The sequence below is a fragment of the Pseudomonas sp. CK-NBRI-02 genome (genome assembly GCF_008124495.1).
GTDB lineage: Bacteria > Pseudomonadota > Gammaproteobacteria > Pseudomonadales > Pseudomonadaceae > Aquipseudomonas > Aquipseudomonas guariconensis.
In genome coordinates this window covers 58,655-116,325 of the sequence record NZ_VSJH01000007.1, presented here as the reverse complement: position 1 = coordinate 116,325, position 57,671 = coordinate 58,655, and the positions used below count along the sequence as shown (strand labels likewise).

General features: G+C 60.7%; 50 protein-coding genes and 5 tRNA genes (2 of these 55 running past the window's edge). 40 read left to right on the top strand and 15 right to left on the bottom strand.

What is annotated here, in order from left to right; translation table 11 throughout:
- Positions 1-361: the end of a succinylglutamate desuccinylase gene (gene astE, locus DQ397_RS07300; protein WP_043209412.1), read on the top strand. The gene continues 647 nt to the left of window position 1, outside the view; only the last 361 of its 1,008 coding nucleotides appear in the window; its start codon lies beyond the left edge, outside the window; it ends in the stop codon at positions 359-361.
- 158 nt (positions 362-519) lie between these two features.
- Here astE and DQ397_RS07295 read toward each other — a convergent pair whose 3' ends face one another.
- Positions 520-1,356, bottom strand: a complete 837-nt coding sequence (locus DQ397_RS07295; protein ID WP_052352428.1) for a hypothetical protein — start codon at positions 1,354-1,356, stop codon at positions 520-522.
- A 388-nt stretch (positions 1,357-1,744) separates the two neighbouring features.
- On the opposite strand from DQ397_RS07295, the gene alaS reads away from it, so the two are divergent.
- The 8 genes from alaS (at position 1,745) to mgtE (ending at position 8,537) form a co-directional block, all read left to right on the top strand.
- A complete protein-coding gene (alaS, locus tag DQ397_RS07290) occupies positions 1,745-4,369 on the top strand; it encodes an alanine--tRNA ligase (protein ID WP_043209414.1) in 2,625 nt (874 codons plus the stop codon).
- An 86-nt stretch (positions 4,370-4,455) separates the two neighbouring features.
- Positions 4,456-5,691, top strand: a complete 1,236-nt coding sequence (locus tag DQ397_RS07285; RefSeq protein WP_043209416.1) for an aspartate kinase — start codon at positions 4,456-4,458, stop codon at positions 5,689-5,691.
- Positions 5,692-5,858: 167 nt separating this feature from the next.
- On the top strand, positions 5,859-6,047 hold the full coding sequence (gene csrA / locus DQ397_RS07280) for a carbon storage regulator CsrA (RefSeq protein ID WP_043209419.1): 189 nt from the start codon (positions 5,859-5,861) through the stop codon (positions 6,045-6,047).
- Positions 6,048-6,119: 72 nt separating this feature from the next.
- Positions 6,120-6,210, top strand: a tRNA-Ser gene (locus tag DQ397_RS07275).
- A gap of 106 nt (positions 6,211-6,316) precedes the next feature.
- Positions 6,317-6,393, top strand: a tRNA-Arg gene (locus DQ397_RS07270).
- A gap of 73 nt (positions 6,394-6,466) precedes the next feature.
- Positions 6,467-6,543: transfer RNA gene (locus DQ397_RS07265), tRNA-Arg, on the top strand.
- 73 nt (positions 6,544-6,616) lie between these two features.
- A tRNA-Arg gene (locus tag DQ397_RS07260) sits at positions 6,617-6,693 on the top strand.
- A gap of 401 nt (positions 6,694-7,094) precedes the next feature.
- A complete protein-coding gene (gene mgtE, locus DQ397_RS07255; RefSeq protein WP_043210979.1) occupies positions 7,095-8,537 on the top strand; it encodes a magnesium transporter in 1,443 nt (480 codons plus the stop codon).
- 68 nt (positions 8,538-8,605) lie between these two features.
- Here mgtE and DQ397_RS07250 read toward each other — a convergent pair whose 3' ends face one another.
- On the bottom strand, positions 8,606-8,932 hold the full coding sequence (locus tag DQ397_RS07250) for an Arc family DNA-binding protein (protein WP_003254499.1): 327 nt from the start codon (positions 8,930-8,932) through the stop codon (positions 8,606-8,608).
- Between the two features lie 346 nt (positions 8,933-9,278).
- Here DQ397_RS07250 and phnN point away from each other — a divergent pair, with 346 nt between their 5' ends.
- The 10 genes from phnN (at position 9,279) to DQ397_RS07195 (ending at position 19,484) form a co-directional block, all read left to right on the top strand.
- Complete coding sequence (gene phnN, locus DQ397_RS07240; RefSeq protein WP_043210976.1) at positions 9,279-9,878, top strand: phosphonate metabolism protein/1,5-bisphosphokinase (PRPP-forming) PhnN; 600 nt, start codon at positions 9,279-9,281, stop codon at positions 9,876-9,878.
- 194 nt (positions 9,879-10,072) lie between these two features.
- Positions 10,073-10,147, top strand: a tRNA-Arg gene (locus tag DQ397_RS07235).
- Between the two features lie 172 nt (positions 10,148-10,319).
- The gene (locus DQ397_RS07230) at positions 10,320-11,333 is read left to right on the top strand and encodes a LacI family DNA-binding transcriptional regulator (RefSeq protein WP_043210991.1); all 1,014 of its coding nucleotides are present in this window, start codon (positions 10,320-10,322) and stop codon (positions 11,331-11,333) included.
- Between the two features lie 82 nt (positions 11,334-11,415).
- Positions 11,416-12,186 carry an AP endonuclease gene (locus tag DQ397_RS07225; protein WP_043210974.1) on the top strand — a complete coding sequence of 257 codons (771 nt, stop codon included), beginning with the start codon at positions 11,416-11,418 and terminating at the stop codon, positions 12,184-12,186.
- A complete protein-coding gene (locus DQ397_RS07220; RefSeq protein ID WP_043210972.1) occupies positions 12,179-13,132 on the top strand; it encodes a sugar kinase in 954 nt (317 codons plus the stop codon). The genes DQ397_RS07225 and DQ397_RS07220 overlap by 8 nt, the downstream gene beginning before the upstream one ends.
- A 65-nt stretch (positions 13,133-13,197) precedes the next feature.
- Positions 13,198-14,475: an MFS transporter gene (locus DQ397_RS07215; RefSeq protein WP_043210970.1), complete on the top strand. Its 1,278-nt coding sequence runs from the start codon at positions 13,198-13,200 to the stop codon at positions 14,473-14,475.
- A gap of 9 nt (positions 14,476-14,484) precedes the next feature.
- Entirely contained in the window at positions 14,485-15,471 is a 987-nt protein-coding gene (locus tag DQ397_RS07210) for a D-glycerate dehydrogenase (RefSeq protein WP_043210968.1), read from the top strand.
- Positions 15,472-15,615: 144 nt separating this feature from the next.
- Positions 15,616-16,371 (top strand): gluconate 2-dehydrogenase subunit 3 family protein, encoded by a 756-nt coding sequence (locus tag DQ397_RS07205; RefSeq protein WP_043210965.1) that lies wholly within the window; start codon positions 15,616-15,618, stop codon positions 16,369-16,371.
- A gap of 1 nt (position 16,372) precedes the next feature.
- Complete coding sequence (locus tag DQ397_RS07200; protein WP_043210963.1) at positions 16,373-18,160, top strand: GMC family oxidoreductase; 1,788 nt, start codon at positions 16,373-16,375, stop codon at positions 18,158-18,160.
- Positions 18,161-18,170: 10 nt separating this feature from the next.
- Positions 18,171-19,484: a cytochrome c gene (locus tag DQ397_RS07195; protein WP_043210960.1), complete on the top strand. Its 1,314-nt coding sequence runs from the start codon at positions 18,171-18,173 to the stop codon at positions 19,482-19,484.
- An 87-nt stretch (positions 19,485-19,571) separates the two neighbouring features.
- On the opposite strand, the gene DQ397_RS07190 is transcribed toward DQ397_RS07195, so the two are convergent.
- Positions 19,572-20,057 (bottom strand): hypothetical protein, encoded by a 486-nt coding sequence (locus tag DQ397_RS07190; RefSeq protein WP_232092049.1) that lies wholly within the window; start codon positions 20,055-20,057, stop codon positions 19,572-19,574.
- Between the two features lie 218 nt (positions 20,058-20,275).
- Here DQ397_RS07190 and DQ397_RS07185 point away from each other — a divergent pair, with 218 nt between their 5' ends.
- Positions 20,276-21,274 (top strand): diguanylate cyclase, encoded by a 999-nt coding sequence (locus tag DQ397_RS07185; protein ID WP_043210958.1) that lies wholly within the window; start codon positions 20,276-20,278, stop codon positions 21,272-21,274.
- A 196-nt stretch (positions 21,275-21,470) separates the two neighbouring features.
- Here the strand turns inward: DQ397_RS07185 and lpdA are convergent, their stop codons facing one another.
- The 4 genes from lpdA to DQ397_RS07165 are packed head-to-tail and all read right to left on the bottom strand — an operon-like array spanning position 21,471 to position 26,423.
- On the bottom strand, positions 21,471-22,850 hold the full coding sequence (gene lpdA, locus DQ397_RS07180; RefSeq protein WP_043210956.1) for a dihydrolipoyl dehydrogenase: 1,380 nt from the start codon (positions 22,848-22,850) through the stop codon (positions 21,471-21,473).
- 2 nt (positions 22,851-22,852) lie between these two features.
- Positions 22,853-24,130, bottom strand: coding sequence for a dihydrolipoamide acetyltransferase family protein (locus DQ397_RS07175; RefSeq protein ID WP_043210953.1), 1,278 nt, complete (start codon positions 24,128-24,130; stop codon positions 22,853-22,855).
- Complete coding sequence (locus DQ397_RS07170; RefSeq protein WP_043210951.1) at positions 24,131-25,189, bottom strand: alpha-ketoacid dehydrogenase subunit beta; 1,059 nt, start codon at positions 25,187-25,189, stop codon at positions 24,131-24,133.
- A 1-nt stretch (position 25,190) separates the two neighbouring features.
- Complete coding sequence (locus tag DQ397_RS07165; RefSeq protein ID WP_043210948.1) at positions 25,191-26,423, bottom strand: 3-methyl-2-oxobutanoate dehydrogenase (2-methylpropanoyl-transferring) subunit alpha; 1,233 nt, start codon at positions 26,421-26,423, stop codon at positions 25,191-25,193.
- A gap of 197 nt (positions 26,424-26,620) precedes the next feature.
- On the opposite strand from DQ397_RS07165, the gene bkdR reads away from it, so the two are divergent.
- The 3 genes from bkdR (at position 26,621) to DQ397_RS07150 (ending at position 30,108) form a co-directional block, all read left to right on the top strand.
- Entirely contained in the window at positions 26,621-27,106 is a 486-nt protein-coding gene (bkdR, locus tag DQ397_RS07160) for a Bkd operon transcriptional regulator BkdR (protein WP_043210945.1), read from the top strand.
- A gap of 285 nt (positions 27,107-27,391) precedes the next feature.
- Entirely contained in the window at positions 27,392-28,633 is a 1,242-nt protein-coding gene (locus DQ397_RS07155; RefSeq protein WP_178113781.1) for a glutamine synthetase family protein, read from the top strand.
- Between the two features lie 131 nt (positions 28,634-28,764).
- Complete coding sequence (locus DQ397_RS07150; RefSeq protein WP_043210941.1) at positions 28,765-30,108, top strand: MFS transporter; 1,344 nt, start codon at positions 28,765-28,767, stop codon at positions 30,106-30,108.
- Positions 30,109-30,184: 76 nt separating this feature from the next.
- On the opposite strand, the gene DQ397_RS07145 is transcribed toward DQ397_RS07150, so the two are convergent.
- The 4 genes from DQ397_RS07145 to flgA form a co-directional block, all read right to left on the bottom strand.
- Complete coding sequence (locus DQ397_RS07145; RefSeq protein ID WP_043210939.1) at positions 30,185-30,928, bottom strand: flagellar brake protein; 744 nt, start codon at positions 30,926-30,928, stop codon at positions 30,185-30,187.
- Between the two features lie 80 nt (positions 30,929-31,008).
- Positions 31,009-31,476: a flagella synthesis protein FlgN gene (locus tag DQ397_RS07140; protein WP_043210937.1), complete on the bottom strand. Its 468-nt coding sequence runs from the start codon at positions 31,474-31,476 to the stop codon at positions 31,009-31,011.
- A gap of 46 nt (positions 31,477-31,522) precedes the next feature.
- Complete coding sequence (gene flgM, locus DQ397_RS07135; protein WP_043210935.1) at positions 31,523-31,831, bottom strand: flagellar biosynthesis anti-sigma factor FlgM; 309 nt, start codon at positions 31,829-31,831, stop codon at positions 31,523-31,525.
- A 185-nt stretch (positions 31,832-32,016) separates the two neighbouring features.
- Positions 32,017-32,769 (bottom strand): flagellar basal body P-ring formation chaperone FlgA, encoded by a 753-nt coding sequence (flgA, locus tag DQ397_RS07130; RefSeq protein WP_043210934.1) that lies wholly within the window; start codon positions 32,767-32,769, stop codon positions 32,017-32,019.
- 63 nt (positions 32,770-32,832) lie between these two features.
- On the opposite strand from flgA, the gene DQ397_RS07125 reads away from it, so the two are divergent.
- The 17 genes from DQ397_RS07125 to DQ397_RS07045 all read left to right on the top strand — a co-directional run bounded on the left by DQ397_RS07125 (position 32,833) and on the right by DQ397_RS07045 (position 53,654).
- The gene (locus DQ397_RS07125) at positions 32,833-33,762 is read left to right on the top strand and encodes a chemotaxis protein CheV (RefSeq protein ID WP_043210931.1); all 930 of its coding nucleotides are present in this window, start codon (positions 32,833-32,835) and stop codon (positions 33,760-33,762) included.
- 52 nt (positions 33,763-33,814) lie between these two features.
- Positions 33,815-34,642, top strand: a complete 828-nt coding sequence (cheR, locus tag DQ397_RS07120; RefSeq protein ID WP_043210928.1) for a protein-glutamate O-methyltransferase CheR — start codon at positions 33,815-33,817, stop codon at positions 34,640-34,642.
- A gap of 212 nt (positions 34,643-34,854) precedes the next feature.
- Positions 34,855-35,262 carry a flagellar basal body rod protein FlgB gene (gene flgB, locus DQ397_RS07115; RefSeq protein WP_043210926.1) on the top strand — a complete coding sequence of 136 codons (408 nt, stop codon included), beginning with the start codon at positions 34,855-34,857 and terminating at the stop codon, positions 35,260-35,262.
- A 2-nt stretch (positions 35,263-35,264) separates the two neighbouring features.
- Positions 35,265-35,708, top strand: coding sequence for a flagellar basal body rod protein FlgC (flgC, locus tag DQ397_RS07110; protein ID WP_043210925.1), 444 nt, complete (start codon positions 35,265-35,267; stop codon positions 35,706-35,708).
- Between the two features lie 15 nt (positions 35,709-35,723).
- The gene (gene flgD, locus DQ397_RS07105; RefSeq protein WP_043210921.1) at positions 35,724-36,428 is read left to right on the top strand and encodes a flagellar hook assembly protein FlgD; all 705 of its coding nucleotides are present in this window, start codon (positions 35,724-35,726) and stop codon (positions 36,426-36,428) included.
- A 31-nt stretch (positions 36,429-36,459) separates the two neighbouring features.
- Positions 36,460-37,815: a flagellar hook protein FlgE gene (flgE, locus tag DQ397_RS07100; protein ID WP_043210920.1), complete on the top strand. Its 1,356-nt coding sequence runs from the start codon at positions 36,460-36,462 to the stop codon at positions 37,813-37,815.
- Positions 37,816-37,888: 73 nt separating this feature from the next.
- Entirely contained in the window at positions 37,889-38,074 is a 186-nt protein-coding gene (locus DQ397_RS07095) for a hypothetical protein (RefSeq protein WP_043210917.1), read from the top strand.
- 179 nt (positions 38,075-38,253) lie between these two features.
- Positions 38,254-38,994 carry a flagellar basal-body rod protein FlgF gene (flgF, locus tag DQ397_RS07090; protein WP_043210915.1) on the top strand — a complete coding sequence of 247 codons (741 nt, stop codon included), beginning with the start codon at positions 38,254-38,256 and terminating at the stop codon, positions 38,992-38,994.
- A 48-nt stretch (positions 38,995-39,042) separates the two neighbouring features.
- The gene (flgG, locus tag DQ397_RS07085; protein ID WP_043210912.1) at positions 39,043-39,828 is read left to right on the top strand and encodes a flagellar basal-body rod protein FlgG; all 786 of its coding nucleotides are present in this window, start codon (positions 39,043-39,045) and stop codon (positions 39,826-39,828) included.
- Positions 39,829-39,860: 32 nt separating this feature from the next.
- Entirely contained in the window at positions 39,861-40,556 is a 696-nt protein-coding gene (gene flgH / locus DQ397_RS07080) for a flagellar basal body L-ring protein FlgH (protein ID WP_070092462.1), read from the top strand.
- A gap of 11 nt (positions 40,557-40,567) precedes the next feature.
- The gene (locus DQ397_RS07075; RefSeq protein ID WP_043210987.1) at positions 40,568-41,677 is read left to right on the top strand and encodes a flagellar basal body P-ring protein FlgI; all 1,110 of its coding nucleotides are present in this window, start codon (positions 40,568-40,570) and stop codon (positions 41,675-41,677) included.
- 12 nt (positions 41,678-41,689) lie between these two features.
- Positions 41,690-42,850: a flagellar assembly peptidoglycan hydrolase FlgJ gene (gene flgJ / locus DQ397_RS07070; protein WP_043210910.1), complete on the top strand. Its 1,161-nt coding sequence runs from the start codon at positions 41,690-41,692 to the stop codon at positions 42,848-42,850.
- A 12-nt stretch (positions 42,851-42,862) separates the two neighbouring features.
- Positions 42,863-44,908 (top strand): flagellar hook-associated protein FlgK, encoded by a 2,046-nt coding sequence (gene flgK, locus DQ397_RS07065; RefSeq protein WP_043210905.1) that lies wholly within the window; start codon positions 42,863-42,865, stop codon positions 44,906-44,908.
- Positions 44,909-44,921: 13 nt separating this feature from the next.
- Positions 44,922-46,490 (top strand): flagellar hook-associated protein 3, encoded by a 1,569-nt coding sequence (locus tag DQ397_RS07060; RefSeq protein WP_043210902.1) that lies wholly within the window; start codon positions 44,922-44,924, stop codon positions 46,488-46,490.
- Between the two features lie 68 nt (positions 46,491-46,558).
- Entirely contained in the window at positions 46,559-50,128 is a 3,570-nt protein-coding gene (locus DQ397_RS07055) for a glycosyltransferase (protein ID WP_043210900.1), read from the top strand.
- A 246-nt stretch (positions 50,129-50,374) separates the two neighbouring features.
- On the top strand, positions 50,375-52,906 hold the full coding sequence (locus tag DQ397_RS07050) for a glycosyltransferase (RefSeq protein ID WP_238556617.1): 2,532 nt from the start codon (positions 50,375-50,377) through the stop codon (positions 52,904-52,906).
- A gap of 61 nt (positions 52,907-52,967) precedes the next feature.
- Positions 52,968-53,654 carry a glycosyltransferase gene (locus DQ397_RS07045; RefSeq protein WP_043210895.1) on the top strand — a complete coding sequence of 229 codons (687 nt, stop codon included), beginning with the start codon at positions 52,968-52,970 and terminating at the stop codon, positions 53,652-53,654.
- Between the two features lie 226 nt (positions 53,655-53,880).
- Here DQ397_RS07045 and DQ397_RS07040 read toward each other — a convergent pair whose 3' ends face one another.
- The 4 genes in view from DQ397_RS07040 to DQ397_RS07025 are tightly spaced (at most 3 nt apart) and all read right to left on the bottom strand, a layout consistent with a single transcriptional unit that may run on beyond the window.
- Positions 53,881-54,597 carry a WbqC family protein gene (locus DQ397_RS07040; RefSeq protein ID WP_256664373.1) on the bottom strand — a complete coding sequence of 239 codons (717 nt, stop codon included), beginning with the start codon at positions 54,595-54,597 and terminating at the stop codon, positions 53,881-53,883.
- A 2-nt stretch (positions 54,598-54,599) separates the two neighbouring features.
- The gene (locus DQ397_RS07035; protein WP_043210892.1) at positions 54,600-55,787 is read right to left on the bottom strand and encodes a DegT/DnrJ/EryC1/StrS aminotransferase family protein; all 1,188 of its coding nucleotides are present in this window, start codon (positions 55,785-55,787) and stop codon (positions 54,600-54,602) included.
- Complete coding sequence (locus DQ397_RS07030) at positions 55,784-56,983, bottom strand: aminotransferase class I/II-fold pyridoxal phosphate-dependent enzyme (protein WP_043210890.1); 1,200 nt, start codon at positions 56,981-56,983, stop codon at positions 55,784-55,786. Before DQ397_RS07030 ends, DQ397_RS07035 begins: the two co-directional genes overlap by 4 nt.
- A 3-nt stretch (positions 56,984-56,986) precedes the next feature.
- Positions 56,987-57,671, bottom strand: the 3' portion of a protein-coding gene (locus tag DQ397_RS07025) for a class I SAM-dependent methyltransferase (protein WP_043210888.1). The gene runs 2 nt beyond the window's last position; only the last 685 of its 687 coding nucleotides appear in the window; its start codon straddles the right edge of the window (only 1 of its three bases is visible, at position 57,671); the stop codon is at positions 56,987-56,989.

Genomic DNA, 57,671 nt, shown 5'->3' with positions numbered 1-57,671 from the left:
GGGCAAGGCGCGGCCGTTTGGTCATAACCAGCAAGTCAACCTAGACCGCTTGCAGGCTCGCCTGTTGCAGATCATCGAGGGCAACGAGCCTGAGGGCGAAGAGAGCCTCGATGGATTGCAGCTGTTCAGCGTCGCCCGCGAGATCATCAAGCACAGCGATAACTTCCACCTGCACCTGCCCGCTGACATCGAAAACTTCTCTGAGCTCAGCAAGGGCTACCTGCTGGCTGAAGACCTGGCTGAAATGCGCTGGGTCGTCGAGGAGGAGGGCGCGCGCATCATTTTCCCCAACCCCAAGGTCAGGAATGGGCTGCGCGCTGGCATCTTGATCGTGCCTGCGTTGGCCGGTGAGCTTGGCTGACGCGTTCGCAGACTCTCGTACTTCCAGGCCTGGCGCGTCCGCGCCTTTCTTTGGCCAAGCTCATACCCAGATCCTGAACCTTGCCCCAAGGCCAAAAGCGGCCTCAGGGCAGGGGTTTTCATTGTGTCCGGTGCCGGTCTCAGCCGGCCTTGAGGTGGTCAGTCGCCCTGCGTTGGGGCTGGGAACAACATGCCGGACGCCAGGGTGTCGTATGCGTGTTGCAGCATCCGCAGGAGCGTGGTGAGCCCGTCGAGGCCTTCTGCATCGTAGGGATCATAGAGCACGACCGTGTAGTTTCCGCTCAACAGATGGGCGTACTTGTCCGGCATCGCCCTGTGCAGGTCGAAGCCGGGGCCCTGTTGGGGCGGGCCTGCATGGCATTGCATCAATACGATGTCAGGCACCGTGGCGTACTGCTTGCGCGCCGTATCCAATAGCCGGCTGAGCTGCGGATAGCCTGGCAGCAAGGCCAACTGCTCAAATACCCTTTCCTGGAACTGCGGTGTGCCGTAGAGAAACAGATGGTCGATCGCCGTGACCTCGAATTGCGCCTGCGCGCCTGCGTTGCCGTCCACGCGCAGAGGAAGGGTGATGCCCTCGGTGAGATGCGCCGGGGCTTCCGTGCCCATGAACAGCAGATGAATGCGCTGCTTCGGCGAGGCTTGTTGGATGGTCAAAGGCTGGCCATCGGCTTGCAGGGTGAAGGCGCCTTCCTGGCGCAGTGTCACGTCGGTGGTGGTGAGCCAGACCAGGATTTCGTCGAGTGTGCCGGCCACAGTCCCGGCGTCGATCGCTTCGATGAGCCTGCGCTGAACATGGACATTGCTTGCCTTGTAGAGATCAAACAGCTCGTAGTTGAAATAGACCCGTGCTGCGGTGAGCTGTGACTCGGTCGGATTGTCGTAGGCGATGGCCTCGTCCATCTCGCCGATAGCGACTTCCTGAACTTTGCCGTTGCCATCGATGATCTGTGCGTTTGCTGCTTGGGTTGTCATCAGCGTGACCTCCTTTGAATGGGGAGGGCAGGCTAAGCCGGTAGAGGGCGGACGCGTCGCTATACATGTAGGGCCGAAAGGGTGGCCCCTGTGCTAATGGGGGGACAGTCCGATTCTGGCCGCCAATCTCTGATAAAAACCTTTTCATTCACCGTCTGTTCCATTTTCCATTCCCTTGGGCGGTAATGGGCTTGCCAGTGGCGAAAGGCTGCATTTAGCATCCGGCCATGTCTTTTTAATTTGCAAGCGCCTTAAAAGCCGTCGAAACGACGCTTTCTATCGCATAAACACACTGCACCTTGCTTGCAGGACCGATATAATGCGGCCCTTTGCCGTCGTTTCGTCGACGTGTTTGCCCCTTAGGGCCGCCGTTTCCGTGGAAGAACCTATGAAAAGCGCCGAAATCCGTGAAGCCTTCCTTCGCTTCTTCGAAGAGCAGGGACATACCCGAGTCGCCTCCAGTTCGCTGATCCCGAACAACGACCCGACCCTGCTGTTCACCAACGCAGGCATGAACCAGTTCAAGGACTGCTTCCTGGGTGCGGAGAAGCGCGCCTACACCCGTGCCGTGAGCAGCCAGAAGTGCGTACGCGCCGGCGGCAAGCACAACGACCTGGAAAACGTCGGTTATACCGCTCGTCACCACACGTTCTTCGAAATGCTGGGCAACTTCAGCTTCGGCGACTACTTCAAGCGCGATGCCATTACCTTCGCCTGGACCTTCCTGACCTCCGATAAGTGGCTGAACCTGCCGAAGGAAAAGCTCTGGGTCACCGTCTACGCCAGCGACGACGAAGCCTACGACATCTGGACCAAGGAAGTCGGCGTACCGGCCGAGCGCATGGTGCGCATCGGTGACAACAAGGGGGCGCCGTACGCTTCCGACAACTTCTGGACCATGGGCGACACCGGCCCATGCGGTCCATGCACCGAGATCTTCTACGATCACGGCCCGGACATCTGGGGCGGCCCACCCGGCTCGCCAGAAGAGGACGGCGACCGCTACATCGAGATCTGGAACAACGTCTTCATGCAGTTCAACCGCACCGCCGATGGCGTCCTGCACCCGCTGCCGGCCCCGTCGGTGGACACTGGGATGGGCCTGGAGCGCATCAGTGCGGTCATGCAGCACGTGCACTCGAACTACGAGATCGACCTGTTCCGCAGTCTGCTGGCCGCCGCGGCCAAGGCCATCGGTTGCAGCAACGACGATCAACCTTCGCTGAAAGTTGTCGCCGACCACATCCGTTCCTGCGGCTTCCTGATCGCCGATGGTGTACTGCCCTCCAACGAGGGCCGCGGCTATGTGTTGCGCCGCATCATCCGTCGTGCATGCCGTCACGGTAACAAGCTCGGCGCCAAGGGCAGCTTCTTCTACCAGATCGTCGCGGCCTTGGTGGCCGAAATGGGCGACGCCTTCCCTGAGCTCAAAGCCCAGCAGGCGCACATCGAGCGCGTTCTCAAGACCGAGGAAGAGCAGTTCGCCAAGACCCTGGAACAAGGCCTGCGCATCCTCGAACAGGACTTGGCCCAGCTCAAGGGTGACGTAGTGCCAGGTGACGTGGTGTTCAAACTGTACGACACCTACGGTTTCCCCATGGACCTCACTGCTGACATCGCCCGTGAGCGCGAACTGACCATCGACGAAGCCGGCTTCGAGCGCGAGATGGAGGCCCAGCGCGAGCGTGCCCGCTCCGCCAGCGCCTTCGGCATGGACTACAACAGCCTGGTGAAGGTCGATGTAGCCACTGACTTCCTCGGCTACAGCACCACCGAAGGCAAGGGCAAGGTCGTTGCCCTGTACAAGGATGGTCAGTCCGTCGAGCGACTGGGCGAAGGCGAGCAGGGCGTCGTGATCCTGGATCGCACCCCGTTCTACGCCGAATCCGGCGGCCAGGTAGGTGACACCGGTTACCTGCAGGCCGGCGACATGCGTTTCGATGTGCGTGACACCACCAAGACCGGTGGCGCCTTCCTGCACCACGGCGTTGTCGCCAGTGGCGCGCTGAGCGTGGGTGCCGAGGTCGCGGCGCAGGTCGATGCCGACGTGCAGCACGCCACCTCGCTGAACCACTCCGCCACTCACCTGCTGCACGAAGCGCTGCGCCAAGTACTGGGCGAGCATGTCCAGCAGAAGGGTTCGTTGGTCGACAGCCAGCGCCTGCGTTTCGACTTCAGCCACTTCGAGGCGGTGAAGCCTGAACAGATCAAGGCGCTGGAAGACATCGTCAACCGCGAAGTGCGCAAGAATACTGCGGTGGAAACCGAGATCACCGACATCGAAACCGCCAAGCGCAAGGGCGCCATGGCCCTGTTCGGCGAGAAGTACGGCGATACCGTGCGCGTGCTGACCATGGGTGGCGACTTCTCGGTGGAGCTGTGCGGCGGTATCCATGCCAAGCGTACCGGTGATATCAGCCTGTTCAAGATCATCAGCGAGGGCGGCGTGGCCTCTGGCGTACGCCGTATCGAAGCGATCACCGGCGCCGCCGCGCTGGCCTACCTGAACGCTGCCGAAGAGCAGGTCAAGGAAGCCGCGCAGCTGGTCAAGGGCAATCGTGACAACCTGATCGACAAGCTGTCGGCTGTGCTCGAGCGCAACCGTCAGCTGGAAAAGCAGCTCGAGCAGCTGCAGGCCAAGGCCGCCAGCGCCGCCGGGGACGATCTCTCCAATGCGGCCGTTGAGGTTAAGGGCGCCAAGGTTCTCGCCGCTCGCCTGGATGGGCAGGACGGCAAGGCTCTGTTGGCCCTGGTCGATCAGCTGAAGAACAAGCTCGGCCACGCAGTGATCCTGCTGGGCAGCGAGCATGAGGGCAAGGTCGTGCTGGTGGCCGGCGTGACCAAGGACCTCTCCAGCCAACTCAAGGCTGGTGACCTGATGAAACAGGCCGCTGCGAAAGTCGGTGGCAAGGGCGGTGGCCGTCCGGACATGGCCCAGGGTGGTGGCGTCGACGTCGCTGCGCTGGACGATGCCCTGGCCCTGGCCGTGCCGTTCGCCGAGCAGGGGCTTTGAGATGACCGAGGCCCACTGTCTAGTAGTGGGCCTTGGCGTGATGGATTGTTTATTGGGTGCCCATCGTGGGCTGAGGCAGCTTTGAAATGGCGTTGATCGTACAGAAATTTGGCGGCACCTCTGTCGGTTCCATCGAGCGGATCGAGCAGGTTGCCGACAAGGTCAAGAAATTCCGCGACCAAGGCACCGACCTGGTGGTAGTGCTTTCGGCCATGAGCGGAGAAACCAATCGCCTGATCGACCTGGCCAAGCAGATTACCGATCATCCCGTCCCGCGTGAGCTGGATGTGATCGTATCGACTGGCGAACAGGTGACTATTGCCCTGTTGACCATGGCCCTGATCAAGCGTGGCGTGCCGGCAGTGTCCTACACCGGCAACCAGGTGCGAATCCTCACCGATAGTGCGCACAACAAGGCGCGCATCCTGCAGATCGACGACCAGAAGATTCGCGCCGACCTCAAGGCCGGTCGCGTAGTCGTGGTGGCAGGTTTCCAGGGGGTCGATGAGCACGGCAACATCACTACCCTCGGTCGTGGCGGCTCCGACACCACCGGCGTGGCCCTGGCGGCAGCGCTCAAGGCTGATGAGTGCCAGATCTACACCGATGTCGATGGTGTCTACACCACCGACCCGCGCGTGGTGCCACAGGCACAGCGCCTGGAGAAGATCACCTTTGAGGAGATGCTGGAAATGGCCAGCCTCGGCTCCAAGGTGCTGCAGATCCGCTCGGTCGAGTTCGCAGGCAAGTACAACGTTCCGCTGCGCGTGCTGCACAGCTTCAAGGAGGGTCCGGGTACCCTCATTACCATTGATGAAGAGGAATCCATGGAACAGCCGATCATTTCCGGTATCGCCTTCAACCGTGATGAAGCCAAGCTGACCATTCGCGGCGTGCCGGATACCCCCGGCGTTGCCTTCAAGATCCTCGGTCCGATCAGCGCGGCGAACATCGAAGTCGACATGATCGTGCAGAACGTCTCGCACGATAACACCACCGACTTCACCTTCACCGTGCACCGCAACGAGTACGAGAAGGCGCATAGCGTGCTGGAGAACACCGCCCGTGAAATCGGCGCCCGTGAAGTGATCGGCGACACCAACATCGCCAAGGTTTCCATCGTCGGCGTCGGCATGCGCTCCCACGCGGGTGTCGCCAGCCGCATGTTCGAAGCCCTGGCCAAGGAGAGCATCAACATCCAGATGATCTCCACCTCCGAGATCAAAGTCTCGGTCGTCATCGAAGAGAAGTATCTGGAGCTGGCTGTTCGCGCGCTGCACACCGCGTTCGAACTTGACGCTCCTGCCCGACAGGGCGAGTAAGACGCTGCCTGGAGGGGCGCGGCTTGCCGCGCCCTTCGCGTTTCTGGCTGTTGCGCAGGTACCTGTCCTGCCTCGCGCGATGGCTCACCTGGGCCTGCTGCTTTCCCGGCCTAGGCCCTGCCCATTACAGACTGTTGTCCCTGATTGAATTGCGTGAGGAGAAAGTTATGTTGATTCTGACTCGTCGGTGCGCCGAGAGCCTGATCATTGGAGACGGTGAGATCACCGTGACGGTCCTGGGTGTGAAAGGCAACCAGGTGCGTATTGGTGTGAGCGCCCCTAAAGAAGTGGCCGTTCACCGCGAAGAAATCTACCTGCGGATCAAGAAAGAGAAGGACGAAGAACCAACCCTTTAATTTTTATCGATTTTTTTTCAAAAAAGGGTTTGCAAACGGGGAAGGGTCTGGTTATTATACGCCCCGTGTTGCGGTGAGGTGGCCGAGTGGCCGAAGGCGCTCCCCTGCTAAGGGAGTATACCTCATAAGGGTATCGGGGGTTCGAATCCCCCCTTCACCGCCATTTTTCGTGTAGGGCGCTGTAATTGGCAGATCACTTAAGTCGTTGAAATTAAACGAAAAAGTGCTTGGCAAAGCGATTCAGCGAACTATAATGCACGGCAAGACACGGACTCATAGCTCAGCTGGATAGAGTACTCGGCTACGAACCGAGCGGTCGGAGGTTCGAATCCTCCTGAGTCCGCCATTTAATGGGCGGTTTTGTTAAGTCAAAGCAGTTCATTCACCAGTGGTAACCTGGTCTAAAAAATACCACCTACGGACTCATAGCTCAGCTGGATAGAGTACTCGGCTACGAACCGAGCGGTCGGAGGTTCGAATCCTCCTGAGTCCGCCATTTAATGGGCGGTTTTGTTAAGTCAAAGCAGTTCATTCACCAGTGGTAACCTGGTCTAAAAAATACCACCTACGGACTCATAGCTCAGCTGGATAGAGTACTCGGCTACGAACCGAGCGGTCGGAGGTTCGAATCCTCCTGAGTCCGCCACACACCAAGAAGCCCGCTCGATTAGAGCGGGCTTTTTGTTTTTCCGTGTCGCTGAATTGTCAGCAATGTCGAACTAAGCTCATTCCAGGTGCGATGCCCTCAAGAACAGGTGTTGCACAGGTCTGACACATTCTGTCGTATGTGCTTTTTTCTTTTTTGCCGCCGTCGCACTGTTGGTTTCGAGCGTTGTCGTAGCTTTATCGCGCAAACGATTGTTCTGGCCAAAATTTTAAGCGATCTGACAGCTGATGCAGTGTATGATTGCGCCCGTCAGCCCCGCCGGGGCTAGTGGAATACCACCATGGACTTACCCAGTAGTTACTCGATAACACGATTTACCAAGCTAGATCTGACCGATTGATTCTCCCGGCGTGCTCCGCTGCTGGGAGTGGAGTTCGCCTATGACCGAAGTAGAAGTAAAGAAAGCCCAAGAGAGCCTGCAGGATCGCCTGGCCCAGGTGATCGAACTGTTGCAGCGCCAGCGGGTGGTCGAGGACCTGACGCACCGTCAGGAAGGTCACCACCACGATCTGGTGGAAAACCTTGTCCACCGTCAGAACCTGGTCGAGCTGCAGCGCAAGCTCGACGACCTGCACCCCGCCGACATCGCCTATATTCTTGAAGCTCTTCCGCTGGAAGACCGTCTGACGGTATGGCAGTTGGTGCGCTCCGAGCGTGACGGCGACATCTTGCTCGAAGTCTCCGACGCCGTACGCCAGACCTTGATCGCCGACATGGACGATCACGAGTTGCTCGCGGCCGCCAAGGAGATGGATGCGGACGAACTGGCCGACTTGGCGCCGGAATTGCCGCGAGATGTTGTCCATGAGCTAATGGAAAGCCTCGATGCGCAGCAGCGTGAGCGCGTACGCTCGGCCCTGAGCTACGACGAGGAGCAGGTCGGTGCGCTGATGGACTTCGAGATGGTGACCATCCGCGAAGACGTCAGCCTGGAAGTGGTGTTGCGTTACTTGCGCCGGCTCAAGGAGCTGCCTGGCCATACCGACAAACTGTTCGTGGTCGACTACGACGGCATCCTCAAAGGCGTGCTGCCGATCAAGCGTCTGCTGGTCAACGACCCGGAAAAGAAAGTCGCGGAGGTCATGGCCAATGACCCGGTGACCTTCCATCCCGAGGAAGATGCCTATGATGCCGCCCAGGCCTTCGAACGATACGATTTGATTTCCGCGCCAGTCGTGGACAAAAGTGACCGTTTGATCGGTCGTCTGACCATCGATGAAATGGTCGACCTCATCCGCGAGGAGAGTGAGAGCGAAGTGCTCAACATGGCGGGTCTGCGCGAAGAAGAAGACATCTTCGCTTCGGTCTGGCGTTCGCTGCGTAACCGCTGGGCATGGCTGGCCATTAACCTGATCACCGCCTTCGTGGCTTCGCGGGTCATTGGCCTGTTCGAAGGCTCCATCGAGAAGCTGGTCGCCCTGGCCGCCTTGATGCCGATCGTTGCGGGTATTGGTGGCAACTCTGGTAACCAGACGATCACCATGATCGTACGTGCCATGGCACTGGACCAAGTCTCGCCGGGTAATACCGGTCGTCTGATGCGCAAGGAGCTGGCGGTTTCGCTGCTCAATGGCCTGATCTGGGGTGGGGTGATAGGTGCAGTGGCCTTCTGGCTTTATGGCAGTTGGTCGCTGGGGCTGGTGATGACCGGCGCGATGACGCTGAACCTGTTGCTGGCTGCGTTGATGGGGGTACTCATTCCGATGACCCTGACCCGTCTGGGGCGCGACCCAGCGATGGGGTCGAGTGTCATGATCACTGCCGTGACCGACAGTGGTGGTTTCTTCATCTTTTTAGGGTTGGCCACCTTGTTCCTGCTCTGAGCATCCGGACCAGATCTGCAATAAAAAAAGCCAGCATTGAGCTGGCTTTTTTATGGGTGGTGCAAAACTCAGGAAGCGTCTGCAGCCATTTCCACATCGTGAGCGATGAGGGCGACCAGCGCGTTCTGCTGGCGGTGGGAGAGTTGGCGGAAGCGCTGCAGCAGCTCGCGCTCATGCAGACTCAGCTCGGGACTGTCCAGGCGCATGCTGAGCTCGTCGCCCAGCGCACCTTCCTGGATAAGGCTTTGTTCCAGGCGTGCGATGATCTCGGAGTTCATGCTGCGGTGGTGGTTGCGCGCTACCTCGGCAATGCGCTCACGCATTCCGTCTGGCAGGCGGACGACGAACTTGTCAGCGGTGCGGCTTGAATAGATAGCCTGTTTCATTGGGCGCATATACATTGACCGGTTTTTCTGGTTCAGGGGAAGCGGTTCTCAAATTGGCCGCACGGTGGTGGCTACGACCGTGGCGGTGACAAAATGTTCAACCGTGTTCTCAAATCTGGGTGCTCATCTTGCCCTATGGCCGCCGTTTCATTGGCGTCAATTCTGTGACAAATAGTGATCCGAATAAAGGCTTTTTGCCAGTACCAATTATCAGAAATGAGTACTGGTTTGAAAAGTTTTGCTTTTTTCGACTCGTGAGGCTGTCAGTTTATTGCCGCCAAAATCTGTCAAAAATCAGCAATGGCTATAGAAAATCCTTAAAATATGCAGGTTCCCTCATTTGAGCATAGTGGCTATGCGACATGACGCAAGCGGGACGTCCCGGCTGGGAGGTCGCCTGATATTTCTGATAGGACCGTCTGGATCGGGAAAAGATTCCCTTATTGATGCTGCGCGCGTGCATTTACTCGAAAACGGCGTCGAAGTCGCCAGACGCGTCATTACCCGATCGGCCGAGTCCAGGGGGGAGGCTGCCCTTAGCGTCAGCCCCGAGGTGTTCGAGCAGATGTGCGAGGACGGGGAATTTGCCATGCACTGGCAGGCCAACGGCCTGCAGTATGGGATTCCGGTGCAGGTGAATGAATGGCTGTCCAGTGGTCGCCATGTCTTGGTCAATGGGTCTCGTGGTTATTTGCCAGAAGCGCGCCGGCGGTATCCAAACCTGCTGGCCATTCGCCTGGAAGTGGCGCCCCAGGTGCTTCGTGAGCGGCTGTTGACCAGGGGGCGGGAGTCAGTGGAGCAGGTCGAGCAGCGCCTGGCGCGCAGTGCCCTGTTGCAGGCCGGAGATGACCCTGACGTGCATGTGCTGGACAACTCGACTTCCCTGGCCGATACCGTCAAGGCCTTGCTGCGCTTGCTGGTCGAGGAGGGCGTGATCGCGCAGCCGGCTGTCTAGGCATGACCCGCTTGGAGGTGCCGTTCCTGCGGGCCTGAGCAGTCTTGCTTTGCTGAAAAGGGCTACGGCTAAAAAGCCGATTCAGGCATGACAAACGGTTGAACGCTGGTTAAGATGCTCGCCGCCTTCGCACACCAGTCTGGCTGCTGCGAAGCATCTTGAATGGAGCTCCCCGTGTGGGAGTCCAGCTATCCGTCCTCGTAGTTTAATGGATAGAACGGGGCCCTCCTAAGGCCTTGATGCAGGTTCGATTCCTGCCGGGGACGCCATCTTTCGGTAATGCTGCATTACCTTTTCGTCCCCCATCCCCCATCACCGATCATCAAGCAATCAGTCCCCCTTGGGATTTTCGATTGACGGAATTCCGTATCCCTGATTTATTGAAACCGTTTTCATAACCCTGCCCATAAGTACAGACAAGAAGGTCATAGGGTGAACAAGATGCATGCGCCTGCCCGCGGGCGGGTCACCATCAGCGAGGTAGCCCAGGCTGCCGGCGTTTCCAAGGCTACGGTTTCGCGCTACATCGGCGGCGACCGGCAATTGCTCGCCGATGCCACTGCCCAACGTATCGAGGCGGTGATCGAACGGCTCGGTTATCGCCCCAATCGTATGGCCAGCGCTCTCAAGCGAGGCCGTACCGGCCTGATCGGCATGCTGCTGGCCGATATCCGAAACCCTTATTCCGTGGCGGTGATGCATGGCGTCGAGCTGGCTTGCCGCCAGCATGGCTACAGCTTGGTGGTGTGCAACACCGACTGCGATGACGAACAGGAGTGCCTGCACTTGCAGGCGCTGCAGTCGTACAACGTCGATGGTCTGATCGTGAACACCCTTGGCCACCATGCGGGTGAGTTGGCCAGCTTGGGCCGCGAGCTGCCGATGGTGTTGGTGGACCGACAACTGGCCGAGCTGCAGACCGACCTGGTGGGGCTAGACAACACCGACGCCGTCGAACAAGCATTGGAGCACCTGCAGCGGCAAGGTTATCGCGACATCCTGGCGGTCACCGAGCCCCTCGATGGCACCAGTTCGCGTCAGGAGCGGGTGTCTGCGTTCCAGGCGTCCATCGCACGCAGGCCCGGCATGCGCGGTCAAGTCCTGGAAGTGAGCAGTCGCCTGCCGGAGCAGTTGGCAGGATTTTTGGCGGGCGCAGGTTATGGTCCGCAGGCGCTGTTCAGCTGCAACGGTGTGGCTACCCTTGAAGTCATGCGGCATCTGCACCGACGTGCCGAGCATCCGTTCCATAATCTGGGCCTGGTCGCCCTCGATGATCTGGATTGGTACCCGTTGGTCGGGGGCGGCATCACTGCCCTGGCACAACCCACTGAGCGCATCGGCGCGGCCGCGTTCCAGTGCCTGCTGGAGCGTATGCAAGGCAGTCGATTGCCCGCCCGGCGCCTGGACCTTCGTGCTGAACTCATCGTTCGAGGTTCCAGCCGACCCATTGACTGAAAAACAGCGCGGCCTGCGTGTCGCGCTGTTTTTTACCTGGAAATGAAACCGGTTTCATTCGACAAGAACAAGGACTACAACGATGCACGCGAACCCTGTTTCCATCAGCCTGTCGAGCTTCGGCGCCGATACCGTACGCCACCATGGTCAGCTCGCTTACCTGCCTCTGCTGGCTGCGGCCGGTGCATGTCGCGTGGAGTGGCGCGAGGAGTTGTTCGAGGCATGGCCTGACGCCGCCGAACTTGCCAGTGCCAGTGCGGCGCTGGGCCTGGAAAGCCTGTTCTCCACACCGCTGGAGCTGTGGCGCGAGGATGGCAGTTTGGAGCCGCACGTGGCGGGACGGTTGCAATTGGCCAACGAGGTTGGCGCTGTAGCCTTGAAGGTCTCCCTCGGCCACTATCGCGAGAGTTGCGACCTTCAGGCCTTGCGCCCATTGCTGGGGCAGGGGACAGCCCTCTACGTGGAGAACGACCAGACCGTTCAAGGCGGGCGTCTGCAGCCGTTGCTGAGCTTCTTCCAGCGTGCTGCGAACCTAGGCCTGGCACCGGGCATGACCTTCGATATCGGTAACTGGTACTGGCAGGACGAGTGTCCCCTGCAGGCCGCGCGGGCCTTGGGACCCTGGGTGCGTTACGTGCACTGCAAGGCCGTCGAGCGCCGCACCGATGGCCGCAGGGCGGCGATCCCGCCGCAAGCGAGCGATTTGGCCGATTGGCGTGAGCTGATGGCCTGTTTTGCCCCAGGCGTGCCGCGGGCAATCGAGTACCCCCTGGTGAGTGACGATCTATTGACGTTCACGCGTGAGCAGGTTGTGCAGTTGGCCGCGCTCGAGGCGGAGGTGTGCCATGGCTGACTGGGACGTGCTCTGCTTCGGCGAAACCATGGCCATGTTCGTGGCCGAGCAGTGTGGCGATCTGGCCCAGGTCAAGGGATTCGCCAAGCGCATCGCCGGAGCCGACAGCAATGTGGCCATCGGCCTGGCCCGCCTGGGTCTGAAAGTGAACTGGCTGAGCCGGGTGGGCGCCGACTCTCTCGGCGCCTTCGTGCTCGCCAGCCTGCGCCGTGAGGGGCTGAGCTGTGACGACGTCGAAATCGACCCTGAACATCCGACAGGTTTTCAACTCAAGGCCCGCTGCGACGACGGGCGAGATCCGCAGGTCGAGTATTTTCGTCGTGGCTCTGCGGCCAGTCACCTGTCATCCGCTGTGCTACGGCCAAGCCTGCTCAAAGCGCGACACCTCCATGCCACGGGTATCCCACCAGCCTTGTCGGCATCTTGCCGTGAACTTTCCCACCGTTTGCTGGATGCCATGCGTGCCTGTGGGCGGAGTGTGTCCTTCGACCCGAACCTACGCCCGTCGCTGTGGCCGAACTTGCAGACCATGGTGCAGGAAATCAATGCCCTGGCGATCAAGGCCGACTGGGTGCTACCGGGCCTGGAGGAGGGGCGTCTGCTGACCGGCAGGCAGTCACCCGAGGCCATCGCCGGCTTCTACTTGGAGCGTGGTGTGCAGCAGGTGGCAATCAAGCTTGGGGCACAAGGCGCGTACTACCGCAATACCGCGGGCGCCGAGGGCATGGTAGCGCCGCACCCGGTGGCCCAGGTGGTGGATACGGTGGGGGCGGGCGATGCCTTTGCCGTCGGCGTGATCAGCGCCTTGCTCGAAGGCCACGACCTGCGTCGCGCCGTGACGCGCGGCAACTGGTGTGGCAGCCGGGCTGTGCAATCGCGCGGAGACATGGAAGGGCTGCCGCAACGCTTTGAGCTGGACCATTTCGAGATGCGCGCGAGCGCATGACGACCGAACCTGCCGGCCTGGCCGGCACCTGTTGCAACAAGAACAAAAAGCTCAGGAGACACACCATGCAGATCGACCGAATTGCTCCACGGCGTTGGTGGTACATCATGCCGATCGTCTTCATCACCTACAGCCTCGCTTACCTCGACCGTGCCAACTACGGTTTCGCGGCGGCCTCAGGCATGGCCGATGATTTGCACATCACCCCGGCCCTGTCCTCGCTGCTGGGGGCGCTGTTCTTTCTCGGTTATTTCTTCTTTCAAGTTCCCGGCGCCATCTATGCCGAAAAGCGCAGCGTGAAGAAACTCATTTTCGTCAGCCTGATCCTTTGGGGTGGGCTGGCGACGCTCACGGGCATGGTCCAGGACGTCTACCTGTTGATCGGCATCCGCTTTTTGTTGGGTGTGGTCGAGGCGGCGGTGATGCCGGCCATGCTGATCTACCTGTGCCACTGGTTCACCCGGGCCGAGCGCTCACGGGCCAATACCTTCCTGATCCTCGGCAACCCGGTGACCATCCTCTGGATGTCGGTGGTTTCCGGCTACCTGGTCAAGCACTTCGACTGGCGCTGGATGTTCATCATCGAAGGGTTGCCTGCCGTGCTCTGGGCCTTCATCTGGTGGCGCCTGGTGGATGACCGCCCAGAACAGGCCAAGTGGCTGGCCGCGCAAGACAAGGCAGCGCTGCGCGAGGCTCTGGCCGCAGAGCAGCAGGGCATCAAGCCGGTGAAGAACTACCGCGAAGCCTTCCGCTCGCCCAAGGTGATCATCCTGTCGTTGCAATACTTCTGCTGGAGCATTGGGGTCTACGGCTTCGTGCTCTGGCTGCCATCGATTCTCAAGCAGGCTGCCGCGCTGGACATCGTTACCGCTGGCTGGCTGTCGGCGGTCCCCTACCTGGGGGCGGTGCTGGCCATGCTGGGCGTGTCCTGGGCCTCGGACCGGATGCAAAAGCGCAAACGCTTCGTCTGGCCGCCATTGCTGATCGCCGCATTGGCGTTCTATGGCTCCTATGTTCTGGGCACCGAGCACTTCTGGTGGTCCTACACGTTGCTGGTGATTGCCGGTGCCTGCATGTACGCCCCCTATGGCCCGTTCTTCGCCATCGTCCCGGAGCTGCTGCCGAGCAATGTCGCCGGCGGTGCCATGGCCCTGATCAACAGCATGGGGGCCTTGGGCTCGTTTTCCGGCTCGTGGTTGGTGGGCTACCTCAATGGCGCCACGGGAGGCCCAGGTGCCTCCTACCTGTTCATGTGCGGCGCGCTGCTGGTGGCTGTGGCCCTGACCGCCGTTCTCAACCCTTCGCAACAGGTGCAGCGCCCGCGCCTGGCGCCCAGTCAATAGGATCCGACCATGAAGAAACGCATCGTTCTCTACAAACGCCTGTCCGATCAGCTCATGCAGCGTTTGCAGGCCCACACCGAAGTGACGCTGGTCGAGGCGCCCGCGGCCGACGGTCTGGCCCGCCTGCGCGCGGCACTGCCAGGCGCCCACGGCCTGCTGGGTGCGAGCCTGCGCCTGGGCGACGAACTGCTCGACCTGGCGCCGGAACTGGAGGTGGTCTCCAGCGTTTCGGTGGGGGTGGACAACTACGACATCGCTGAGCTGGACCGGCGCGGTGTCTTGCTGACCAACACCCCCGACGTGCTCACCGAGACCACAGCCGACACCGGGTTCGCCCTGCTGCTGGCCTGCGCAAGGCGGGTCGTGGAGCTGGACGGCTGGATCCGCGACGGCCATTGGCGCGCCGGGATAGGCCCTGCGCAGTTTGGTTGCGACGTGCATGGCAAGACCCTCGGTATCGTCGGCATGGGTCGTATCGGTGAGGCCTTGGCGCGCAGGGCCAACGCTGGTTTTGGCATGCAGGTGCTGTATCACACCCGCCAGCCGCGCCCCGAGGTGGAGGCGCGTTACGGGGCACGCCATCGAAGTCTTCAGGCCTTGTTGGCCGAGTCGGATTTCGTCTGCCTGTGCGTGCCCCTGAGCGCGCAAACCGAGAACCTCATCGGTGCCCCTGAGCTGGCCTTGATGAAGCCTTCGGCGATCTTGGTGAACATCTCCCGTGGTCGCGTGCTGGACGAGCCTGCCGTGTTGCAGGCCTTGCGTGAGCGGCGCATTCGCGGTGCCGGGCTGGATGTCTTCGTGCAGGAGCCGTTGCCGGCGAACTCGCCGCTGTTGCAACTGGACAACCTGGTGGTGACCCCGCACATCGGCTCGGCCACCGAGGAGACCCGTGAAGCCATGGCGCGCTGTGCGGTGGACAACCTGCTCGCGGCATTGGCAGGCGAGCGTCCGGCGAACCTGGTCAACCCCCAGGCCTGGGAGCGCCGGGCAGGGTAATCCCGCGTTCCCCCCCTCGCAGGCTTGCCTGCGAGGGCGTCGCTACAACCCCGATGTCTATGCTTTACCCAAAACAACAGCCCCGACCAACGGAGCGTATGCCTTGCACGACCTGATTGACCTATTGAAGAAGAGACCTGAGCCATGTCCAACGACGAACCTGCCTTCGCACAACCGGCGCGGCGCGAGTTCTTGCGAAAATCCCTGACGCTCATCCCGGTGGCGACCCTCGCCAGCACCGGCATGGGTAGCGTGGTGCTCGCTGAAACCGCCAAGCCTGCCGATCCCTCACCTGCCGCTGCTCCTGAACAGGGAAGGGCGCGTGCCTATCAGCCGACCTTTTTCACTGCCGAGGAGTGGGCCTTCATCAGCGCCGCCGTGGCCGTGCTGATTCCATCCGACGCACTCGGCCCGGGCGCCGCCGAAGCCGGCGTGCCGGAGTTCATCGACCGTCAGCTCAATACGCGCTATGGCAGCGGCGGCCTGTGGTACATGCAGGGGCCGTTCCGCCCGGATGCCCCGGCCGAACTGGGCTACCAGCTCAAGCTCAGCCCACAGGAGATCTACCGCCTGGGCATTCAGGAGACCGATGCCTGGTGCCAGGCGCAATGGGGCAAACCGTTCGCCGAGCTGGGCCCGGCCCAACAGCAGCAAGCCCTGGAAGCGTTGGACAGCGGCCAGGCAGCACTTGCCTCGGTACCGGCGGTGACCTTCTTCGCCATGCTCTGGCTCAATACCCGCGAAGGCTTTTTCAGTGACCCACTGCACGGTGGCAACCAAGGGCTGGCCGGCTGGAAGCTGATTGGCTTCCCTGGCGCGCGCGCCGATTTCATGGATTGGGTGGAGCGCGATGAGCGTTACCCCTTTCCGCCGGTATCGATCAGTGGCGAGCGAGGTTGAGATGGCCCAAGTGATGAAGAAAGTCGATGCAGTCATCGTCGGGTTCGGCTGGACCGGCGCGATCATGGCCAAGGAGCTGACCGAGGCAGGCTTGCAAGTGGTGGCGCTGGAGCGAGGCCCTGCCCGTGACACCTACCCGGACGGGGTCTATCCGCAGACCATGGACGAGCTGACCTACAACTCGCGCAAGAAGCTGTTCATGGACATCTCTCGCGAAACCGTGACCTTGCGCCACAGCGTGAACGACCTTGCCGTCCCGTACCGCCAGTTCGGCGCTTTCCTGCCTGGCACAGGCACCGGAGGGGCAGGGCTGCACTGGTCAGGCGTGCACTTTCGGGTCGACCCGATGGAACTGCGCATGCGCAGCCACTACGAGGAACGCTATGGCAAGGCTTTCATCCCTGAGGGCATGACCATCCAGGACTTTGGCGTCAGCTACGAAGAGCTCGAGCCGTACTTCGATTTCGCCGAAAAAGTCTTTGGCACCTCCGGCACCGCCTGGACGATCAAGGGCCAGGTGGTGGGCCGCGACAAAGGTGGCAACCCGTTCGCTGCGGACCGCTCCGATGACTTCCCGCTGCCGGCGCAAAAGAACACCGTTTCGGCGCAGCTGTTCGAGAAGGCTGCCCGGGAAGTGGGCTACCACCCCTACAACCTGCCTTCGGCCAATACCTCCGGGCCTTACACCAACCCTTACGGCGCGCAGATGGGGCCGTGCAATTTCTGCGGATTCTGCAGTGGCTACGCCTGCTACATGTATTCCAAGGCATCGCCCAATGTGAACATTCTTCCGGCCCTGCGCCAGGTGTCGAACTTCGAGCTGCGCAACAATGCCCATGTGCTGCGGGTGAACCTCAATGCCGAGAAGAACCTCGCCACCGGCGTGACCTACGTCGATGCCCAGGGCCGTGAAGTGGAGCAACCGGCGGACCTGGTGATCCTCGGTGCGTTCCAGTTCAACAATGTGCGCCTGATGCTGCTCTCGGGCATCGGCAAGCCGTACGATCCAATCAGCAATGAAGGCGTCGTGGGCCGCAACTTCGCCTTCCAGAACCTCTCCACCGTGACGGCGTTCTTCGACAAGAACAGCCACCACACCAACCCGTTCATCGGCGCCGGGGGCAATGGCGTGGCGGTGGACGATTTCAATGCCGACAACTTCGACCACGGCCCCGAAGGGTTCGTGGGCGGCTCGCCGTTCTGGGTCAACCAGGCCGGGACCAAACCCATCTCCGGTACCAAGGTGCCGCCGGGCACGCCCAAATGGGGCAGCGCCTGGAAAGCCGCAGTGGCCGATAGCTACAGCCACATGCTGTCGATGGATGCCCATGGTGCGCATCAGTCCTATCGCGACAACTACCTGGATCTGGACCCGGTGTACAAGGACGCCTACGGCCAGCCGCTGCTGCGCATGACCTTCGACTGGAAGGACAACGACGTGAAGATGAATCGCTTCATGGTCGAGCGCATGCGCAAGATCGCCGAGGCCATGGGGCCCAAGGCGATCACCGCGTCGATGAAGGCGTTCGGTCAGCATTTCGACGCCACGGTGTACCAGACCACTCATTTGAATGGCGGGGCGATCATGGGCACCGATCCGAAGACCAGCGCGATCAATCGGTACCTGCAAAGCTGGGATGTCCACAACGTGTTCGTGCCAGGCGCTTCGGCCTTCCCACAAGGGCTGGGCTACAACCCCACCGGTCTGGTAGCGGCGCTGACGTACTGGTCGGCGCGGGCCATTCGCGAGCAGTACCTGAAAAATCCCGGCCCGCTGGTGCAGGCATAGGAGGCCGACCATGAAACGTATTCTGATCGCCGCCCTGAGCCTGGGCGCCAGCACCCTGTTGCACGCAGCCCAGATGAGCGACCCGGCCTTGATCAAGCAGGGCGAATACCTCGCCCGGGCTGGGGATTGCGTGGCCTGCCACACCGCCAAGGGGGGCAAGCCCTTCGCCGGTGGGCTGCCCATGCAGACGCCCATCGGCACGATCTATTCGACCAACATCACCCCGGATCCGACCGGCATTGGCGACTACAGCCTCGAAGACTTCGAGCGTGCCGTGCGCCAGGGCATCGGGCTGAACGGCAGCACGTTGTATCCGGCCATGCCCTATCCGTCCTATGCGCGGGTCAGCGATGACGACATCAAGGCCTTGTATGCCTATTTCATGCACGGCGTGCAGCCGGTTGAGCAGGCAAACAAAGAGAGCGATATCCCCTGGCCGCTGAGCATGCGCTGGCCGCTGGCGTTCTGGCGTGGTTTGTTCGCACCTGAGGTCAAACCGTTCGACGCAGCAGGACGTGACCCGGTACTGGCCCGTGGCGCCTACCTGGTCGAAGGCCTTGGCCACTGCGGCGCCTGCCATACGCCCCGGGCTTTGACCATGCAGGAAAAAGCCCTGGATGCTGCCGGTGGGGATGCCTACCTCTCCGGCAGCGCGCCGCTGGAAGGCTGGATCGCCAAGAACCTGCGAGGGGATCACAAGGATGGCCTGGGCAGTTGGAGCGAGGCGCAAATCGTCGCCTTCCTCAAGACCGGGCGAAACGAGCGTACCGCGGTATTCGGTGGCATGAGCGATGTGGTCGAGCACAGCATGCAGTACATGACCGAGGCCGACCTGACTGCCATTGCCCGCTACCTGAAGTCCTTGCCGCCGGTGAATCCGGACGACAAGCCATTCCAGGAAGATCGCCAGGTCGCCGAGGCATTGTGGAAAGGGGACGATACCAAGCCCGGCGCGGCTCTCTACGTGGACAACTGCGCTGCCTGTCATCGCACCGATGGCAAGGGCTATGCGCGGGTGTTCCCGGCGTTGGCGGGCAACCCGGTGTTGCAGAGCGCTGATGCCACCTCGTTGATCCACATCGTGCTCGACGGCTATACCCTGCCGGCCACGACAACTGCGCCATCGACGTTCACCATGCCGGGTTTCGCCTGGCGCATGACGGACCAGGAGGTAGCCGATGTGGTCAACTTCATTCGCAGCAGTTGGGGTAACCAGGAAGCGTCGGTGACGGCCAGCCAGGTGGCTGATTTGCGCACCGCGCCTCGGCCTGCACTGAAGGCGCAGTCGCTGATCGGCGATACCACAGGAGTGAAGGAGCCGTGAGGTGACAGGGGGCCGCGTTGCGGCCCATCCCAGGCGTGGCCAGCTCCCACAAGCGCAGCGCTAGCCTTGTGGGAGGTGGCTGCGCGCTTACAGCTCCACGTCCTGGCGCCCGGCCATCTTCGCCTGGGTCTTGAGCTCTACGTCTTCTTGCATTCGCTGGGCGATCTGCTGGTCGATCTTTTCCTTCTGCTCAGGCGGCAAGGCGTTGTATTCCTCCTCGCTCAGGCCCAGCTCGGCGAGGTACTTCTCCTTGATCTTCTCTTCCGGTGATTTGGCCATGTAGTCGCGGAACGCCTCCAGGGCACCGCTGGTGTCCTGCTCGTTGACGCTGGCCTGCTGGCGCGCGGCGACGTCCGGGTTCTGCAGCATCACCATGAGTTTGGCGAAGGCTTCCTTGCGTGCATCCTCGGCGTTCTGCCCGGAGGTGCTGCTCTGGCCGTTCTGCTGTGGCGTGGCGGTGGCAGGGGCGACGGGCAGGCGCATCGGCAGCACTGCGGCCAACGGCTGCTCGGCGCCGGTGCGGTTGTACTGCTGAACGGCAGTCTGCCAGCCCAGGCCATTAAGGGTGATCATCAGGTTTGCTCCTTGCGAATCAATGACGCCACCGAAGGGGCAAAACCTGTGCCAGCGGCTTGAAAAGGCATGAAAGCGGCCGCATCGGCTATCTGGATCCAATCGAGTTTGGCGCTAAGCTTGCCATTCAGAGGCACAGGTTTGCCGCTCGGCGGCAATCACCATGACCATCAGCAGCCCAGAAAGGCGCAGTTGCTGGACACCAGGAGAGAGCGTCCATGAGTCAGCAGTCCAGGCCGATGCCTGCCGGCTTCAGCGAGCAGCAACTGCATACCTTGTTCGACCTTATCAGCGACGGCATCTGGGATTGGGATGCCAACTCCGGGTACGTGTACCGCAACCCTGGCTGGTACGCCATGCTCGGCTACGAGAGCCACTCGATGGCCAACACCGTGCTGACCTGGGAGAGCGTGATCCACCCCGAGGACTACCCACGGGTGATGGCCCACTTCGAGGCTTACATCAACCAGCGCAACGAGCGCTACCGCATCGAATACCGTTGCCGCTGCCAGGATGGCAGCTATCTGTGGATCGAAGACAGCGGCCACATCATCGCCCGCAACGAAGATGGCTCGGTGGCGCGCATGCTCGGCGCCCACCGCAACATCGACGCGGGCAAGCGCTTGGTGATCGAACTGCAGCAGAGGAACCAGTCGCTGGAAACCCAGGTAGCCGAGCGTACCCGCGAGCTGTCCTGGGTCAATCAGCAACTGCAGCGCCAGCTTGACGAGAATCTCGAGCTCGCCGAGCGCGACGCCTTGACCCGCACCGCCAATCGTTATCGGCTGGAAAAGACCCTACGCCAGGAGTGCGAGCGTGCCCGGCGCTTCCGCCAGCCGTTGTCGCTGATTGTCATGGATGTGGACGATTTCAAGCCGATCAACGACCGCTACGGCCATGCCCGAGGCGATGCAGCGCTGGTCGAGGCGGTGGAGCGCGTCCGGGCGTGTTTGCGCAAGCAGGACCTGCTGGCGCGCTGGGGAGGCGACGAATTTGTCGCCGTCTTGCCCCAGACCCCGGTGGAGCAGGCGGTGGAGCTGGCTACGCAGATCCGCCAGGCGCTGGACGACATGGAGCCGATCGGCGATTGTCGCCTGTCCATGAGTTTTGGCGTGGTGCGCTGGCAGGACGATGAGGACCAGCATGGTCTGTTGGCGCGGGCTGACCAAGCGCTGTACCGGGCCAAGGCTGCGGGCAAGAACACCATCTTCGAGTGAGGGCCACCCCCTGTTCTTGAGCGTCGTGCGCACCTTGTGGGAGCGGGATTACCCGCGAATGCGTCGGTGAGTGCGCTGCCGCAGCCGCGGGTAAACCCGCTTCTACAGACATCGGCGAAATCCGGGTAATGAGGACAAAAAAATGCCCGCCGCGCCTGGGGCGCAGCGGGCCAAATCGGCTGTCGCCGCTTCAGTGTCAGATATGCAGTGCGTGGCCCAGGGCCCGCAATGCCGCTTCCTGGACTGTCTCGCCCAGGGTCGGGTGGGCGTGGATGGTGCCGGCGATGTCTTCCAGGCGGGCACCCATTTCCAGGGATTGGGCAAAGGCGGTGGACAGTTCCGAGACCGCCACCCCTACGGCCTGCCAACCGAGGATCAGGTGGTTGTCACGGCGGGCGACCACCCGCACGAAGCCACTTTTCGATTCCAGGGTCATGGCCCGGCCGTTGGCGGCGAAGGGGAACTGCGCGACGATGCAATCCAGGCCTTGCTGGCTGGCTTGCTCGGGCGTCTTGCCGACCACCACCACTTCCGGGTCGGTGAAGCACACCGCCGCGATGGCGCTAGGCTCGAAGCGCCGTGACTTGCCCGCGATAATTTCCGCGACCATCTCGCCCTGGGCCATGGCCCGGTGGGCCAGCATCGGTTCGCCCGCCACATCGCCGATGGCCCAGACGTTGCGCATGCTGGTCTGGCAGCGCTCGTCGATGGCCACGGCCGCGCCGTTCATCTTCAGGTCCAGGCACTCGAGGTTGAAGCCCTGGGTGCGTGGTCGACGGCCCACAGCGACCAGCACCTGATCGGCCTCCAGGCGCAGTTGGCCGCCTTGGCCGTCGTTGGCGAGCAGGCAACCGTTCTCATAGCCTTCGACGCTGTGGCCCAGGTACAGGGCGATGCCCAGTTTCTTCACCGAGTCGGCCACCGGCTGGGTCAGTTCGCCGTCATAGGTCGGCAGGATGCGCTCGCGCGCTTCCACCACGCTGACTTGGACGCCCAGTTTGCGGTACGCAATGCCGAGCTCCAGGCCAATGTAGCCACCGCCGACCACCACCAGATGACGGGGCAGGGCTTTCGGGGCCAGGGCCTCGGTGGAGGAAATCACCGCGCCGCCCAGCGGCAGCATGGGCAATTCCACGCTGGTGGAGCCGGTTGCCAGCAGCAAGTGCTCGCATTGGATTTTCTGGCCGTCGACCTCGACGCTCTTGCCGTCTAGGATCTTCGCCCAGCCATGGATCACCTTGACCCCGTTCTTCTTGAGCAAGGCAGCAACGCCGGAGGTCAGGCGATCGACGATGCCGTCCTTCCAGGCGATGCTGCGGGTGATGTCCAGGCGCGGCGAAGATACGCTGATGCCCAGCGCCGATTGCTCATCGTGGTGACAGGCCTGGTGGAACTGCTCGGCCACATGGATCAGTGCTTTGGACGGAATGCAGCCGATGTTCAGGCAAGTGCCGCCAAGGGCCTGGCCTTCGACCAGTACCGTAGGGATGCCCAGTTGGCCGGCGCGAATGGCGGCGATGTAGCCGCCAGGGCCGCCACCGATGATCAGCAGGGTCGTGTTGAGGATCGGTTGCATGCTTACTCCACGAACAGGCAGGCAGGTTGTTCCAGCAGGCCGCGCACGGCCTGAATGAACAAGGCGGCATCCATGCCATCGACCACCCGGTGGTCGAAGGAGCTGGACAGGTTCATCATCTTGCGCACGACGATCTGGCCATCGACCACGACCGGCCGTTCGACCATGCGGTTGACGCCCACGATGGCCACTTCCGGTGTGTTGACCACCGGCGTGCTGGCGATGCCGCCCAGTGCGCCGAGGCTGGTCAGGGTGATGGTCGAGCCGGAGAGTTCCTCGCGGCTGGCCTTGTTGCTGCGCGCGGCATTGGCCAGGCGAGCGATCTCGCTGGCGTTGCTCCACAGGCTGCCGGCTTCGGCATGGCGCAACACCGGCACCATCAGGCCGTTGTCGCCTTGGGTGGCGATACCCACGTGCACCGCGCCGTGGCGGGTGATGACCTGGGCTTCGTCGTCATAGGTGGCGTTGATCTGCGGGAAGTCGCGCAGGGCCACGACCATGGCGCGCACGATGAACGGCAGCAAGGTCAATTTGCCGCGGTCTTGGCCGTGCTTGGCGTTCAGTTGCTGGCGCAGGGCCTCGAGGGCGGTGACGTCGATTTCTTCGACATAGCTGAAGTGCGCGACGCGACGCTTGGCATCCTGCATGCGCTGGGCGATCTTGCGGCGCAGGCCGATCACTGGAATCTGCTCGCTGTCGGTGCGCTTGCCATAGCCACTTGGCGCCTGGCCGGCCGTGCTGTGCGGCTTGCTGATGAAGGCGTCGAGGTCTTCGTGCAGGATGCGCCCGGCCGGGCCGCTGCCGTGCACGTAGCGCAGCTCGATACCGGCATCCAGCGCGCGCTTGCGCACCGCTGGGGAGGCCAGGGGTTTTTCGCCCGCCTGGCGTGGCACGATCGGTGCGGCGACACTGGCGCTGGACACGGGGCTGGCGGTCGGCTGCGGTTCGAGGCGCGGTGCGGCAGCAACCGGGGCGGGTGCGGCTGGCGCGACGGTTTCGACCGGCTTGGCATGGGGTTCGTCCACGTGGTTGCCGCTGCCTTCGACTTCGATACGGATCAGCTCGCTGCCGACCGCCATCACCTCACCGGGCTGGCCGCCCAGGGCCAATACCTTGCCGCTGACCGGCGAGGGGATCTCCACGGTGGCTTTGTCGGTCATGACATCGGCCACCACCTGGTCTTCGGCGATCACATCGCCGACCTTGACGAACCACTCCACCAACTCGACTTGTGCGATGCCTTCGCCGATGTCCGGCATCTTGATGACGTGCGTGCCCATTCAGACCTCCATGACCCGTTTCAATGCCGCACCTACCCGCGAAGGTCCTGGGAAGTAAGCCCATTCCTGTGCATGGGGATAGGGGGTGTCCCAACCGGTGACGCGCTCGATCGGCGCTTCGAGGTGATGGAAGCAGTGCTCCTGCACCAGCGACACCAGTTCGGCGCCGAAGCCGCAGGTACGCGTCGCCTCATGGACCACCACGCAGCGGCCGGTCTTCTTCACCGATTCGACGATGGTTTCCAGGTCCAATGGCCACAGGCTGCGCAGGTCGATGACTTCGGCATCGACGCCGGTCTCTTCGGCGGCCACTTGGGACACATACACCGTGGTGCCATAGGTCAGTACGGTGACATCGTTACCTGGGCGGACGATGGCGGCTTTGTCCAGCGGTACCTGGTAGTAACCATCGGGCACTGCACTTTGCGGATGCTTGGACCATGGCGTTACCGGGCGGTCGTGGTGGCCGTCGAACGGGCCGTTGTACAGGCGCTTGGGCTCGAGGAAGATCACTGGGTCGTCGCACTCGATCGAGGCGATCAGCAGGCCTTTGGCGTCATAGGGGTTCGAGGGCATCACGGTGCGCAGGCCGCACACCTGGGTGAACATCGCCTCGGGGCTCTGGCTGTGGGTCTGGCCGCCATAGATGCCACCGCCGCACGGCATACGCAGGGTCAGTGGAGAGATGAACTGGCCGGCCGAGCGATAGCGCAGGCGGGCCATTTCCGAGACGATCTGGTCGGAGGCGGGGTAGAAGTAGTCGGCGAACTGGATCTCCACCACCGGACGCAGACCATAGGCGCCCATGCCCACGGCAGTGCCGACGATGCCGCTTTCCGAGATCGGTGCGTCGAACACGCGGGACTTGCCGTATTTGTTCTGCAGGCCTTCGGTGCAACGGAACACGCCGCCGAAGTAACCGACGTCCTGGCCGTAGATCACCACGTTGTCGTCGCGCTCGAGCATGATGTCCATGGCCGAGCGCAGGGCCTGGATCATGGTCATGGTGGTGGTGGACATGGCGGATTCCAGATGGATGCTGTTGTTGTGATCGTTCATCTCAGACCCCCAGTTCCTGGCGCTGGCGGCGCAGGTGGTCGGGCATTTCCTTGTACACGTCCTCGAACATCGAGGCGGCGCTAGGAATGTGGCCATTGCCCAGGGTGCCGTACTGCTCGGCTTCTTTCTGCGCCTTGATGATCTCGGCCTCGAGCTCGGCGGTGACGGCCTGGTGTTCTTCTTCGGACCAGTGGCCGATAGCGATCAGGTGCTGCTTGAGGCGAGCGATCGGATCGCCCAGCGGGAAGTGGCTCCAGTCATCGGCCGGGCGGTACTTGGATGGATCGTCCGAGGTGGAGTGTGGGCCTGCGCGGTAGGTGACCCATTCGATCAAGGTCGGGCCCATGCCGCGGCGGGCACGTTCGGCGGCCCAGCGCGAGGCGGCGTAGACCGCGATGAAGTCGTTGCCGTCGACCCGCAGGGAGGCGATGCCGCAGCCCACGCCACGGCCTGCGAAGGTGGTGGACTCACCGCCGGCGATGGCCTGGAAGGTCGAGATCGCCCACTGGTTGTTGACCACGTTGAGGATTACCGGGGCGCGGTAGACGTGGGCGAAGGTCAGGGCGGTGTGGAAGTCGGACTCGGCCGTGGCGCCGTCGCCGATCCAGGCCGAGGCGATCTTGGTATCGCCCTTGATGGCCGAGGCCATGGCCCAGCCGACGGCCTGGACGAACTGAGTGGCCAGGTTGCCGCTGATAGTGAAGAAGCCTGCCTCGCGCACCGAGTACATGATCGGCAGTTGGCGCCCCTTGAGCGGATCGCGCTCGTTGGACAGCAACTGGCAGATCATCTCGACCAGGGACACGTCCCGGGCCATCAGGATGCTCTGCTGGCGGTAGGTCGGGAAGCACATGTCGGTGTATTGCAAGGCCAGCGCCTGGGCGCTGCCGATGGCTTCCTCGCCCAGGCTCTGCATGTAGAAGGACATCTTCTTCTGGCGCTGGGCAACGACCATGCGGTTGTCGAAGATCCGCGTCTTGAGCATGGCGCGCATGCCCTGGCGCAGGACCTGCGGGTCGATGTCCTCGGCCCATGGACCGACGGCATTGCCTTGTTCGTCCAGCACACGGATGAGGCTGTAGGACAGATCCGCAGTGTCTGCGGGTTCTACATCGATCGGGGGTTTACGGACTAGGCCGGCGTCGTTCAGACGCAGGTAGGAGAAATCGGTCTGGCAGCCTGGCCGGCCGGTAGGCTCGGGCACATGCAGACGCAGGGGGGCGTACTCGTTCATGCTTTTTACGCTCGCTCGAATGTTGTTTTTGTGAGCTTTGAAGCGGTCGCCGCTGAGTACCGGCTTGTGACTGGTAGGTCAGCGCTAACTACATCATAGGGGGACCGCTGAAGAATTTTTCTCTCAAGTTGATTGCCTTTGCCTGACGGCGCAGATAAACATTCCGCATAAACACAAAAAACCGGTGAATTTGTCTCATGCGCAAACTCGATCGCACCGATATCGGCATTCTCAACAGCCTTCAGGAAAATGCCCGCATCACCAACGCAGAGCTGGCCCGCTCGGTGAACCTGTCGCCTACGCCCTGTTTCAACCGGGTCAAGGCAATGGAAGAGCTGGGCGTCATCCGTCAGCAGGTGACCTTGCTCGCACCCGAGGTGCTGGGGCTGGACGTCAACGTGTTCATCCACGTCAGCCTGGAGAAACAGGTGGAGCAGGCGTTGCACCGCTTCGAGGAGGAAATCGCCGAGCGGCCTGAGGTGATGGAGTGCTATTTGATGACCGGCGATCCGGACTACCTGCTGCGCGTACTGTTGCCCAGCATCCAGGCGCTGGAGCGCTTTCTCGACTACCTGACTCGCTTGCCCGGAGTGGCTAACATCCGTTCGAGTTTTGCCCTCAAGCAGGTGCGCTACAAGACCGCGCTGCCGTTGCCGGCCAATGGCATGACCTTGCGCGAATAGCGTCGTATCGGGCTGATGGGAGCCCGAGGTTGCGCCAATCCGATGGCGAATACAGCGGCGCGACCGCGGGTGTTAATAAATTTCCACACTGCCGCCCATCCTCGCTTGATATTTTCAACAGCGGACGCCTATGTTGTGCCTAACGCCATTTCCGGCCTGGAAAACAACAAGAAGGACAGCGTCATGACGACCGAAGCCCCGCGTTCCCTCAGCGAACGTCTGACCGGCATCGACGAGATCGAATGCGTCACCCCCGACCTCAATGGTGTACCCCGCGGCAAGGTGATGACTGCCGAGGGCTTTCTGGAAGGGCGCCGCTTGCAGATGGCTCGGGGTGTATTGCTGCAATGCATCATGGGCGGTTACCCGCCAGCCCGTTTCTATGGCAGCGATGATGGCGACCTGGCCCTGGTGGCCGAACCTGCCCAGATCCATCGCCTGCCCTGGAGCGACGAGCCGCGGGCGCTGGCCGTCTGCGATGCAGTCGAGCTCGACGGTGTGGCGTCCGGACTTTCCACCCGGGGCCAGCTCAAGGCCGTGATCGCGCGCTATGCCGCGCTTGGCCTTGCGCCGGTGGTGGCCACGGAGCTGGAGTTCTTCGTCTTTGCACCGAATACCGATCCGCACCAGCCGTTCTTGCCGCCGGTGGGCAAGGATGGCCGTCGCGAGCTGGGGCACTCGGCGTTCAGCGTCAGTTCCAACAATGGCCTGCGGCCATTTTTCAGCGAGGTGTATCAGTGCATGGCCGCCCTAGGCTTGCCCCGTGACACCTTCATGCACGAGATGGGCGTCAGCCAGTTCGAGATCAATTTGCTTCACGGCGATCCGATGCTGCTGGCCGACCAGACTTTCCTGTTCAAGCACCTGCTCAAGGAAGTCGCACTCAAGCATGGCCTGACCGTGGTGTGCATGGCCAAGCCCTTGGCCAGAACACCGGGCAGCTCGATGCATATCCACCAGAGCCTGGTGCGCATCGACAGTGGCCGCAACGTCTTCAGCGATGAGGGCGGGCAGCCGACCGATACCTTCCATCACTTCATCGGCGGTCTGCAGGCCTGCATGGCTGACTTCACCGCGTTGTTCGCGCCCAACGTCAACTCCTACCAACGCCTGTGCCACCCGTACGCCTCGCCCAACAATGCCTGTTGGTCCCATGACAACCGAGCCGCCGGCTTGCGCATCCCGGCCAGTTCGCCTGTGGCTCGACGGGTCGAGAACCGGCTACCTGGGGCCGACGCCAACCCGTACCTGGCCATCGCTGCGAGCTTGGCCGCTGGTCTGCACGGCATCGAGCAGCGCCTGCAACCTACGGCCGCGATCCAGGGCGAGTTCGAAGTGCCGGAGCACCTGAACCTGCCTTGCACCCTGCATGGCGCACTGGAACGCCTCAAGCGCAGCGCATTGGCGCGTCAGATGTTCGGGAACGAATTCATCGATGGGTATGTCGCAACCAAGACCTTGGAGCTGACGGATTTCCTCGACGAAATCACCCCTTGGGAGCGGCGGGTGCTAGCCGCACAGGCCTGATCGCGACACAACCGACACTGGACACGCCCCCTGGCTGGCTATTTAGCCGATGGGGGCCTGCGCTGCGGCGAATTTGCTTTTATGCTTGCCTGCAAGCTAACGCCACCTGACCAGGGAGCCCGACGGGACGTATGCGAAACATCTGGAAGCCGTTTCAGTCGCTGTATTTCGCTGCCTTGATGATGCTGATCGGCTCGGGCCTGCTCAGTACCTACCTGGCCTTGCGCCTGGCCGCCGACCATGTGGACAGCCTTTGGGTCGGTGCCCTGATGGCCGCCAACTATTTTGGCCTGGCCGTGGGCGGCAAGGTCGGCCACCGGCTGATCGGCCGGGTCGGGCACATCCGCGCCTACGCCACGTGCGCGGGCATCGTCTGCGCGGCGGTGCTCGGCCATGGCATGACCAATTGGCTCCCGGTGTGGGTAGGGCTGCGGATGATCGTGGGCCTGGGGATGATGTGCCAGTACATGGTCATCGAAAGCTGGCTCAACGAGCAGGCCGATGTGAAGCACCGCGGGGCGGTGTTCAGTGGATACATGATCGCCTCCTACCTGGGTTTGGTACTCGGCCAATTGATCCTGGTGGTGCATCCGGAGCTCGGCCCTGAACTGCTGATGCTGGTCGCCATGTGCTTTGCCCTGTGCCTGGTGCCGGTGGCGATGACCCGGCGCATCCACCCGGCACCGTTGCGCCCGGCGCCGATGGAGCCGAAGTTCTTCCTCAAACGGGTACCGCAGTCGTTGTCGACGGTGCTGGGTTCGGGCCTGATCGTAGGTTCTTTCTATGGTCTGGCGCCGCTGTATGCGGCCAAGCAGGGGCTTACCACCGAGCAGATCGGTCTGTTCATGGGTAGCTGCATCTTCGCGGGCTTGGTGGTGCAGTGGCCGCTGGGTTGGCTGTCGGACCGCTATGATCGTGCGGTGCTGATCCGTAGCGTCTCGATCGGTCTGGCGCTGGCTGCATTGCCGCTGGCGGTGCTGCCCAGCGTGCCGCTGGAGTTGCTGTTCGCCGTCGGTTTCGTGATTTCGCTGTTGCAATTTTGCCTCTATCCGCTGGCGGTCGCGTTTTCCAACGACCATGTCGAAAGCGAGCGCCGTGTCTCGCTGACGGCCATGTTGCTGGTGACCTACGGCGTGGGGGCCTGTATCGGTCCGCTGGCGGCGGGTGTGCTGATGAAGGTCCTGGGGCCGCAAATGCTCTATGCCTTCTTCCTGTTCTTCGCCTTGGTGCTGGTATGGCGGATCCGGCCGAAGGCCGTCACCGGCCTGCATCAGGTGCAGGACGCGCCGCTGGGCCACGTGGCCATGCCAGCGGCGGGCTCACCCTTGTCGGCAGCGCTGGACCCTCGGGTCGATGAGCAGACCGTGCAGGACGTGATGCAAGCGCCGGTGGCGGCCGAAGACACCGAAGCCGAGGAGCAAAAGCCCCGGGAAGAGGCGGGTGCACCCCAGGCCGAGGTCGACAAGTCGGTGTGAGCCGGTCTTCAGGCAGGCTGCAAAGCAATGAAAAACGCCACCCGATGGGTGGCGTTTTTCATTGGACATTCGACACTCAATAGTCGTCTTTGTCGAAGCGTCGTGCCTCGCGCTGCAACTGGTAGACGAAACTCTCGACTTTGCGCTGCATCTGGCCATTGAGGTTGTGAAAGCGCACGCCAGCGAAGGTGGTGTTCAGGCGCTCTTCGAAGTGCAGGTGACGCAGTTCTACCATCGCCTGCGACATGCCCAGCGGATTGCTGGCGGCGAAGCGCTCATACACCTCACCCAGTTGCAGGCGCTCTTCGATGTTGCCTTCAAAGCGCAGCTTGCAGCCTGTGGCGGAGATGTCCAGCAACTTGCCACGCAGGGCGCCCTTGCCCTTGAGTCGTTCACCGTCGAGTACGACATCGACCAGTTGCGACAGCTTGAGCGCGGCGCGGAAGGCGTTGCGGCGCTGGTGGTAGGTCATCTCGGTCGGCAGGGGGGCACGGTAGCAGCGATGGCCATCGATCTCGGTGATGGTGGTCGCGGTGTTGCATTCCCAGGCGATGCGCACGCCATCATGGAAACCTTCGATGCGGAAGGGTTCGCCATTCTCGATGTACTTTTCACCGTCGCGAGGGATCATTTCGTCCAGCGCCAGGGTATTGGCGTCACGGTCCACATGCACGACGTAACTTTGGAACCGCTGGCTGCGCTCAGGGAAGGTGATGATCAGCGGATCGTGGCTATCCAGCAATTGACGCAGGTTGGCTGCGATTTCCAAGGGTGTGGTGAGCACCTTGGGCGGCTGGGGAGCATCGGATGCATTGAACACGGGTAATCAATCTCCAGGCAAAAACGACACACGCAAGTAACGGCATTTTGCCAGTATGTTCCGTGCCTTGATAGAAATAATCACACTTGGCTGATGGCGCGGGCCTTAGCCATGGGCGAGGTGGCGCCGCGGCTGTCATAGAGCGACGGAGAATCGCCACCCATGAGGATTCTGATCTGATTGGCCGTGGCGTGTTGCTGCAGCTGGATGATCCGGCCGTTGGTCTCGTTGACCTTTTGGCAGGCATCCATCAATTGGGTAAGTACGTCGAGTTGTTGCAGCATGACCTCGCCCAGGGAGGATTGCGCGGCCAGGGCCTGCACACCGGCCCGGTCGGCGGATAAGCCCAGGCCGACCAGCAGTTGGTTGCGCCGCATGCCTTGCTGCTCGAGCAGGACGATCAGGGACTGCTTGCGTGCCAGGATGTTCTCCAGCACCTGCATGTCCCGGCCATGCAGGGCGACGGCTTCTTTCTGAAGCAGTTCGAGCAGTTCCTGCGTTGGCGCGATGTCGTCTTCGATCAGTTGCAGCAAAGTGGTGTCGTGCATGGCTGGCTCTTGGCTTTTGCGTCCTTGAAGTCAGCGCCCCGGAGGGTTAGCGCTGGGCTTCGAAATCAAGCAGTTTGCTGGCGACCCGGCCGGCATCGACCTGATAGCTGCCGTCGGCGATCGCCTGTTTCAACTGGGCCACGCGGGCGCTGTTGACTTCTGGCTGGTCGCGCAGCTTGTCGCTGATCTTCTGCAACTGCTGGGCCTCTTGGCTGAGGTGTACCGCTTCTCCGCTGGCAGTCTGTGGCGCTTCGCTGGTTTCGCCGGCTTTCGGGGCGCTACCGGTCGCGGTATTGCTGCGAACCCCGCCCGTGACGGCCGGAGAATTATTCAAACGACTGAAGTCGATGACCATGATCAGAAACCTCTGGGAATTTGGACGCTTGCCCTGTTTTCGGCCAACCCGAAAAAAACTTTAGGCACGAATGTATCGCCACCTGTCGGCAAGCGCGCATGACCCGTTTTCTGACACAGTTTAGGAAAACCCGTTCCCCGTCGCTAGTTTTTATCCTGTCCCGCCTCGCGGGCGCCGCAAATGCCTTACATGGCCACTTCTACCTGTCCAGGCCCAATCACCCGTGCCTTGACCACGCGCTTGGAGTTCAGGTTGCGCACGCGAATCTGCTCAGACAGCCCGCCTTTGCTCAAGGCCTCGCCAGGCATGCGCACGCTAAGGCTGCCACTGCGGGCCGTGATCACCACATGATCGCCCTTGCGTACCACCTCGGCCTGCTCCAGATGCTGGGGCGTCAGGACCTGGTCGAGCACCGTCGGGCGCAGCAGCTTCATGCCCACGGCCTGTTCCAGGCTTGTGAGAAAGCCTTGATTGAGCGTGCCCACGTCGCGCTCACGCAGGCTGACATCGCCTTCGCCAATCACGCTCTCGCGCCTGAGCGGGCGGGTCATCACCACCACCTCGCGAAATAGCTTCACCTGGGCCGGGACGAACACGGTCCAGGGGGCGCTGCCGTTGCAGCGTACCCGCACCGTGACCCTGCCCAGCGGCTGTGCTGGACTTTCAAGCGAAGCGTCCAGTTGCTGACTGCACAGCGGCATGCGTAGGCGCGGGTCGAGCGGGTTGACCTGGATCTCGTAGCGACCAGTGGTCTGGGTGGTGGCCAGATAATCCTCCACGGTGAATTCAAGAAACCCCTGGGTGACGCCGATAAGTTGTTCAGGCAAGGTAACCGCATCGGCCAGCGCGCGTGTGCCGGGTGCCAGCAGGCATAGCGCCATTATCAAGCCGGTCATCAGGCGCGTCAGGCGTCGGTAAAATGTCGTTTTCGTGTACATGGCGCTCAAAAAAGCAAAGCCCGTGCCGAGTCGGTAAATGGGCCAAAACTAGAGGAGTCTGGCATGGCTGGAGTCATGGATTCGGTCAACCAGCGCACGCAACTGGTGGGGCAGAATCGTCTGGAGCTGTTGCTGTTCCGCCTCAATGGCGAGCAGCTCTATGGCATTAACGTGTTCAAGGTCCGGGAGGTGTTGCAGTGCCCGGAGCTGACGTTGTTGCCCAAGTCCCACCCGGTGGTGCGTGGGGTGGCCAACATTCGCGGCGCGACCATCCCCATCCTCGACCTGTCGATGGCGACCGGCTTGCCGGGGCTGCAGGAAGAGACGCGCAACAGTTTCGTGATCATCACCGAGTACAACACCAAGACCCAAGGTTTCCTGGTGCATTCGGTCGAGCGCATCGTCAACATGAACTGGGAGGAGATCCATCCGCCACCCAAGGGGACCGGACGTGACCACTACCTGACCGCTGTCACCCGTGTGGACGGGCGGATGGTGGAGGTCATCGACGTAGAGAAAGTTCTTGCCGAAGTGTCGCCATCGTCCGAGGACGTGTCCGTGGGGGTGGTCGATGCCGAGGTGCAAGACAAGGCGATGATGCTGCGCGTGCTGACCGTCGATGATTCGTCGGTGGCGCGCAAGCAGGTCAGCCGTTGCCTGCAGTCGGTAGGGGTGGAGGTGGTAGCCCTCAACGATGGTCGCCAGGCCTTGGACTACCTGAACAAGTTGGTGGAAGAGGGCAAGCGTCCGGAGGAAGAATTCCTGATGATGATCTCCGACATCGAAATGCCGGAGATGGATGGCTACACCCTGACGGCGGAGATTCGCAGCGATCCGCGCATGCAAAAGCTGCACATCCTCCTGCATACTTCGCTGTCCGGGGTCTTCAACCAGGCCATGGTCAAGAAGGTCGGCGCCGACGACTTCCTGGCCAAGTTCAAGCCGGACGACCTCGCCCAGCGGGTGGTCGATCGGATCAAGGCGACGCATTGAAACGGCCGGGGGGGCAACCCCTGGCACCAGGGATTTGAAAGAGGCGGCAGCATTGTCTACGGGTAATTTGGATTTTGAACAGTTCCGGGTCTTCCTGGAGAAAGCCTGTGGCATCTTGCTGGGCGAGAATAAGCAATACCTGGTCTCCAGCCGTCTCAACAAGCTAATGGAGCAGCAGGGCATCAAGTCGCTCGGTGAGCTGGTGCAGCGAATTCAGAGCCAGCCGCGCAGCGGGTTGCGTGAGCAGGTGGTCGATGCGATGACGACCAATGAAACCCTGTGGTTCCGTGACACCTATCCGTTCGAGGTGCTCAAGAACAAGGTGATTCCGGAGTTCATCAAGAACAACCCGGGCCAGCGCCTGCGGATCTGGTCGGCGGCATGCTCCTCGGGGCAAGAGCCGTATTCGATCTCCATGGCCATCGACGAGTTCGAGCGCAGCAACCTGGGGCAACTGAAGATGGGTGCGCAGATCGTTGCCACCGACTTGTCCGGGTCGATGCTGACCAACTGCAAGACCGGTGAATACGACAGCCTGGCCATTGGTCGCGGCTTGTCCCAGGAGCGCCTGCAGCGCTACTTCGACACCAAGGGGCCGGGTCGTTGGGCGGTCAAAGCGCCGATCCGCAGCCGGGTCGAGTTCCGTTCCTTCAACCTGCTCGACAGCTATGCGGCGCTGGGCAAGTTCGACATCGTGTTCTGCCGCAACGTGCTGATCTACTTCTCGGCCCAGGTCAAGAAGGACATCCTCATGCGCATCCACAGCACGCTCAAGCCGGGCGGGTATCTGTTCCTGGGGGCGTCCGAGGCGCTCAACGGGTTGCCGGATCACTACCAAATGGTCCAGTGCAGCCCGGGGATCATCTACCAGGCAAAATAAACCCAGACAGGGGCCGCATCGCGGCCCCTTTTTTTGCCGGTGCCCATTGCCGCTTTGCTGACGCCAAGCGGTAATCCATTGCCGCTTTTCTGGCATTGCCGCCGGCAAGCAGGGCCTCAGTGCCCGGTTTTACTGGGGCTTTATCGCTTGGCACAAACCTTGCTCTAGCTTGCTCACGATTCTTCCGGTCAACCTTCGAAGGTTTCCCAGACATGAGCATCAGCTTCGACAAGGCGCTCGGCATCCATGAGCAGGCATTGAGCTTCCGCGCCCAGCGCGCCGAGGTTCTGGCCAACAACATCGCCAACGCCGACACGCCTAACTACAAGGCGCGTGACATGGATTTCTCGGCGGTGCTCGCCGCTGAAGCCGACAAGCAGCAGAAAGGGCGCATTGCCCTGGATCGCACCAATAACCGCCACATCGAGGCCGAAGGCCTGGCCATGGGCGACGATACCCTCAAGTACCGCACGCCGATGCAGCCGTCGATCGACCAGAACACCGTGGACGCCCAGATCGAGCAGTCCAACTACGCAGAGAACGCCATCGGCTTCCAGGCCAGCTTCACCCTGCTCAACAGCAAATTCAAAGGGCTGGTTTCGGCCCTGCGCGGAGAGTGATCATGTCCCTTGCCAGTGTCTTCAATATTGCCGGTAGCGGCATGAGCGCGCAGAACACCCGCCTCAATACCGTCGCTTCCAACATCGCCAACGCCGAGACTGTTTCCTCGAGCATCGACCAGACCTACCGCGCGCGTCATCCGGTGTTCGCCACTACCTTCCAGCAAGCCCAGAACGGCGCTGGCCAGTCGCTGTTCCAGGATCAGGGCGAAGCGGGGCAGGGTGTGCAGGTGATGGGCATCGTCGAGGATCAGAGCAACCTTGAGGCACGCTACGAGCCCAATCATCCGGCGGCGAACAAGGACGGCTACGTCTACTACCCCAATGTCAATGTGGTGGAGGAGATGGCTGACATGATCTCCGCCAGCCGTGCGTTCCAGACCAACGCCGAGCTGATGAACACCGCCAAGACCATGATGCAGAAGGTGCTGACCCTCGGTCAGTGATAAGGAGTCAGGATCATGGCAGTCAACAGCACCGGCGGTGTGAACCTCAACGACGTCCTCGCGGCGTCGGGCGTCAGCACTGGCACCACCAAGAAGCCCGCACCCGAGAACACTGACAAGAACGCCCTGGGCAAGGATGCGTTCCTGCAGTTGCTGGTCACCCAGATGCAGCACCAGAACCCGCTCGATCCTCAGGATAACAGCGAGTTCGTCGCCCAGCTGGCGCAGTTCAGCAGTCTGGAAGGCATCACCACGCTCAACAGCACGGTCAATTCCATTGCCGGTGCCATGGGTTCGTCCCAGGCCCTGCAGGCTTCGTCGTTGGTGGGTCGTTCGGTGATCGTGCAGAACGATAAAGCGGTGGTCGACACCACCCAGAGTTTCAATGGCCAGTTCATCGTCCCGCAAGGTATCAGCGAGGCGAAGATCACCATCAAGGATAAAGACGGCAACACCATCAAGACCATCGAGTTGGGCCAGCAGAAAGCCGGTTACGCCGACTTCATCTGGGATGGCACCAATGACAAGGGTGAAAAGGTCGACCCGGGCACCTATAGCTTCTCGGCCACCACCATGGTCGATGGCAAGTCGACGCAGATGTACACCCTGCTGCCAGCCAAGGTCACCAGCGTCAGCATCAACCCCAATGGCGAGATGATGCTCAACCTTGCAGGGCTCGGGAAAGTTTCTCTGTCCAGCGTGCAAACCATTGGTATCTAAGGCCGGCTAGAGCGGCACAAGGAGCGAATTCATGTCTTTCAACATCGGTCTTAGTGGTCTGTACGCTGCCAACAAGCAGCTGGATGTCACCGGTAACAACATCGCCAACGTCAATACCGTTGGTTTCAAGTCGTCGCGCGCCGAGTTCGCGGACGTCTACGCAGGTGCCAACCGCCTGGGTGTCGGCAAGAACCAAGTGGGCAACGGTGTGCGTCTGGCGGCCGTCTCCCAGCAATTCAGCCAGGGTGACATCAACAACACCGGCAACGTACTGGACATGGGTATCCAGGGGCAGGGCTTCTTCGTGCTGTCGGACAACGGCTCGATGGTCTATACCCGTGCCGGTGCCTTCCAGACCAACAAAGACAATTATGTGGTCACCTCGGACGGCCTGCGCCTGCAAGGCTATGCCGCCGACTCGACCGGCAAGATCCAGAAGGGCGTGCTGACCGATCTGAAGATCGACACCTCCGCTCTGGCGCCCAAGGCCACGTCCCTGATCGACCAGGGCATCAACCTGAATTCCTCGGCCACCGACATTCCGCTGATGGTCGACGACGGTACCGGTACCATGGTGCCGAACAAGCCGTTCGATCCCTCTGACGAAACCACCTACACCAAGTCGTTCCCGACCAAGGTGTACGACAGTCAGGGCAACGAGCACACCATGGAGCAGTTCTATCGCAAGACCGGCACCAACCAGTGGACCATGTACACCCTGGTCGATGGACGCAATCCGTTCGACCCGGCCAGCACCACGCCGCTGAGCGGCACCATCAGCTTCAACAGCGACGGTTCGGTCAATGCGATGACGGCCAACAACACCGGCCTGCCGCCTGGTTCGTCGTTCACCGTGAACAACAACACCTTCACCATGACTGGCTGGATTCCGGCGTCCAAGGATGCTTCGGGTAACTGGGCTGCCAATGGCGCGGCGGGCAATGCCGGTGGCATGCGTCTGTCGATGAACAGCACCACTTCGTACAACACCGAGACCGCGCGTATGTCGCAGTCCCAGGACGGTTACGCCACCGGTATCCTGTCGAGCCTGAGCATCGATTCCACCGGTGTGATGTTCGCCAGCTTCAGCAACCAGCAGTCCCGTGCGATCGGTCAGGTGGCCGTTGCCAGCTTCGCCAACGAGCAGGGCCTGCAGCAGATCGGTGGCACCCGCTGGACCGAAACCTTCTCCTCCGGCATTCCAGGCATCGACGCACCCAAGACCGGTACCTTGGGTAGCGTGGAGTCCAACTCGCTGGAAGCCTCCAACGTCAACCTGACCCAGGAGTTGGTCGAGCTGATCAAGGCGCAGAGCAACTACCAGGCCAACGCCAAGACCATCTCCACCGAAAGCACCATCATGCAGACCATCATCCAGATGACCTGATGGTCGCTGGTCGGTCGAGTGCGCACGAACCCCTTTCCCGATAAAGGGGTTCGTCGTTTTCGAGGTAAGGCTCATGAAGAAATGGATCGTGACGCTCGCCGCAGCGCTGTGCCTGCTCCAGGTCCAGGCGGCTGCGGCGCCGTGGTGGCGCTGGGAGAGTCAGGCCGATGGCCGCCTGGTGTGTTCGCAATGGTCGCCGGGGGAGGGGTGGAAGCGCTTCGCCGGCCCGTACAACAACGCCGGTTGCCGCGAGCTGTAGCCGATTGCCGTCAGCGGCAAGATGGCGCCGGATATCCGGCGTTGCTCGTTCCAAAGGCTTCCCTCAAAGCCCGTATTCACGGGCTTTTTCATGCTTTTCAAAAGTTGGTTCGGAACTTGCTTTAGTGCCTGCACAGCAACGTCGGCGGCAATCGCTCGTCAGTGCAGTGGAGAATGACTGTGGACAAAATGCTTTACGTGGCCATGACCGGTGCCAGCCAGAACGCGCTGGCCCAGCGGGCCCACGCCAACAACCTGGCGAACGTTTCCACCAACGGTTTTCAGCGCGACCTGGAGCAGGCGCGTTCGATGCCGGTGTTCGGTGACAGCTTTCCGGCGCGCGCCTTCGCCATGAGCGAACGCCCGGCCACGGATTTCACTGCTGGCGCGATGGTCGAGACCGGTCGCGAACTGGACGTGGCGGTCACCGGCGATGGCTTCATTGCCGTGCAGGCGCCGGACGGCAGCGAAGCCTATGTGCGCACCGGCAGCCTGAACATCGATGCTCTGGGCGTGCTGCGTGCCGGCAACGGCATGCCGGTGATGGGCAACGGTGGCCCGATCGCGATTCCGCCTGAGCAGAAGGTGGAGATCGGTGAAGACGGCACCATCAGCATTCGCGCCATGGGCGAGGACCCGCGGGTCATGGCCGAGGTCGACCGCATCAAGCTAGTCAATCCGGACACCAAGAACCTGACCAAGGGCCTGGACGGCATGATCCACACCAAAAACGGCCAGCCCGCCGATGCCGACGTCAACGTGCGGGTGGCGTCGGGCTTTTTGGAGTCGAGCAACGTCAATGCCGTCGAGGAAATGACCTCGGTGCTGGCGCTGTCCCGTCAATTCGAACTGCACGTCAAGATGATGAACGCGGCCAAGGAAGGCGATGAAGCCATGGCGCGTGTTTTGCAAATCGGCTAATCACTTTTGAACGGGTGCCGTAAAACAGGCGCACGAGGAGAACACTAAATGCTTCCGGCTCTTTGGGTCGCTAAGACCGGCCTGTCCGCCCAGGACACCAACCTGACCGTCATCTCCAACAACCTGGCGAACGTCTCGACCACCGGCTTCAAGCGTGATCGCGCCGAGTTCCAGGACCTTTTGTACCAGATCAAGCGTCAGCCGGGTGCTCAGTCGACCCAGGACAGCGAGCTGCCTTCGGGCCTGCAGGTCGGTACCGGTGTGCGCATTGTCGGTACTCAGAAGAACTTCCAGACCGGCAGCCTGCAGACCACCGAGAACCCGCTGGACATGGCCGTCAATGGTCGCGGTTTCTTCCAGGTCCTGCAGCCTGATGGCACTGTTTCGTACACCCGTGACGGCACCTTCCACCTGAACTCCGACGGCCAGATCGTCACCGCCAACGGTTTTGCCCTTGAGCCTGCGATCGTCGTGCCGCCGGATGCCCAGACCTTCACCGTTGGCCAGGACGGCACCGTGTCGATCACCACTGCCGGCAACCCGGCCGCGCAGATCATCGGCAACATCCAGACCGCCGACTTCATCAACCCGGCAGGTCTGCAGGCCATCGGCAACAACCTGTTCCTCGAGACTGCAGCCAGCGGCGCACCACAGGTCGGCACCCCAGGCCTGAACGGCTTCGGTACCACCCTGCAACAGACCTTGGAAAACTCCAACGTCAGCACCGTGGAAGAGCTGGTGAACATGATCACCACCCAGCGCGCCTACGAGATGAACTCCAAGGTCATCTCCACCGCCGACCAGATGCTGTCGTTCGTCACCCAGCAGCTGTAAGACCCAAGCCCGTTACACGTGAGGTAAGCGTCATGAATCGTCTGTTGTCCGTCTTCGCCCTGGGGGGCGCGGTGTTGTTGGCCGGTTGCGTCGCACCGACGCCCAAGCCGAACGACCCGTACTATGCGCCGGTTCTGCCGCGTACCCCGTTGCCGGCGTCGGCGGCCAACGGCTCGATTTATCAGGCCGGTTTCGAGCAGAACCTGTACACCGACCGCAAGGCGTTCCGGGTGGGTGACATCATCACCATCACCCTCAACGAGCGCACCTCGGCGAGCAAGAACGCAGGGTCTCAGATCCAGAAAAACAGCAACGCCAACATCGGCCTGACCTCGCTGTTCGGCACCACGCCGAACACCGACAACCCGTTCGGTGGCGGCGACCTGTCTCTGGAGGCCGGCTACAAAGGCGAACGGGCGACCAAGGGTGACAGCAAGGCCACCCAGGGCAACACCCTGACCGGTTCGATCACCGTGACCGTGGCCGAAGTGCTGCCCAATGGCATCGTCGCCGTGCGCGGCGAGAAGTGGCTGACCCTGAACACCGGTGAGGAACTGGTGCGCATCGCCGGCCTGATCCGCGCCGATGACATCGCCACTGACAACACCGTGCCGTCCACGCGTGTGGCCGATGCGCGCATCACCTATTCGGGCACAGGTTCGTTCGCCGACGCCAGCCAGCCCGGTTGGCTGGACCGCTTCTTCATGAGCCCGCTTTGGCCCTTCTGAGTCCAATGACCATGTTCAACCTAAGGCAGCTGATTGCCGCGACCCTGCTCCTGTCCTGCGCGTTCGGTGCTCACGCCGAGCGCCTGAAGGACATCGCCAGTATTTCTGGCGTGCGTACCAACCAGTTGATCGGCTATGGCCTGGTAGTGGGATTGAACGGTACGGGTGACCAGACCACCCAGACGCCGTTCACCCTGCAGACCTTCAACAACATGCTGTCGCAGTTCGGCATCAAGGTTCCGCCAGGGTCGGGCAACGTGCAGCTCAAGAACGTCGCAGCCGTGTCGGTGCACGCCGACCTGCCAGCGTTCGCCAAGCCTGGCCAGGTGGTGGACATCACCGTTTCCTCGATCGGTAACTCCAAGAGTCTGCGCGGCGGCAGCCTGCTGATGACGCCGCTCAAGGGTATCGACGGCAATGTCTACGCCGTTGCCCAGGGCAACCTGGTGGTCGGGGGCTTCGATGCCGAAGGCCGCGACGGCTCCAAGATCACCGTCAACGTTCCGTCGGCTGGCCGAATTCCTGGCGGTGCCACCGTCGAGCGCGCCGTGCCGAGCGGTTTCAACCAAGGCAACAGCCTGACGCTGAACCTCAATCGTCCGGACTTCACCACTGCCAAGCACATTGTCGACAAGATAAACGACATGCTCGGCCCAGGCGTGGCCCAGGCCATCGATGGTGGCTCGGTGCGCGTCACCGCACCCATGGACCCGAGCCAGCGAGTCGACTACCTGTCGATCCTGGAGAACCTGGAGATCGACCCGGGCCAGGCCGTGGCCAAGGTCATCATCAACTCGCGTACCGGCACCATCGTCATCGGCCAGAACGTCAAGGTCTCGCCGGCGGCGGTCACCCACGGCAGCCTGACCGTGACCATCACCGAAGACCCGATCGTCAGCCAGCCTGGACCGTTCTCCAATGGCCAGACCGCTGTAGTGCCGCGCTCGAAGGTCAATGCCCAGCAGGAAGCCAAGCCAATGTTCAAGTTCGGCCCGGGCACCACCCTGGACGAGATCGTGCGTGCGGTGAACCAGGTGGGCGCGGCGCCCAGCGACCTGATGGCGATCCTCGAAGCCCTGAAGCAGGCCGGCGCCTTGCAAGCCGACCTGATCGTGATCTGAGGACGCCAGCCCATGAATTCCAAGAGCCTGGTTTCCGGACACGCCGACAGCGGTGCCTACACCGACCTCAACCGCCTGAGCTCGCTCAAGCACGGTGACCGCGACAGCGATGCCAACGTGCGCAAGGTGGCCCAGGAGTTCGAGTCGTTGTTCATCAGCGAGATGCTCAAGGCCTCGCGCAAAGCCAGTGACGTGCTGGCCGACGACAACCCGATGAACAGCGAGACGGTCAAGCAGTACCGCGACATGTACGACCAGCAGTTGGCCGTGAGCATGTCCCGCGAGGGTGGCGGTATCGGTCTGCAGGATGTGCTGGTGCGTCAGCTGTCCAAGAACAAGCCTGCGCCGGTCAACACCAGCCCGTTCCCACGTATCGAAGGGCATGCCCCGGCGCTGTGGGGCAGCAAGGTGGCCGAGCCCATGCATTTCAGTGAGACGGCCGGCACCCGCAATGATGTGGCCGCGCTCAACTCGCGGCGCCTGGCGCTGCCAGGCAAGCTGACCGACCGTTTGCTGGCCGGCATCGTGCCGTCGGCGACCACTACCAATACCGCTGCTGTGCCGGCCCGTGAAGGTCAGCAGGTGGCCAGTGCTGCCCGTGCCTTCGCCGCGCCGGATGGCACGCGCATTCTCGGCCGCGCTGTGGCCCAGCCACCACTTGCGCCGAAGAAGGCCTTCACCGACAGCGACCAATTCGTCGCCACCATGCTGCCGATGGCCGAACAGGCCGCCAAGCGCATCGGTATCGACCCCCGTTACCTGGTGGCTCAGGCCGCCCTGGAGACCGGATGGGGCAAGTCGGTCATGCGCAATGCCGACGGCAGCAGCAGCCATAACCTGTTCGGCATCAAGGCCACCGGCAGCTGGCAGGGTGGTCAGGCGAGGGCGATCACCAGCGAGTTTCGTGGCGGGCAGTTCGTCAAGGAGACTGCGGCGTTCCGTTCCTATGATTCCTACCAGGACAGCTTCCATGACCTGGTCAGCCTGCTGCAGAACAATGCGCGCTATCAAGATGCGGTGAAGTCGGCCGATAACCCGGAACAGTTCGTGCGAGAGCTGCAGAAGGCCGGGTATGCCACTGACCCCAACTACGCCAGCAAGATCTCGCAGATCGCAAGACAGATGAAGTCGTACGAGAGCTACGCAATGCTCGGTACCACAACGAAACTTTAAGGGTTTGGAACCATGGCGAGTTTGATCAATATTGGCATGTCGGGCCTGGGCGCCGCGCAGTCGGGGATGTACACCCTGGGTAACAACATCGCCAACGCCGATGTCGACAGTTATTCTCGCCAGCAGATCGTGCAGAAGACCAAGGGCTCGCAGCAGTATGGCCAGGTCTTCATCGGCAGTGGCACTACCTTGGCCGATGTGCGCCGGGTGTATAACGCCTTCCTGGAAAACCAGCTGCGCACCACCACGTCGCTGTCGAGCGACGCCGCTTCCTACCTGAACCAGATCACCCCGCTGGACACCGCTCTGTCGAGCGCCGATACCGGCATCACCGCTGCGCTCAAAAGCTTCTTCGGCGCCATGCAGGACGCCTCGGCCAAGCCCAACGAGGACGCCTCGCGCCAGCTGCTGCTGACCAGCGCCCAGACCCTGGCCAAGCGCTTCAATACCCTGTCGGCGCAGCTGAACCAGCAGAACACCAATATCAACACCAACATGGCCTCGATCGCCGACCAGGTGAACAAGCTCACCGCGACGATCGCCGAGTACAACGACCAGATCTCGCGGATCTCGGCCGTGCAAGGCCAACCCAACGACCTGCTCGACCAGCGCGATGGCGCCGTGCGCGAGCTGACCGCGTTGATCGGTGCCGAGGTGGTGGAGCGCGAAGGCAACTACGACATCTATCTGAAGAACGGCCAGGCGCTGGTGCTGGGCAAGACCACCCAGACCCTGGGCGTCGAGCCGAGCCAGACCGATCCGACCCGCATGAACCTGGTGCTCAATCGCGGCACCACCAAGATGGACATCACCAACAGCACCACCGGCGGCGAGCTCGGTGGCCTGCTGCGCTACCGCAAGGAGACCCTCGACCCTGCGCTCAACGAGCTGGGCCGCGTGGCGCTGGTGGTGGCCGATGCCATCAATAGCCAACTGGCCCAGGGCATCGACAAGAACGGCGAGTTCGGTGCGATTCTGTTCGGCGACATCAACAGCGCCAAGGCCATGAGCGAGCGCAGCGTGCCCAAGCTGGGCAACAGCGCAGGCTCCGGCAACCTGGATGTGAACATCAAGGACACCCGCAAGCTCACCACCAGCGACTACCAGGTGACCTTCACCAGTGCCACGGCCTATACCGTGCGCAAGCTGCCCGAAGGCACCGAGATGGGCTCGTACGATCTTACCGACGACCCAGCCCCGGTGATCGACGGCTTCACCTTGTCGCTCAAGGGCGGTGCGTTGAGCGCCGGTGACAGCTTCAAGATCACCCCGACGCGCAATGCCGCCGCCGGTATGGAGTCGGTGCTCACCGACCCCAATCGCCTGGCCATGGCCGCACCGCTGACCAGCACCAACGGTGCCGGCAACAAGGGCACCGGTGCGGTCACCCCGCCGACCCTGACCTCGGAGCTGGACATCTACGATGCAGCCCAGCGCGCCGACCTGCAGACAGGCCTGAAGTATTCCACCCCGGTCAAGCTGGTGTTCGGTGACGACAGCACCTCGCCCCAGGCCTACACGATGTACGACGCCAAGGGCAACGCCATCGGCAGCGGCACCATCATTCCGGGCCAGGAAAACAAGCTGCAGCTCTCGGTGCCGATGGTCGATGGCAGCGGCAACCCGATCATGGACGGCGCCACCCAGAAGACCTTCACTTTCGAGATGAGCGTCTCCGGTGCGCCGAAAAGCGGTGACAACTTCACCGTGTCGCTGACTGGCGCGGGCTCTGCCGACAACCGCAATGCCCAGTCGGTGCTCGGACTGCAGACCAAGGGCACCGTGGGCGTTGGCGCCGACGGCAAGGGCATCAGCTTCACCGACGCTTACGCCAAGCTGGTATCCAACGTCGGCGGCAAGACCGCCCAGGCCACCATGGACGGCAATGCCACCAACGCCCTGCAGCAGTCCGCGCTGGACGGCCGCAATTCGGTGTCGGGCGTGTCGGTCGACGAAGAGGTCGGCAACCTGGTCAAGTTCCAGCAGTACTACACCGCGTCGTCGCAGATCATCAAGGCGGCCCAGGAAACCTTCGCCACCTTGATCAACAGTCTTTAAGGAGCCGTAGACCGTGCGCATCTCCACTTCGCAGTTCTACAACACCAGCAGCGCCAACTACCAGCGCACCTTCTCCAACGTCAACAAGACGAGCCAGGAGGCCAGCGACTTCCTGCGCATCCGCACCGCCGCCGACGATCCGGTGGGCGCCGCGCGCCTGCTGCAGTTGGAGCAGCAGCAGAACATGCTGGAGCAGTACAGCGACAACATCGTCAACGTGCGCAATGCGTTGGGGACTGCTGAGAGCACGCTCAATGCCATTGGGACCATTTTGCAGCGGGTCAATGAACTGGCGATCAGTTCCGGTAACGGTGGTTTCACTGACGCCGACCGTAAGGCCAACGCGTCTGAATTGGCCTCGCTGGAAGACCAGCTGTTTACGCTGATGAACAGCAAGGACGAGAACGGTAAGTACCTGTTCTCCGGATCCAAGGGCGACACCCCGCCCTATGTGCGCAATTCTGACGGCACCTACACCTACCAGGGCGACCAGGGCAAATTGAATCTACAAGTGGGCGACATGCTCAGCCTGGCGGCCAACGAGACCGGCTACGACGCGTTCGAGCAGGCCCTGAACACCAGCCGCAGCGAGACCCACCTGACAAATCCGGCAATCGACGATGGCCGTGTCAGCCTGTCCAATGGTCAGGTCTCTGGCAGCGCGACCTACAACGACCGCTTCCGCAGTGGCGAGCCGTACAGCATTCAATTCATCAGTAGCACCCAGTACAAAATTCTTGATGCTGGCGGTAATGATGTGACTTTGGAGGCAAGCCAAGGGGGGGCATTCAAGCCCGATGGCGAAAACACTACCATCAGCTTCCGCGGCGTCGATTTGCGTCTGAAGATTTCTTTCCAGCCGGGTGACGAAGCAAACCCGGACGCCGCTATCGCCGGTCACACGTTCAGTCTGAGCTCCAAGGAAGACTCCATTGCCGGTACCCGTAGTCCTGGCAACAGTTCGACAACCCAGATCACCGACGCAAGCATCAGCGATCCAGCTGTTTACAAGGCGGCCTTCCCGGGAGGCGGCGCGGTGCTGAAGTTCACCACCGCGACAGACTTCGAGCTGTACTCGGCGCCGGTAACGGCAGACAGCCGGCCGATCTCCACAGGCACCTTATCGGGTACCACTGCCACTGCCGCTGGTGTGAGCTTTGAGTTGTCGGGAGCGCCAAGTGCCGGCGATTCGTTCGCGGTAAAGGTCGATACGCATCAGACTCAGAACGTCCTCGATACCATCAGTCAGCTCCGTACTGCACTGAATACACCACAAGACAGCGACCCGGTGGCCCGGCAGAACTTCCTGGCCTCCCTGGATTCAGCTGTTGGCAACATCATCAGCGCAACGAACCAGGTCTCTTCGTCGATTTCCTCTATCGGTGGTCGTGGCCAGGCGCTGGATATTCAGGCCGAGACCAACGAAGCGCTGAGTACCGAAAATCAGAAGACCCAAAGCTCAATACGTGAAAGCGATCCTGCCGAGGTGATGCTGCGTCTTGAAATGCAAAAGAATATGCTGCAGGCATCGCTACAGTCATATGCCAAGATCGCAGGGCTGTCGTTGGTCAACTACATCTGATCGAACCGCAAATTTCTGTTCTGACAGGGGTGAGTCTTCCGAGCGGTCACCCCGCTGAGTGAGCACGCGTGAAGGCACAACCTCTCGTCACTATTGCCATTCCGGCATTCAACAGTGAGTTCTTCTACGGTGCTCTCAGCAGTGCCATCGCCCAAGACTACCCGAATTTGGAAATAGTCATCTGCGACGATAGCGCCAATGGCGACATCGAGGCGTTATGCGAAGCGATCGCCAAGACCACCACCGTGCCGCTGCGCTACCTTCGCAACCCGAGTAATCTGGGGTACGCCCATAATTTGTTGGCGTGTCTGGCGCAGGCGCGTGGCGAACTGATCAAGTTCCTTTGCGACGACGATAGTCTGTTGACCACATGCATCACGCAGCAGGCCCAGGTTCTGATCGATCACGCCTCGGTCAGCATGGTGAGCAACCAGCGCTTGCTTTGCGATGCAGATGATGTGCTGCTGCCCTCGCGTATGCTCAACTGGTTGATTTCATCCAGCAGCGCGGTATTACATGGAACCGATCTGCTCGATTGCGTGGCCGATAATGCGATCAATCTGTTCGGTGGTATCAGCCATGTTCTGTTTCGTCGGGCACAGGTCGAAGCGTACCTGGCGACACTGGTGCAGGAGGGAGGTTTCCGCGCACGGGTGGATATGGCGCTTTACGTTTGCTTGTTGCGGCGAGGACACCTGTGCAGCCTCGCCCAGATATTGAGTCTGGAAAGGGTACATCCGGGGCGCTTGAGCCATCGTGTATCCATGACCGAGGCGTCCAAGGTGGAAACCACCTGGCTGCTGCAAATATTGCAAGCACGGACAAGCGAATCTGCACCGGCCAAAGGCTGGGTAAGGTATTTGCCGTTGCAGGACTTCGGTAATGACCCTGAGCACGCTTGGGAAGAAATGAACCTGCGCAGCGCTTTCGCCGAGCAGATGGATGACTTCAAGCTGCAGGTTGGTACCGACAGTCTCAGCTTCGCTGAGGTGTATTCGCAGTGGTTGGCGTGTCGTACCCTATCCGAAGGCCAGTTGGGCCTGCTGTCCAGGCGGATCGAGCAGTGGCCACATCGGCCACGTATTCTGGTGGTGGTGTTCGGTGAGGGCTCTGATCAGCTTATGTTGGGCTCAACGCTGGATAGCCTGGCGACCCAGTCTTTTCCCGCTGGCCGTATTTGCGTTGTGGGAGCAGCCGATTCAGGCTCGCCACGATCAGGCGTCGAGTACCTGAGACCGCACACCCAAGAAGGAGCAGTGCTCAATGCCCTTCTGGCCGATGACGAGCAGTCTGACTGGGTTTTTCTCCTGCAAGCGGGGGATCGGCTGCACCCCCAGGCCTTGCTGCTCATGGCTGAGCGCATGGCGTTGCGTGCAGACAGCCTCTGTCTGTATACCGATGAGGGAGCATACGACGGGCGCGTATCTTCCGACCCAGTGTTCAAGCCAGATTTCAACCTCGATTTGATGCGCAGCCAGCCCTATGTTGGACGCCAGTTGGCGTTCAAGTGCGACGCGGTACGGGAATTGGGTGGATTCGATGAGCGGTTTGCGCGTCTGGGTACTCACGACCTTCTCTGGCGGATGGTCGAAAGCCATGGTGTGCACGTGGTGGAGCATATTGCTGAATTGCTGGTGCAGAGTCAGTACACCTACCGCGATTGGTTGGCAGACCCGCGATGCCAGGCCGAGGCTTCTGTGGTGGTGGAAGCGCACTTGCAGCGGTTAGGTGTGGCGGCTCGGGTGGAGGCCATTCCCGGCAGCATGATGTCGCGTATCCACTACCAACACGCTTATACGGCGGGAGTTTCAATCCTGATTCATGCTGGTGATGACGTACTCGCTTTGCAGCGTTGCGTGGAGTCGCTGTTTGAACATACTCGCTACGACGCCTACGAGGTCTTGCTAATCGCCAATGGAAGTGAGCCGGTCGAGGTGCGTGATTGGTTAGATGCGATGGGGGCATTGGGCGGTGCCTCGCTGAGGGTGGTAGAGGTTCAGGCCCAAGGTCGCGGGGCGAGCCTGAACCAGGCTTGCGAGTATGCACGTGGCGAATTCTTGCTACTGCTCGATGTGGGCTGTATCGCATTCGACGGTCCGTGGTTGCAGGAATTGATGCTCCACGCGCAGCGTCCCGAGGTTGGGGTGGTCGGGCCAAAGCTGTTCGGTCAGGATGGCGGGATCGCCTCCGGAGCTTTGGTTCTCGGTTTTCGTGGACCGGCGGGTAACCCATTCCAATGGAGGGCAGCGGCCTCGAGCAATGACTTGGACCGGCTGAACCAGGTGCAGAACTGGAGCGCGTTGAGCCTTGACTGTTTGTTGGTTCGGCGTGAACTGTTTCAGGCACTACATGGCCTGGATGTGCAAGCAATGCCCCACGCCTGGAGCGATGCAGATCTGTGCCTTCGGGCACGTGAGCAGGGCTTTCTGGTGGTCTGGACCCCCTACGCCAAACTGGCTAGCGTCCTTCCACGGATGCCGGTCGGGATAGACGAGGCTGCACAGGCGCAGGGCCAGCAGGCGTTCTATGAGCGATGGTTGAGTAAGGTGGCCAACGACCCGGCCTATAACCATAACCTGAGCCTGAATCTGATCAGTTTCAATCTCGAGCCGGGTGTCCGTGGCGGTTGGGACCCTTTCATCGCCAAGGCAGCGCCATCGGTATTAGCGGTGGCACGCAATACTTCGGGCGTAGGTCATTATCGGGTCATTCAGCCGTTCAGCGAGCTCGAGCGTGCCAGTTATATACAAGGGCGCCTCACGTTCAAGATGCCAAACCCGATCGAGCTGGCGCGGGAAAAAGCGGATGCCTTGATTATGCAGTACCGCTATTCACCCAGTGATATCAAGCGCTTGACGGAACTCAAGCAGGTATGTGACACGCGCTTGATCTTTGAGCTCGACGATTATGCGATCGACCCGCCGAAGAAAAACGACCATGCGCGTAACCAGCCCAGCAATGTGCGTGAAATGCTCGGTAAGGCTATTGGTTTGTGCGATCGCCTGGTCGTATCCACCGAGCCGCTGGCTGATGCGCTTTCGAGCTTCCACCACGATATTCGGGTGGTCCCCAATATGTTGGCTGCCTCACTGTGGGATGGGCTGCGCAGTGATCGTCAGACCAGCGCAAGGCCACGAGTCGGTTGGGCGGGGGGAACCAGTCATCGGGGCGATCTGGAGCTGATGCTCGGAGTCGTCCAGGCCTTGGCCGACCAAGTTGACTGGGTGTTCTTTGGTATGTGCCCACCGATGTTGCAGCCGTACATCAAAGAGTTTTACCCCAACGTACCCATGGCGGAGTACCCGCAGAAGCTGGCCAGTCTCAATTTGGATCTGGCGCTGGCGCCGTTGGAGCAGAACCTGTTCAACGAATGCAAGAGCAACTTGCGTCTTCTGGAGTATGGAGTGTGTGGTTATCCGGTGATCTGCACGGATATCAAGGCATATGCAGGCTATTTGCCGTGCACCCGGGTCAAGGACAACACCACTGAGCAATGGCTGGCGGCGATCCGCATGCACCTTGCCGACCCGCAGGCGAGCTATCGCCAAGGCGATGCCCTGCGCGAGGCCGTGCTGCGTGACTATGTACTGACACCGCACCACGTGCAGCATTGGGCCAATGCCTGGCTGGCAGACTGATCTTCCGCGCATGACAGAGCTAGCGCTGAACCCCTAATTTGAAGCAGGTGCTATATGAACGTAACCGCCAACGGCTCCCGCAGTGACGTAACGGTCATCTTGCTCGGTCAAGAGCAGGCCGATTATCGTGAACGGGCGCAGCACTATTACCAGCGCGCCGGTGTGCCGTGCCTGGCACTGGCGCCGATACAGGGCGCCAGCAGCGCTGCGCTGTTTTGCGAGCGCCTGGGCCAGGTGTTGCAACGGGTGGATACCCCCTTTGTCGTCCTGACACTGGATGCCGACTTTGTGTTGCCTTGCGCCTTGGACAACGCTGCCGCTTGCCTGCAGGAGTCTTTCGAGGCGCTGGGGGCTCAAGGTTATGCGCTGGGCTATGTTGCCGGTGATGCCCGGGTGGCGTATCACAAGCTGGGTTCGGCAGTGAAGCCTAAGACAGAGGATAGTCCCCAGGCGCGTGTAAGGCAGTATGGCACTGCTGCGCAACAAGCCTGGCGTGCGGTGGTGCGAGTGCCTGCCTTGCAGGTTGCATTGTCGATGTTGCCCGATACGCTGGCTCTGGATTTTGCTGGGTGGCGGGTGGCGCTCTCCTATGCGCTGTTGGCGCAAGGGGGGGTTGCACGTCTTGAGCAAACTGATGTGGTATGCGAGTACCCTGCCACCACGCAGTCTGCCGTTCGCCGTGAAGAACAGTTGTCGCATACGGTGCGGGTGCTGCGTCAGTGGGATGCGGCGCAGGTGAAGCTATGCAGCGACGACTTCGCCTTGCTCAATGATTTTGTCCGCAATACCTACGAAGTGGTTGAGGAGCCGTTGCTGTTCACTTCGCCTTGGGCAAGTGTCCTCGATCAACCCACGCGAGTGTTCGAGCAGCACCAATTCGTCGAGCTGCCGTACTACAACATGGCAGTTTTCCACGAGTTGTCGGCCCTGGAGTTCCTCTGCCATGCCTGGCCGGCTGGCGAGCGGCAGTACCGAGCGCTGGAGGGGGGCTGGGTGCGCCAACGAGAGCTGTTGCAGACCTACCCGAACGATACGCCGCAGAGCGCTCTGCAACGATATTGGCAAGCCCTGAGTCTTGGCCTATTCAATCGCGAGGTATGCCAGCGTCTGGTGGATTCACTCGATCCAGTCAGCGATGCGGATGCTGTGCGGGAACTTGCCGACTGGCTGTCGCGTCTGGCCGAAGTGCCGTCCATGCGATTGGAGCAGGGATTGGCCGTCACGCCGTCCGGCCAGGTACTGAAGATGCTCGAAGCGATAACCCCAACTTCGGTAGCCCGTCAGCAGGTATTAAGACATCTGATGAACGAGGGCGTACCACAGATTGCGTTTGTCGTACTCGACCTGGACGATGACGACTTGGCCCTGCAGACTACCTTCGACAGTCTGCTGGCCAGTGGCATAAGACATTTCAAGTTATTGGTACTGAAGGCTGGTAAACCGTCGGTGATCACCACTGTGCGAGACACTCTGCATTTCATTCAGGTGACGGCGGACAATTGGGTTGCCCATCTCAACCAAGCCGTGCGGCAGTTGCCGAGTGAATGGTTGATGTTGGTGCAGGCGGGTGAGCAACTACTGACCGGGGGGCTGCTGCACCTTTCGAAAGAGTTGCGCCAGGCGCATGGCTGTCAGGCCATTTGTGCCAACGAAGTTCAACGCGATGAGCAAGGTCGTCTGCGATCAGTGGTGCGTCCAGGCGCAGACTTGGATCTGCTCCGTGCCCAACCTGGGATGATGTCGCGACACTGGCTGTTGCGTCGTCAGGCTGTGCTCGATATCGGAGGGTATAGCGAAACCTGCCCACACGCGCTGGAATTCGACCTGTTGTTACGTCTGGTAGAGACACATGGCATGAATTGCATGGGCCACTTGGACGACTTCTTGGTGTTGGGTATAACCCCCCCCGAGGCATTAGTCGCACAAGCGCTCAAGGCGCTCGAACGGCACCTGGGACAGCTGGGTTATCACGCTCTGGTTAGTGACCGCGGCGATACCGGGTTGCACGTGGACTTCCGGCATAGCACGACTCCTTTGGTGAGCATCCTGCTGGTCAGCGATAACGCCGCATCCGTGCAAGCCTGCCTGACCAGCGTCTTGCAACGCACACGCTACCCCCGTTACGAAGTTCTGATGGCTTGTGCCGGGCGAGAGCAAGGAGACGACAACGGCGTCGGGCAGCGCTTGAGTAATCGTGTACGTCTGTTGACCGGCGAGCCGGGTGCATCGCGTACCGCGTTGCTGAACCTGGCGGCCAGTCAGGCACAGGGTGAATATCTGGTACTGCTTTCGGAGCAGTGTGAGGTGATTGCTCCTGCATGGCTAGAAAGCTTGCTCAACGAGGCTCAACGCCCAGAAGTCGGGGTCGTGGGGGCTGGCCTGTATTCAGCAGATGCAACGGTAGCGCATGCTGGTTACCAATTGATCAAAGGCCCACAGGTTCATTCCCCTTGGCTGGGTGTTGGCGCGCAATGGCAGCACGCAGCGCATGGCTGCGCCGCTGTGTCTGGCGCTTGCATGATGATAAGCAAAGCGCTGTTCGAGCAATGCGAAGGATTGCAGGCGGTACCGGGTGCGGATATCGACTTGTGCTTGCGTACGCGTGAAGCAGGGCTTTCAGTGGTTTGGGCGCCGATGGCGCATGTGCGCGGCGTGCCGCTGACCGATGCCGACGCGGGGCAGTCGTTGGCCGAGCGTTGGCCGCAGGCTTTCGGCGAACGGGCCTATGACGAGCAATGGGATGAGCAGACCGGGTTGGCATGGTTGAACGACTTTTGACGCATTCTCGACTCGGCTGAGGCCTAGATCATTCAATTAACCCGGCAGTTAGAGTGCCTATATGAAACCTATTCGAATCGTTTGCGGCACCCGTCTTTCCAAGCAGGATTTTGCAACGCAGAGCGCGCTGGGCCGCTCGCTTGTGTCCAATTATGACAGTTGCCCTGTCGAGATCCGTTTGTTTGCCGAAAATACCCAGGGGCTTTCAACGATTTATAACCAAGCCATTGAGGAAGTCCGGGATAATCCGGCCATTCTCGTGTTCGTGCATGATGATGTCTACCTGTGCGACTTCTTCTGGCCTGATCGCTTGCGCGAAGGGCTGGCCACCTTTGATGTCATTGGTCTGGCTGGCAACGTTCGGCGCGTTCCGGGGCAAGTGGCCTGGTTGTTCGTTGATGATCGTTTCACCTGGGACGAGCGCAGCAACCTCACGGGTCGAGTAGGGCATGGCAAGGGTTTCCCTTGTGCGATCTCGAATTTCGGGCCCGCGCCGCAGCCGTGCAAGTTGCTCGATGGGTTATTCCTGGCCGCAGACAGCGATCGTCTGCAGCAAGCCGGCGTGCGTTTTGACGAGCAGTTCCCGTTCCACTTCTACGACATGGACTTTTGTCGGCAGGCCGAACGCAACGGTCTGAGCATGGGGACTTGGCCGCTGAGCGTGGTTCATGAAAGTGGTGGTGCATTCGGTTCGCCAGCCTGGCGTGAAAATCTTTATCGTTATCGGCTTAAATATTGCGAAGTCTAGAGCTTTATGAAATGTATTCGCGCGAACGCTAAATAGGAGTGAAACGGAGCTAGGAAGCCCAGCGTACTGAAGTGCATGACATACCGGGTCGGTTTCAACGCAGCAGTAGGGTCGAGTGCGGATACATTTCAGACAGATGCTGGGGCTGGACAACCTTGAACCTGACGTTGGTTGACGAGTTGATGACAAGTCGCTGCGTCGAGCAAGCGCGTGGCAAAAAGACATTTTATTGCGTGATCTGGGCGTGGCTGTTGAGTAGCTGCACGATCCGCTCAGGCGCATTCCACATCATGACATCCAGAATCGACAGACCTGGCTCGAAGACATAAGGACTGGTGTCATATTGGACGTTAGAAAATTGCATGAATTCTAGCTGGATATCCAGCTGGGCAAAATCCTGAGTATCAAATAGTGCACGTCCATTGACGGGATTGAGATAGGCCCCGGCGCCCAGCTGTCGACAGATTTCTGGCGCCCACCCGCCCGGCTTGCTGACTGAATGTAAGTCTAATCCCAGCTCCGAGCATACTCGATAGTTAAAGGGCAGCCCGAGATATTCGCACACTGAGGCTAGCCCTGCGATATTGAGTTGCACTAATGAATTATCTTTGGCACGTGCAAATGCCTGCGAAACAAGATCCATAACCGTTTCGTAATAGGGCGCCCTGCGACGATAGTGACTGAGTTTTCCCGATACACTACGCTGGGTAGCCGTGAGATCGTTGACGTGCACTTCATGAGTCAGCAGCGTGGTCGACGAGGTTATCAAGGGAGCGCTGATGTAGTTCCAGCCATTTTGTGGATGCAGTACCCGGTTACGATTCATCCATGAGCGCGGTGTGTACTGTGTGACATCGAACACTATCCACTGGTCGGTATGGGCAATCAGCGCAAAATGCCCTAGATAAGGAAAAAAATAAGGTTGCATGATTCCCAGTCTCATACTCACCTCCTCAAAATTTCGGCCAGTTTCTGCGCCTGGTGATGGGCTTGGCAAATCACATCAACGATGCGCTCTGCGCCGTACACATCGAGGGTCTGTCCGATAGGCAGTTGCAGGGTTCGCTGGCACAGAGCATCGGTTACCGGTAAGTCCGGTTGTATCTCCGCATTCTTGTAGGGAGGGCAATGGTGCACACCTGGTGAGAAGTACCGTCTGGCCAGCACATTCTCGGCGTGCAACACTCTCTGCAGTTCATCTCGCGTCAAGCCAAAGATAGTAGCCTCCACCTCGCAAACCACATATTGGTAATTGGTTCGACTGACCCGTTCAGGTTGCAGCAAATGGATGCCCGGCACATCAGACAAACCAGTTCTATAGACTTCAAACAGTTGCTGGTTGCGCTGGAGTATCTGCGGAAATTTATTCAGGCTCAACAAGGCGATGGCGGCCTGGGCTTCTGACATACGTCCATTGGCTGTACGACTGACCGGCACTGGATGCCCAGCGCCATAGCTGCTACGAATGTTGCGCAAGCGTGCCGCGAGTTCGTCATTGTTGGTACAAAGGCAGCCGCCCTCTGCGGCACTGAATACTTTTGTGGCATGGAAGGAGAAGACCTCGAGTTCGCCCGTCCCTCCCACTGGCACCCCTTGAACCTCGCAGCCAAAAGCATGAGCTGAATCAAAGTACAAGCCAATGCTTCGCCGTTCACAAAGCTCAAGTAGAGCCTGCTGATCACACACATCCCCCCACAGATTGACAGCCAGAACCGCACTGACGTCCTCATCATTGATCAAGCGCTCGACGTGAGTCGGATCAATCTGGTGGGTGAGAGGATCGACATCACAGAACAGCGGCTCCACGCCAGACCACGTCAGCGACTGCGCTGTTGCAATAAAGGTATAGGCAGGCGTAATGACCTTTCCCTTTAGCGCCAGTGCGTCGGCTGCCATCATCAAGCCGATGGTGGCATTAGCCACGCAGATGACATGACGAACACCCAGACGCTGCTGTAGCTCAGCTTCCAGCTGCTGTACTAGTGGACCCTGATTTGTGTAGTACTGGCGTTGAAAAATCCCGCGCATGGCTTCTACATAATCGTCCCAGTCCGGGAAGTAGAGTTGGCCCACAGGCAGAGGCTTCGTAAAAGCGGGCTGACCGCCCAGCATGGCAAGCTTGTGGTTATTCATACAGTCAGCATCTCTTGAATAGGCTCGGCTTGCTCAGCGACAAAGCGCATTAAACGACACACTTTGACAATGTCATCTTCATTTACGAAATGGCCGCACGGGAGCAGTAGGTAGCGCTCCGCGAGGTATTCAGTCTGTGGCAAGGGGCCTGCCAAAACAGGATAACCGTAAGATTTCATGTGCAGTGGAGGGGAGTAATAGGCTCTGGCCAGTATCTGTTCGGCATTGAGTAAACGTAGGGTCAACTCACGCGGTAGAGGCCAGTCATCAAGCAGTTCGATTAAGATATTTTTGAATCCGCAGCGTTCGGTCTCCTCGAAGGCCACCATACGAACCCCGGCAAGTCCTTCCAGTTCTCGTTGATAGATCCTATAGCGCTGGCAATTATCCGCTACCTCTTGGTCCAATTCGTCAAGCCCTGCTAGGGCCATGGCGGCATGCACCTCATTGAGTTTGGCGTTCATGCCAAGCTCGACGACATTGTCTGGGGTATAGAATCCGAAACCACGCATGGCCAGTAATCGTTGCGCCAACTCGGCGTTGTTGGTGGTGACGTAGCCTCCTTCAAAACCATTCAGCAGTTTACTGGCATGCAAAGAGAAACACTCTGCCACGCCGAAGCTGCCCACTTTCCTGCCATTGAAGGTTTCATAGACAGACTCGACAGCATCGATGAACAGTGGCACTCCAGTCTCTAGGGAAAGTTGTTCAAGCGATATCACATCACAGCAGTTTACGATCGGGTGTACCCCAAGTATAAGCGCCGTGTCGTCGTTGACATGTGGGCGTGCCATCCGCGCACTGATGGCCAACGTATCGGTTTCAACATCGCAAAAGCGGGGTGTCAATCCTGCCCACGCTGCTACATCGGCCATACGGCGGTAGGTCAACGAGGGCATGAGCAATTCTTTTCGTCCAGGCATTGCCAGTGCGCGAATGGTCAAAACCAGCGCCCAGAATCCACTGCAGAACGTGATGCAATACCGGGTTTGGTGGAAGTCCGCCAATCGCTGCTCAAGCATCTGCACGACTGGACCGTTGTTAGTGTATTGCTGCGCCTCATAGAAGATCCGAGAGTACCTTAGAAAACGATCAAAGTCTGGAGCAACCAAGCTGGAGGTCGAACGTGGAGTATCAAACAGAGGGCTTGCTCCGAACAGGGCCAAGTCCGCGGGGGTGTGCTTAACTTTTTTCAATTGTCATGCCCTGTCACGAGCCAGTAGTACATCATACCGATAGTGCCCAGCATAAAATTCACGGGGCATCCGTTGAATTGAGCATCGCCAGCCACAATCTTCAGCTAAGGCCTCGAACTCGGAAGGGCTTCGCCATATGCCAATCAAAGAGTCAGCCATCTTCAGCTCGTGATCATGAGACTTGCCATCTGTATAGAACGCTTCATGCAGCTCCAAATCCGGGAGGTTGCCGATAAAAACACGATCTACGTTGACGAATTCTCGGTTCAAACGAGTCAGAACTTGGCGCGCAGTAAGCTCGGGGAAGTAGGAGAAACTGCCATAGCACAATACTTTGGTAAATCGCTGAGGACAGGGCTCGGATACAATATATTCCCCAACATCCTTAAGTACGAATTTGCGATTTGGTTGTTCAAAGTAACGCTTGGCCACGTCTATTAGGATCTCGGATATGTCCACGCCCAAGAAACTGTGACAATCGTCGAAGAAGTACTGTGATAGCGCACCGTTACCACATGCCAAATCCAATAATTGGTCATCCGGAGCGAGCTGCAATGTGTCGCGGATGGTCGAGACAATCATGGAGATTTGTTCGTCCGAGACAGGCTCGCCATTAACTGTGCGCTTGATTTGGCGCCAGAAATCGCCAGGTGCCATATTGGATGGAAACTTCTTATAAATAGAATCC

What these genes read in the sequence shown, in the direction of transcription:
- DQ397_RS07125 (WP_043210931.1), top strand. Translation starts at nt 32,833, where the DNA reads ATGGCTGGAGTCATGGATTCGGTCAACCAGCGCACGCAACTGGTGGGG.
- DQ397_RS07040 (WP_256664373.1), bottom strand. Translation starts at nt 54,597, where the DNA reads ATGAGACTGGGAATCATGCAACCTTATTTTTTTCCTTATCTAGGGCAT.
- flgA (WP_043210934.1), bottom strand. Translation starts at nt 32,769, where the DNA reads ATGTACACGAAAACGACATTTTACCGACGCCTGACGCGCCTGATGACC.
- DQ397_RS07295 (WP_052352428.1), bottom strand. Translation starts at nt 1,356, where the DNA reads ATGACAACCCAAGCAGCAAACGCACAGATCATCGATGGCAACGGCAAA.
- DQ397_RS07225 (WP_043210974.1), top strand. Translation starts at nt 11,416, where the DNA reads ATGCACGCGAACCCTGTTTCCATCAGCCTGTCGAGCTTCGGCGCCGAT.
- DQ397_RS07205 (WP_043210965.1), top strand. Translation starts at nt 15,616, where the DNA reads ATGTCCAACGACGAACCTGCCTTCGCACAACCGGCGCGGCGCGAGTTC.
- DQ397_RS07215 (WP_043210970.1), top strand. Translation starts at nt 13,198, where the DNA reads ATGCAGATCGACCGAATTGCTCCACGGCGTTGGTGGTACATCATGCCG.
- DQ397_RS07220 (WP_043210972.1), top strand. Translation starts at nt 12,179, where the DNA reads ATGGCTGACTGGGACGTGCTCTGCTTCGGCGAAACCATGGCCATGTTC.
- mgtE (WP_043210979.1), top strand. Translation starts at nt 7,095, where the DNA reads ATGACCGAAGTAGAAGTAAAGAAAGCCCAAGAGAGCCTGCAGGATCGC.
- flgG (WP_043210912.1), top strand. Translation starts at nt 39,043, where the DNA reads ATGCTTCCGGCTCTTTGGGTCGCTAAGACCGGCCTGTCCGCCCAGGAC.
- DQ397_RS07140 (WP_043210937.1), bottom strand. Translation starts at nt 31,476, where the DNA reads ATGCACGACACCACTTTGCTGCAACTGATCGAAGACGACATCGCGCCA.
- DQ397_RS07200 (WP_043210963.1), top strand. Translation starts at nt 16,373, where the DNA reads ATGGCCCAAGTGATGAAGAAAGTCGATGCAGTCATCGTCGGGTTCGGC.
- DQ397_RS07285 (WP_043209416.1), top strand. Translation starts at nt 4,456, where the DNA reads ATGGCGTTGATCGTACAGAAATTTGGCGGCACCTCTGTCGGTTCCATC.
- DQ397_RS07230 (WP_043210991.1), top strand. Translation starts at nt 10,320, where the DNA reads ATGCATGCGCCTGCCCGCGGGCGGGTCACCATCAGCGAGGTAGCCCAG.
- lpdA (WP_043210956.1), bottom strand. Translation starts at nt 22,850, where the DNA reads ATGCAACCGATCCTCAACACGACCCTGCTGATCATCGGTGGCGGCCCT.
- DQ397_RS07190 (WP_232092049.1), bottom strand. Translation starts at nt 20,057, where the DNA reads ATGATCACCCTTAATGGCCTGGGCTGGCAGACTGCCGTTCAGCAGTAC.
- flgK (WP_043210905.1), top strand. Translation starts at nt 42,863, where the DNA reads ATGGCGAGTTTGATCAATATTGGCATGTCGGGCCTGGGCGCCGCGCAG.
- DQ397_RS07250 (WP_003254499.1), bottom strand. Translation starts at nt 8,932, where the DNA reads ATGCGCCCAATGAAACAGGCTATCTATTCAAGCCGCACCGCTGACAAG.
- DQ397_RS07175 (WP_043210953.1), bottom strand. Translation starts at nt 24,130, where the DNA reads ATGGGCACGCACGTCATCAAGATGCCGGACATCGGCGAAGGCATCGCA.
- flgC (WP_043210925.1), top strand. Translation starts at nt 35,265, where the DNA reads ATGTCCCTTGCCAGTGTCTTCAATATTGCCGGTAGCGGCATGAGCGCG.
- csrA (WP_043209419.1), top strand. Translation starts at nt 5,859, where the DNA reads ATGTTGATTCTGACTCGTCGGTGCGCCGAGAGCCTGATCATTGGAGAC.
- alaS (WP_043209414.1), top strand. Translation starts at nt 1,745, where the DNA reads ATGAAAAGCGCCGAAATCCGTGAAGCCTTCCTTCGCTTCTTCGAAGAG.
- flgH (WP_070092462.1), top strand. Translation starts at nt 39,861, where the DNA reads ATGAATCGTCTGTTGTCCGTCTTCGCCCTGGGGGGCGCGGTGTTGTTG.
- flgD (WP_043210921.1), top strand. Translation starts at nt 35,724, where the DNA reads ATGGCAGTCAACAGCACCGGCGGTGTGAACCTCAACGACGTCCTCGCG.
- DQ397_RS07210 (WP_043210968.1), top strand. Translation starts at nt 14,485, where the DNA reads ATGAAGAAACGCATCGTTCTCTACAAACGCCTGTCCGATCAGCTCATG.
- DQ397_RS07150 (WP_043210941.1), top strand. Translation starts at nt 28,765, where the DNA reads ATGCGAAACATCTGGAAGCCGTTTCAGTCGCTGTATTTCGCTGCCTTG.
- flgM (WP_043210935.1), bottom strand. Translation starts at nt 31,831, where the DNA reads ATGGTCATCGACTTCAGTCGTTTGAATAATTCTCCGGCCGTCACGGGC.
- DQ397_RS07165 (WP_043210948.1), bottom strand. Translation starts at nt 26,423, where the DNA reads ATGAACGAGTACGCCCCCCTGCGTCTGCATGTGCCCGAGCCTACCGGC.
- flgJ (WP_043210910.1), top strand. Translation starts at nt 41,690, where the DNA reads ATGAATTCCAAGAGCCTGGTTTCCGGACACGCCGACAGCGGTGCCTAC.
- flgE (WP_043210920.1), top strand. Translation starts at nt 36,460, where the DNA reads ATGTCTTTCAACATCGGTCTTAGTGGTCTGTACGCTGCCAACAAGCAG.
- DQ397_RS07075 (WP_043210987.1), top strand. Translation starts at nt 40,568, where the DNA reads ATGTTCAACCTAAGGCAGCTGATTGCCGCGACCCTGCTCCTGTCCTGC.
- bkdR (WP_043210945.1), top strand. Translation starts at nt 26,621, where the DNA reads ATGCGCAAACTCGATCGCACCGATATCGGCATTCTCAACAGCCTTCAG.
- flgB (WP_043210926.1), top strand. Translation starts at nt 34,855, where the DNA reads ATGAGCATCAGCTTCGACAAGGCGCTCGGCATCCATGAGCAGGCATTG.
- DQ397_RS07045 (WP_043210895.1), top strand. Translation starts at nt 52,968, where the DNA reads ATGAAACCTATTCGAATCGTTTGCGGCACCCGTCTTTCCAAGCAGGAT.
- phnN (WP_043210976.1), top strand. Translation starts at nt 9,279, where the DNA reads ATGCGACATGACGCAAGCGGGACGTCCCGGCTGGGAGGTCGCCTGATA.
- DQ397_RS07185 (WP_043210958.1), top strand. Translation starts at nt 20,276, where the DNA reads ATGAGTCAGCAGTCCAGGCCGATGCCTGCCGGCTTCAGCGAGCAGCAA.
- DQ397_RS07095 (WP_043210917.1), top strand. Translation starts at nt 37,889, where the DNA reads ATGAAGAAATGGATCGTGACGCTCGCCGCAGCGCTGTGCCTGCTCCAG.
- DQ397_RS07195 (WP_043210960.1), top strand. Translation starts at nt 18,171, where the DNA reads ATGAAACGTATTCTGATCGCCGCCCTGAGCCTGGGCGCCAGCACCCTG.
- DQ397_RS07170 (WP_043210951.1), bottom strand. Translation starts at nt 25,189, where the DNA reads ATGAACGATCACAACAACAGCATCCATCTGGAATCCGCCATGTCCACC.
- DQ397_RS07035 (WP_043210892.1), bottom strand. Translation starts at nt 55,787, where the DNA reads ATGAATAACCACAAGCTTGCCATGCTGGGCGGTCAGCCCGCTTTTACG.
- DQ397_RS07155 (WP_178113781.1), top strand. Translation starts at nt 27,392, where the DNA reads ATGACTGCCGAGGGCTTTCTGGAAGGGCGCCGCTTGCAGATGGCTCGG.